A 41,301-nucleotide genomic window follows, 5' to 3' on the forward strand; every position below is an offset into this window, starting at 1 on the left:
GAAGAAATTTCCGATGTAAAAGGTGACGGCTCCCGCGAGGGCGAGAAAAACGACGAGGAATACATAGGCGAGCGGGGTCGTGAAATAGGCGGCGAATTCGCGCCGAAAGACCACAAGCGTATTGCGCATTCTGCCTCCCGAGCTTCTGGCGTCACCGGTGTGCAGGCTATTCCTGTCCCGCTGTGATCACTCGGAACACCTCATCGAGCTGGCCGTGCTCGACATGGATTTCCTCGACCGTCCAACCACGCTCGTGGATGAAGCGGCTCACTTCTGCAACCATCGGCCGGCCGTCCTTTGAGTAGAGTCGCAGGTCGACGATCGAATCGCACACCGCGATCTCGTCGATGCCGCCAACACCGGGCAAGCCGGCAAGCCCCGCACGGGCCTCGTGCGCGACGATTCCGCGCAGCCGCAGTGCGACCGCGTTGTGACGGCGAGAGCGCCCTTCGAGCTCGCCCGGCGTTGAGTCGGCGACGACACGGCCGCCCGCTATCACGATCGCACGCGTGCACACCGCCGCCACTTCCTCGAGGATATGGGTCGAGATGACGATCGTCTTGCGCGGCGCCATCTCCGTAATCAGCGTGCGCACCTCGTGCTTCTGGTTGGGATCGAGGCCGTCGGTCGGCTCGTCGAGGATAAGAACTTCCGGATCGTGAAGAAGTGCTTGGGCAAGCCCTACGCGCCGCTTATAACCCTTCGAGAGGGTGTCGATCGGCCGATCGAAGACGCTGCCGATTTGCGTGCGATCGGCGGCTACCGAGATGCGCCGCTTCGCTTCCGCGCCCGAGAAACCGCGCGCTGCAGCGATGAAGCGAAGGAAGCTTGCGGGCGTCATGTCCGCGTAAAGCGGGGCCCCCTCGGGGAGGTAGCCAATTCGCTTCTTGGCCTCGATCGGCTGCTCGGCCACGTCGAATCCGCAAACCTTTGCACGGCCGCTCGTCGGTGGAAGAAATCCGACGATCGTCCTCATCGTGGTCGATTTGCCGGCACCGTTTGGCCCAAGGAATCCAAGCACCTCGCCCGGTCGAACGGTAAAGCTCACATTGTCGACGGCCTTGATCGGCCCGAAATGCTTGGAAAGGGACTCGACTTCGATCATGGACAAAACCGCGGTTTCGACACAAACCTGTTCTCGGCTGGCTTCTTACGGCCGCCGAATACGAAAAACGCCTTCGTGGCGGCAAAGCACCGCCGGCCCCTCGAAATCGTTCCCAACGCCCATATAGGCAATCGCGGCTGCAAGATAAAGGGGGATGTTCTCAATCCCGAATGCGCCTGATGCTGCCCAGCCCCGGCTCAGGGGCAAGCCCAGCGCCTTGTTCGACGGGAAAAGCGACGTCAGCGCGCGATCTTCCGCGGCTCCGGCTCGTCGCGGACCTCAGGGAAGTTCACGGTGTCGACTCCAAGGCTTTCCGGCGTGACGGGCACTTCCTCCGCCGTCGGGGCGACGGTGCGCCGCCGGCCAAAGCTCAGGTTCTGGAGCCGGTCGAGATAAATATAGATCACGGGCGTGAGGTAGAGAGTCAAAAGCTGGGACACCATCAACCCGCCCACGACCGCGAGGCCAAGGGGGCGCCGCGCCTCGGAGCCGGCCCCGAACCCGAGCGCAATCGGCAAGGTGCCCATGAGGGCGGCCATCGTCGTCATCATGATCGGGCGAAAGCGGATGAGCGAGGCTTGATAGATCGCCTCGAGTGGGGTCATACCTTCCTGGCGCTGTCTCTCGAGGGCGAAGTCGATCATCATGATCGCGTTCTTCTTGACGATACCGACGAGCATGATGATGCCGACAAAGGCGTAAAGGCTGAGGGTCACGTTGAAAAGCATCAGAGTTAAGAGCGCACCGACCGCGGCCGACGGCAAACCCGAAAGAATCGTCAGAGGATGGATGAAGCTTTCGTAGAGCACGCCAAGGACGATATAGACGACGACCACCGCCATCAGAAGGAGGATGCCGAGGCCCTGCAACGAGGATTGGAACGCTTGCGCCGTCCCTTGGAAGGTGGTGCTCATCGCCGCCGGTATGTTGATCTGACGCTCGATTGCCCGGATGCGTTGCACGGCAGCCCCGAGCGAGAAATTCGGCGCAAGATTGAACGACACCGTCACCGACGGAAGCTGACCAAGATGATTGATCGTGAGGGGTCCGACGCCTCGACCGATACTGGCCACGGTATTGAGCGGAATAAGCGGACCGTTCGCCGAGCGAATATAGAGGCGCGAAAGCGCATCGGGATCGCGCTGGTATTGGTCCAGCAACTCGAGAATGACCTCGTATTGATCGAGGGAGGTGTAAATCGTCGATACCTGCTCCGAGCTGAATGCAGCACCCAGCGCATCTTCGACTTGTTGCGCGGTCACGCCGAGCGTTGTCGCCTTGTTGCGATCGACATTGACCACGAGTTGGGGACCGTTGTTTTGCATGTCGCTGTTGACATCGATGAAGCCCGGCTCCTTTCGCAGCGCCTCGATCAACGTATTGGCGGTCGAAAAGAGCTCAGGCAAGTCGATGTCCTGCAACACGTATTGATATTGGGCCTTCGTCAATTGCCCGCCGATGTTGAGACTCGGCGGATTTTGTATGTAGACCTTGAGTCCCGGAATTGATGAAAGCTTGCGGCGTAGCTCCTGCGCAATCTGGTCTGCATTAAGTTCGCGCTCGGCGCGCGGCTTGAGCCTCACGAAGATGGTGCCGGAGTTGACCGTCGGCCGCGGCCCGCCCGCACCGACGGATGACATGGCTCTCGCGACGTTGGGATCGGCGCGCACGATCTCGGCGGCCTTTTGCTGATTTCGCACCATGAAGTCGAAAGACGCGTCATCGGGCCCTTCGGTGAACGCGATCAGCTGGTCGGTATCCACGCTTGGCAGGAAGTCCTTCGGAATCTTGACGAACAGATAGCCGGTGGCGGCCAGCGTGGCGAAAAACACCACAATCATGAGCGGCTTCCAATCGAGACACCACTTGAGCGTCCGGCCGTAGCCGTCGATTGCCGCCTTGAATGCGCGTTCGGTGAGCTGAAAGAGCGCGTTGTGTTTCTCTGCGTCGTGCGCGTGGATGAATCGGCTGCACATCATGGGCGTCAGTGTCAGCGAAACAATGCCCGACACCGCAATCGCCGCACAGATCGTGACCGCGAACTCATGGAGGAGCCGCCCGACGATTCCGCCCATGAACAGCACGGGAATGAATACCGCCGCGAGGGAGATCGTCATCGACATGATCGTGAAGCCGATTTCCCTCGAACCCTTGAGGGCGGCCTCGAACGGGCGCTCGCCCCCCTCGATGTGCCGCACGATGTTCTCGAGCATGACAATTGCGTCATCGACGACGAAGCCGACCGAAAGGGTCAGCGCCAGGAGCGAGAGGTTGTCGAGGCTGTAGCCAAGCAGGAACATCACCGCGAAGGTGCCGATCACCGAGATCGGCAAGGCCAGAGACGGGATGATGGTGGCGGAAAGGTTCCGCAGGAACAGGAAGATCACCATCACGACGAGTGCGGCCGCGAGCAGCAGGGTGAACTGCACATCCTCGACCGAGGCGCGGATCGACTGAGAGCGGTCGTAGAGGACATTCAGATGGATCGCCGCCGGCAGATGCGCCTCGAAGGCCGGCAGAACGGCCATCAGCGCATCCACAACCGCAATCGTATTCGTGCCGGGCTGACGCTGGATGGCAAGGACCACGGCACGAGTGCCGTTGAACCAGCTCGCCACCTTCGTGTTCTCCACGCTGTCGATGACCCGGCCGAGGTCGCCGAAGCGGATTGGCGCGCCATTGCGGTACATGGCGATCTGATCCATGAACGCCGCAGCACTCAGCAGCTGGCCATTCGCCTGGATGGTCAGCGACTTGTTCGGCCCATCGATCGTACCGACAGGCTCATTGACGTTAGCGCTCTCGACGACCTTCAACACCTCGTCGAGCCCGATATTGCGCGAGGACAGCGCATCGGGATCGACCTGAACCCGGACGGCATATTTTTGCGAGCCGTAGACGTTCACTTGCGCCACCCCGCTTACCGTCGACAGACGCTGGGCGAGAATCGTCTCCGCATATTTGTCGACTTCGGAAAGCGGCAGCGTGGGCGAGCTGAGTGCCAGGTAAAGGATTGGAAAATCGGCCGGGTTCACCTTGCGGAAAGTGGGCGGGCTCGGCAAATTGGCCGGCAAGAGTTTCGCAGCACCCGTGATTGCCGCTTGCACGTCCTGGGCGGCCGCATCGATGTTGCGATCGAGTGCGAATTGCAGGGTTACTTTGGTCTGGCCGAGAGCGCTCGTCGAGTTCATCGAGTCGAGGCCGGCGATCGTCGAAAACTGGCCCTCGAGCGGGGTTGCCACCGAGGAAGCCATGGTTTCTGCACTCGCGCCCGGAAGCTGCACCGTCACCGAGATCGTCGGGAAATCGACCGTCGGGAGTTCGTTGACGGGTAGGCTGCGATAGGCCACGAGTCCGAACACGATGGCGCCCACCATGATCAATGTGGTCGCAATCGGCTTTCGGATGCAGGTCTCGGGAAGGTTCATGGCCGCCGCGCTGTCCCCTCAAGCAGCATTTCGGATTTCGACGGCCGCACCGGGGAAGAGCCGAAGCTGTCCGTCGGTCACGACTTGCTCGCCGGCCTCGAGCCCTTTTTGAATGACCGACTTGGCATCGACGGTCGGCCCAACTTCCACCGGACGTTGCTCGACCGTCTTGTCAGCCTTGACCACATACACATAGGTGCCCTTCTGGCCAGTCTGGACCGCTTGCGACGGCACAACAAGCGCGGCCGAGAGCGTTGCCAGGGTCATCTTGACCTGGACGAACTGTCCGGGCACCAGCCGATCGTCAAGATTGGGGAATGTCGCCTTGAGCTGAATGGTGCCGGTTGTGACATCGACCTGGTTATTGATGAAGGTTATTTCGCCTCGGGCCGGCGGGCCGGGATCGCCGGGGATTGTGACGTCGACGTAAAGCTTCCCGCTCGCCATCCGGCCTCTTACGTCCGCGATGCTCTGCTCGGGTATCGTGAAGGAGACATAGATCGGCCGAGTCTGGTTGATCATGACCAGGGCGACAGTGTCGTTTGCCTTCACGAGGTTGCCCACGTTGACGAGAATGTTGCCAGTGCGGCCGTCGATCGGCGAGCGGATCTGGCAATATTCGAGGCTGAGCTTGGCTTGGTCGATCGCGGCCTCGTCGGCCAGGACACTTGCGTGGGCGACATCGGCGGTTGCGCGTGCCTGCTCATATTGTTGCTGGGGTGCGAAATCCTTTTGGGCAAGTTCGGCGAAGCGCTTGAGATCGAGATCGGCGCGCAGGGCCTGAGCCTTGTCGCTCTCGAGGGTCGCTTGCGCCTTCTGAAGTGCCGCCTCGAAGGGACGCGGGTCGATTTGAAAGAGAAGATCGCCTTTATGGACGTATTGACCTTCCACGAACCCTGCTTTGAAGATCTGGCCGTCAACGAGCGATTTCACGGAGACAGTCGTATATTGCTGAACGCTTCCGACCGTCCCGAGCTGCACGGGCACTGCTTCCTGAGATACTTGTGCGACCATGACAGGGGCCGGAGGTGCGGTTCGCGTTGCGGACTGGGCGCTGTGCGCCGCCAACTTGGCCGGCGCGTAGACAAAATAATAATAATACCCGCCCGCGGCCAGGGCCGCAGCCATCATCCCGAATACGATAAACTTCCTCGCCTTCATCTCCTCGTTTTCCGCAGAAATGCAATGGTTCCGGACGGCGGCCTAATATATGCCAGGAACTCTTAAATCGGAATTGTAACTATTCCAGCCTGTTTCTCGGCGGCGCGCGTCCGGTTTTGGTACGCCTGAAGACGCGAAATCCGGCGCGCGTCAAGGATTTGCGACACTCCGCTCCATCCAGCCCCGTTCCCGCGGCGGATATCGCTGTGTCCGAGCATGGCCGCGGGCGCTCGAGCTTCTCGTATATGGTGCGCTACCCTAATTTCCCTAGTTGCCGCGTGCAGGTCTCTTTGTCTAGGCTCGACGCCTCTCGTCGCTGACACCACTGTCGGGGGCCAACCAGCCTGGGGGTGCACCATGACGCGGATGACGGGCGGTCAAGCGATCGTCGAAATGCTGCGACGTAATGGTGTCGACACCATCTTCGTGCTTCCCGGCGTGCAGAACGATGCCCTGTTTGCCGCCCTTTATGACGCCAGCGAGGCCGGTGGAAAAACAGCCCTTCGTGTCATACACACTCGCCACGAGCAGGCGGCCGCCTATATGGCGTTCGGCTATGCCCGCGCAAGCGGCAAGTGCGGCGCCTATGCCGTGGTTCCAGGGCCGGGCTTTCTCAATACGACGGCCGCGCTCGCAACGGCCTACGCAACCAACGCGCCCGTGCTGTGCATCTCGGGGCAGATTGCGTCTCGAATGATCGGGCGGGGCTACGGTCAGCTCCACGAGATTCCGGATCAGCTCGCCATCTTGCGCGGCCTCACCAAATGGGCGGCACACATTTATCATCCGACCGAAACCGGAATTGCGGTCGATGAGGCATTCCGACAGATGCAGACCGGTCGCCCTCGCCCGGTCGGGCTCGAGATGCCGCCCGACGTCATGGCGCTCGAAACCGAGGTGGTCCTGCCCGAGGGTTTCATCGCACCAGCGCCGGCCACACCCGATCCCGATTTGATCGAGAAGGCGGCGGAGCGTCTCGGCAACTCGAAGAACCCCCTTATCATGGTGGGTTCGGGTGCATCAGGGGCCGCCGAGGCGCTTCTTGCGGTGGCAAGCCTGATCGAAGCGCCGGTTTTCACCAGCTATGGCGGCAAGGGGATCGTGAGCGACCGCCATTATCTTTCGCAGAATGCATTCGCGGGCCATGAGCTCTGGGGAAAGGCGGACGTGGTCCTCGGGGTCGGCAGCCGCATGGCCCATCCGCTGATGCAATGGGGCGTCGACGAGGCCCTCGATTTGATCCGCATCGATATCGACCCAACGGAAATCGCACGAATCGTCGCCCCCAGCATTGGCATCGTGGCAGACGCGCGCGCAGCACTCACGGCACTCCACGACGCCCTGCTCCGGCATAATCGCAAGCGGCCATCCCGCGAAGCCGAGCTGACGGCACTCAAGAAAAAATCCCTCCAAGAGATCGGCAAGCTGTCGCCCCAATGCCAATACCTCATGGCGATACGGCGCGAACTGCCCGATGAGGGCGTGTTCGTCGACGAATTGACCCAGGTCGGCTATGTGGCGCGCCTGGCCTACCCCACCTATCGCCCGCGCACGTTTATTCATAGCGGCTATCAGGGGACACTCGGTTTCGGCTTTCCGACGGCGCTCGGCGCCAAGATTGCGCGTCCGGAGGCACCGGTGGTTTCGATTTCGGGCGACGGCGGCTTCCTCTATAACGCCCAAGAGCTCGCCAGCGCGGCACTGCACGGCATCGACATCGTGGCGATTGTTTTCGTGGACGGCGCATTCGGAAACGTGCGGCGCATCCAGAAAGAGGATTACGGCAATCGCTTGATTGCGGTCGAGCTGCGCAATCCGGATTTCGCTCGGATGGCCGAAAGCTACGGTGTCGCGGGGATAAGCGCCTCGGGACCCGAGGGCTTGCAGCGCGAACTCAACGCCGCCCTCAAGCGACGGGGCCCGACGTTGATCGAGGTCAAAGTGGGCGAGATGCCGGATCCTTGGCCCGTGATCCTACGCCCGCGCGTTCGCGGCAAATGAAGCCAGGCAATCTCCGGCGCGCAGGCAACAAGGCGCGATAACTCAATTCGAACCGGCCATCATTTGAATCTCAACCCTGCGACACCAAAAAACGAACATCCCCATGAAGCTGTTCGGGAGTGCTGTTTCGAGCCGTTCCCAGCACGCAAGGTCTAGCATCCGGGGATCGTCGGGAAATCGTTCCCGATAGGTGCACGCCAAGGCGGGAGAAAGTTCGAAACCGAGGAATTCGAGGCCGAGCTCGGCGAGTGCGCGCGCAATGCCGAGTGGGGTGAAGCGATGCTCGCACGCATGAAACAAGAGATCGCGGCATGCACTCAAATTGTAGAAGTCGGAAAAGCTTTCCACACCGTCGAGGGCCGGCTCCTCGCCATCGACGACGCGCGCGCGCAATGCGCGGATGCCGTCAGGGGTCGCGGACAGGCCAAGTTCGTGGGCGCGCCGGCGCGCATTGACGATCGAACGTCGCGCCCGTTCGCTATAAAGCCCGATTCGCATGACGCCCTCTGGGCGCAGCCAGTCGAGGAGCGCGCGCCATCCTGCGAGCGGGGACGCCATATGGTGCAACACGCCGACGCTCTCGATGACATCGAAGCTGCGATCGAGCGCTTCGATTTCAAGGATATCGCCTTGAATGAAGCGCACGCGGTCGATGCCGAGTTTTCGGGCCATACGGACCGCATATGCGAGGCTCGTCCGGCTGAGATCGACAGCCACGATTTCCTTCGCCTCGCGCAATCGCGATATCTCGAGCGGATGCTTGCCCGTCCCGCACCCGGCGATGAGTACATCGACCGGCCGGTCGAATGCCGCCGATTGATCGAAGCCTGGCAGGATTTCCCGAAGATGAGTGCCGAGGCTGATACGCTCGGACCCGGCGATGGTGAGCCAAGGTGGAAAGGGATCTTCCTCGTATTGCGCTTGCACGGCACGCGATGTTAGGTCATCGACCTTTCCGAGTGACGCGATTTCCGCTCGCAATGCCGCTTCCTGGCGCGGCTCGAACAGGGTTCGAGCGAGAACTATCGCCGCCGATTCGCTCCAGATGCTGGACGGCATCTCGGCAAGGCGATCCGCAAAAGGGAGCTTATGGATCGGGCGATAAAGTGCGAGTGCGAGAAGTTCATTCTCCCATGACGCCGGTGCCGCACCGGCGGCGATTCGCTCGGCGAGCGCCGACTGGAGTGCTTCGACAGCGGCGGCGTCCGCAGCGGTCACCGCATAGACGAACGCGTTATGATGGCACTGCAGCCCGAGGGAAGCGACAAAGTGTCGTGCCGTCTCATTTTGGAAAAACTCGCCGGGCAAGCCGCTGAGAACGAGCCGCCGCAGCCATATAAGTATGGCCTCGAGGTCGAGATCGACGGCGAGCGCCTTCCGTAGTAAGGCATTGACGAGCGGATCCTCCGCGAAGGCTTCGATGAATGGGCGGTATGTTGCGGGACCGGCCTGCGTGTCGTCAGGACTTGCCGCGGCGTTGCGCAGTACGGGAAAATTGGCGCGTCGCTTCAGGACGGCGATCGCGGAAGCCGCAAGGTTTTGATGCTCGATATCGTCATGCGCGAAGCAACGGAGGAGGATGATTTCGAAATTCTCCGGCATAGACAGCGGTGTCGCGTGTTGTATGGAGCCCGCGAAATTCTGGCGTAGCGCCGCGTCGTCCGGCGCAAGCTCGATCGCCTTGCAGAATTCCTCTATCGCATTGGCGATTTCTCCCATGGCCACGTGTTGAAGTGCCAACGCGTGGCGAACTGCGGGCTGATTCGAATCGAACTGAAGCGCCCCTCGGTAGGCCCTGATCGCTTCGGCGGTACGCCCGCTCGCCGCGAGCATCTTGCCAAGGTCGTGGTAGAGGACCGGCAGGTCGCGCCCATGCGATAACGCGCGCTTCATGATGGCAATCGCGGCATCTGACTGGCCCGCCTGGAATGCGAGGACGCCGTAGAGATGAAGGGCCGTGATATTGTCGGGCGCCTTTGCAAGAACGTCCTCGCAAATGCGCTTCGCCTCCGCAAGACGTCCTTCTAGCCGCGCCCTGGCAGCCGTTCGCAACGCAAGTGAAATTTCTCGCGAGGCCACGTTGCCTTCAGTCTTGTTCGAAATTTTCGCCGGATTTTCGCTCCGGCGCGCCTCGCGACGATTCATGTCAGTGCGATGCTCGCCACGTCACGCCATAGCTCTTTGGAGGTGCCCCCGGCGGGACGCACGCACAGGCGAACTACGGCGTCTGCTGGACGTAGCGTTGCTGGAGGAAGGTCTGGGTGCAGGAGTCGACGTCGCCAAATACGTTGACAAATTGGGACCATATGGAGACGCATTCGGCGATCTGTCCGGTTTCCGGCTGGCGCAAAACGACCGAGGTCGGACTGCAACCCGCGACTGCCGCGGCGATTCCGAGCGTAAACAGGACCGGGGACGTGAAGGATCGCATACAAGGCTCCTGGCGATGCTGGCCGTACCGTCATCTTAGCACGGTGCCGCGACCATCGTCATCGGCGCCGACGGCAAACTTCAACGCCCGCGCGAGACCACGTGCTCGCGATGAGCGGTATAGATGCCGCTTGCGACGATGATTGCAGCGCCAAGCAGCGTATATCTGTCTGGCACGGCGCCAAAGACGAAAAAGCCCAGCGTACCCGACCAGAGCAGCTGGCTGTAGGAAAAGGGGGCGAGGACTGAAGCGCTTGCCCGGCGATACGCCTGCACGACAAGCCACTGCCCGCCGGTACTCGCCAGCCCAATGAAGATTCCAAGCCCGACCTCGCCATAGGTCGGCGGGGTCCAAATGAAAGGAAGCACCACGGTAAGCACGATGAAGCCGACACCCGCCGCGTAGGCGAGCATCGTGACGACACTGTCCACGTGGCTCATTTTCCGCGTGATCACCATTGCCAAGGCCCAACTCAAGGCCGAGAGGATTGGTAGGACCGCGGCGGGATGGAAGGCGCTCGTACCCGGACGGACGACGATGACCACGCCGATCAGGCCGATGACAACCGCACCCCAACGCCGAACGCCGACCCTTTCGCCAAGGAATGGGATCGCCAGTGCTGTGGTAAAGAGGGGCGAGACGAAGCTCGTCGCCGTAGCATCCGCGATCGGCAGATAAGTCACCGCAAGCACAAAGAGCACGCTCGACGAGGCGAGGCAGAGGCCGCGGACGATCTGAAGCAAGGGTCGGCGCGAGCGAATGCCATTTCCGCCTGTTCGGGCGAGCGCTGGCAGCAGGAGTACGGCGAAGCAGGTGAACCGTATCCATGTGATCTCGAGGGCGGGCAGCGATTCGGTGAGAAATTTCGCGGTCGTATCCGAAAACGAAAACAGCAATATCGCGACGAGCATGAGAACGATACCGGCGAGTGGATCGTCCTGGCGCGCCGGCACAACTTGGGCGACACGCCCCCCATCCGCGGCATCGCGCGGCATTTCAGCCCCTCGGTTAATGGCATCCCCCAGATATCCGTATCGACTCGGTCTGCGGACCCTCAGCCTATCTCACCCCTTAGAGCCCACGAGTACTGCGCGCTGCCGGCCCTGGGCGTCGAAGTTCGAAGGATCGAGCCAGCGCTCAAACGCATGCTTTATCTGCGGCCATTCCTTGTCGAGGATGGCATACCAAGCGGTGTCGCGATTGCGGCCTTTATAGATCGTCGCTTGGCGGAATATTCCTTCGAACTTGAAGCCAAGCCGGAGTGCCGCCTTGCGCGACGGGGCATTCAAGGCGTCGCACTTCCACTCGTATCGGCGATAGCCGAGTTCGTCGAACACGCGCCGCATCATGAGGAACATCGCCTCCGTTGCGGCGGGCGTGCGCTGAATGAGTGGCGAATAATTGATGTGGCCGACTTCGATCACTCCGACCGGCGGATCGATCCGGAGATAAGACGCGACACCCACGGCCTTTCCGGTCTTTCCGTCGATCACGGTATGGAAGAGCGGATCGTCGCCAAGGCACGCGGAAACCATCCAGTCGCGATAACTCGCAAGATCCGCGAATGGCCCATAGGCCAGATAGGTCCAATTTCGGCCGTCAAGGTCTTTCGAATTGGCTGCGAAGAGGTCGGCCGCGTGCTTTTCCGGATCGATCGGCTCGATCCGGCAGTAGCGACCCTCCATGGGCGTGCGCGGTGGGCGCGGCCGTGCCGTCCAGCCGGGTACCTCAAAGCCGATGGGTAGGCCAAGCGCGTTTGTTCGATCCGACACTGATGCGATCTCCATTCTGCGGCCGATGGATGTCCCCAAAGAGACGCACGCGATGAAAAAGGGGCCGGGATTTCCGCTAGGGCATATACAAACGGCTCGACGATCGCAACGGATATCGCGAAACCAGCGACCCTTCGGGTGAAAATGTGGGAGCTGTCAAATCGATGGCGAGCGTTTTAGCGCCGGCCCATCATCGCTCGATGAGATCGCGGAGCGCTTTGCGCAATTGCGGACTGAAACCGACCGCAAAACCTGCCAGCAATGAAACCAATAGCGCGGCGGCCGGATGCTTGCGTGCGAGCTTGCCGATCTCATCGCCGGCGAGGTTGCCAAGTTCCATCGCGAGTGTGGGGCGCCCATCCCGCATGCCGCCATGTCGTCCGGAGGCCGAATGCCGCCGACCCGCAAAGAGATCGCCAGCAATTAGAATCAACAGAGCGATTGCGAATGCGACAAGGCCGGTCGCCAACGCGGCAAGAGGGGGTGTCGCGACCGCCAACAGTGCGAGATAGAGTGCCCCACACAGGAATGCGACACCGGCCACGACGACGATCGTGGCCGCCAACAGCGAAACGGCCAAGATGGTGAAACGCCTCAGCAAACTGTCCATGTCTCGGTACGCCTGTGTCGGGCGCCCAAGCGGTCACGCACGGCGCCCACCCAGCAGTAAGCCGAGGATCAGACCGACGCTGAAAGCAGTCACGGCAGCGCCAACCGGCCTTTCCTCGATTTCGTGGGCGAGGCTTTCCACCCGTTTTTTGACTTCGTCTTGGACCCGCTCTGTCGATTGACGGGCCTTGCTGACCGCCTCGTCCGTGCCGTGCCGAAGAAGGCCCTGCATCGTGGTGGTTATATTCGCAAGATCGGCGCGAAGCTGCGCCAACTCGCCGCGCAGTTTCTCGAAATCCATGTCGGTTTTCTCGGCCATGACAGCCCCCTCTCTTGGCGCAAGCACGCTTGCGCCGACCCGCCGCGCATGAAAAGTCCCACCCGTCCAGCGATACTAGCGCGCCGCCGTGGTTGCCGATATAGGGCGATTGCCTCCCGGCGTGCGCCCAACCGATACGCGCACGGCGCACCTGCCCTCTCGCCCCAATACAAAGGCCAGGACTCGAGGCGCATTATCGCGCCGCGGATACCGGTCCGCGGCGCTTGTTCGCCTGATGCTCGATCGCCAGGTCTGCGGCCACGGCGAGAAGCAAAAACCCCGGCAATATGAGAGGGGCGCTCAGCACGACGAGCGCTACGGCGCCGGCGCCAGCACCCACTGCATAGAATACCCACGCCACGGCGAAAAGGACGCCTGTCGAGCGGTCCTCCTCGGTCGCGTCACCATGCCTCGCCTTGACTAAAATCTGGACGAGCTCTTCGGCGAGTCGGACGATGGTGCCCGTGACGACGACGGTTTGAAGGCTCGCCGGACCAAAACGCGAAATCGAAGAACCCTGCAAACCCATGGCGGCTGCGAGGAAGGGAAGCGTCCATGTCCGCTCGATCTCCGCTGCTGCGGCGATGAAAAGGAGTCCTGCCGCCAATACGAGCGTGAGATATGCGCCGCGGCCGAATAAACGTTTAAGGATGGCACCCAAAATCGCCGCGAGGAAGAACGTCGACAGGGTTAGGACGTAGGCACGCATCAGCACAAGCTCGCCCTTAGCGGCCGCAATCGCGAGCAAGACCGTGTTGCCGGTCATGTTGGCGGCAAACACGCGGTCGAGCATGATGTAGCCGAAGGCGTCGACATAGCCGGCGACAAGGCAAAGCAGGCTCGCGCGCAAAACGGATCGAATGAGGGGCGGTCCGGCGGTCATTTGCCTCACCCCCTTCACCGAATGCCGCGATCAGAGAAATCGGGTCGGCCGGATCAGAGTGCGCCACATGTGAGCGGAGGGGCTATTGTCATTGCCGAGCCCTTCCTTCGGCTGCTTGAAGTTCCGGCCGATGATGTCGATGAAGTCATCAAGACGAACGACCGCATTGGGGTCGAATGAATAAATGTCGTTGATCGTGATGAGACGCGCCGTCATGTACCATTTATGGTTTCGCGCGCGTTTGTATTCTTCCGCGATATAGGGTTCCGGCTGGTAGTCCTCGCCGAAGAAACGGACGTAAAGTTCGGGATAGGAATAGCCGACCGACTCGTCAGGATAGAATCGCAATGCCTGATGAGCCCGGATCGCCCAGCTTACTTCCTCATCGACGTAAGGCTCGATCAGCTGTGCACCCCAATAGCCGTGATCGGCGCGGATGAAGCCGGCGACGGCAATGTCGTGAAGCAGGCAGGCGAGCACGATTTTCTCGTTGTGCCCCGCCTTCAATGCATGCGTGGCGCTCTGCAAGAGGTGGTTCGCAGAGACCAATCGATGCTGGAAGAAGTCCACGAGCGCGGGTCTCTCCGGCATTTTCGGGAGGCGCGGGTCGTCGCCCATGAGCATCCGCTTTCCCGGGTAACGCGCCATCAGCGCCGAGCTACTTTCCATCCCGGTCTCGCCATCGGCGAAATTGAAAAGTGCCGACTTCACGATGATGCAGTCGAGTTCCTGCACCATTCGATGCTCGAGCGCATCGGCCCGCGCCGAGAGCGTCATTGCCGGGTTCATCGATCTGTCCTCAAGTGCAGCCTGTCAATTACGGGCGATCGATCGCTTCGATATGAAAAGGACGCCCAACCGCAACGTGGTCGGAAAACGATGACGCCGACCCCCGCCGCGCGATTGTGCCCGCTTCGAGGCTGTTTGACAATCGCGTGGGGGGACCGTTGCGCGGCGGATCGGCGTATTCCGATGCCGCGAGCCGCCGCTCCGTCGAAAACATCGCCGGAGCGTCGATCTCAATACCCGGCGAAAGGCGTGCAAGCTTCGCCGTGACAACGCGTGGCGTTCAAAGGATTCCCGCTATTTTGTTCCCGTCCGGGCTTCCGAGGCCTGTACAGGCGTCCCACCCGACCGAGGCCTCGAAGTCGCCATTATTGCCTTGCGTTACGTCGTTCAGTGTCGAGGGATTTTTATAGAGTGCTGGATTGATGAAACCGACCGGACTGCCCTTCGCGGCGTTGATGCGTGCAATCAATCCTGCCCAAAGAGGGGCTACCGCGCTGGTTCCGCCAATCACGGTATTTTGTCCATCCACGCGGACGTCGTATCCGGTGACCGGGTCCGCATCGCCGGAGACATCGGGAACGCCTCGCATTTGAAGTGGACTCGTCTCGCCATTGCTGTTCGTGACTTGGAGCCCGTCCTGCCATGGCGGCAATGAGAAGCTGGCGCTGACGCCGCCGCCGCCTGCACCGCCATTCGCACCGTCGTTCCACACGGTTTCGCTGACGATTTTTCCCTGTGCGGCATGCACGCTCGTCCCCCCGCACCCAAGGGCATAGGAACTCGAGGCCGGGAAATCGACATGGTCCGACCCGTCATTGACCCCGTCGCTCGAGCCGTTGTCGCCCGAGGCGACGCAGACGGTGATCCCCACCGCAGCCGCCTCTTGAAAGGCATTGTCGAACGCCGTGAGCGATTGCTGCGCCCAGGCCGATTCCGGCCCGCCCCAGCTAATTGAAATCACCGAAGGCTTATTGACGGTATCGTGCACGGCGCTCGTGATCGCATCGAGAAAGCCGGCGTCGGTGTTCGGCGCGAAGTAAACAGCGATCTTTGCACCGGGGGCGATGGACCCGACGACCTCGATGTCCAGCATCACTTCTCCGTCCGGTCCATTCGGGTCGCCCGTCGGATGATTCTTCCCATGATCGACCGATACGCTAGTGACCGTGGGAGGTGTGACGTTGAGTGCCGTGAAATATGTCGTAAGGTCTGCGGGGCGGAAACCACCGCCGAGTTCGATGATGCCGACGCACTCGCCTTGGCCGGTTCCTTGGGGAAAGTCATAGAGGGCCGCAATCTGAGGGGGTGTGAAGGAGGCCGCGGCGGCCTTGGGGGAACGCCAGTGCACGTTGCCCTGATGTGGTTTGGCGCGGAAGTGGGCCCTCGCCTGCGGGCGGTTATCGAGGCCGAGCACGGCGTCGACCACGCCGTTCAACTCGTCCGGCAAATAGAGTGCACCCGTCCTGCCGCGGTACGTGCCGCCCTCATGTTCGAACTGTTCGAGATCGACACCGAATGCAGCGTTGAATTGAGCAACCGTCCCCGAAAGGATCACGGTCCGTCGTGCTGCACTCTCTTCCACGACCGCAAGCCCATGCTCGGCCGCAAATCGCTTCACCGCCGCGATGTCGGCCGGTGCCGCGCCGAATTGCTTTGCGAATTCCTCGCGCGTCATGTGAGCCCCACGCTTGGCGCCAGAGGTGCTCGCGTTGACTCGCTTCGCAAGCGCGTCGGCCGCACGGTTACGCACCAGCACGGTGACTTCGAGACGCTCGCCGGGATTGGCCTTTCCGAGGGCCTTGGCACCCGGAAGCGGATGACGTTCGCTACCCTTGAGTTTATTTTTTGCCATGGTTGGATATCCTTTCGCGACAGGAAAAGCCGCTCTGCTGTGGTATTCGGATTTGAAGTTCCTAAACGCGGATGCCACCAAGATCGCAGGAACTTCAAATCCACCACACTAGCCGAGTACTGACGGCCCGAACGGCGGCGACGACCATCTCGCGGCTCACCACTCGCGCAGCCGTGTCAACGTGCCCAAATACGCAACGCGCTCATGAATAAGGGCTTGCGCCCTTTTCACGCTGCGAACAATTTTTCTTGAATTGAAGGCAGACGTTCTACGCCGGCGCAAACGCGAGCGGGTGTGACAATTATGGATTAACGGGCGGGCGGTCCGGAAAATCCGGCGGCAAGAGCGGCCTCGACTCGCGGCAAAAAGGCCCGCAGGCCCGTCTCGCGCATAATGCCGCTAATCCGCACAAGCTCGCGCCGGATCGCCTCCTCGCGGCGACCCTCCGCCAGCGCTGCGAGTGCGCGCGCCCGTGCGATGAAAAGGTCCGCCCACGGCAGTGGTTCCGCGCGCGTGTAGTCATCGAGGGCCATGGCATGCCGAAGTGCCGCCGCCGTTTCCCCAGCTTCGAGCATCCCCTCGATCGCGTCGCGGTGAAACCAGAGATGATTGTGGCCGACCGCACCGCGGCCAAGAAGATTTTCGCCTTCGGCCACGAGCCGCAAGCGCTCAGCGCGATCCCCAACGGCACGGGTAAGCACGCCTATTACCTTGGGGCCGCAAAACTGCATCCCGGCCTCCCGGCAAATCCCGAGCGCCTGGCGTGCCGCCGACAAGGCTTCCTCGCGCCGCCCAGCATCGAGCGCCAGCCGCGCGCGCATCTCGAGGTTCTGCGCTTCGAAACGCAACGCGCCAAGCTGTCGGATGAGCTGGCTTTCGCGCTCGAGTCGAGCGGACATGGCGTCATAGTCGCCAAGCTCGTAGCAGGCGAAAACGCCCATCGTTTCCCCGAGCATCTCGGCGCGCGGCTGCCCGACAATCGCCGCAGCAAGGGCGGCCGCAGCGCCGTCCTCGCGTGCTTCCCGACCCTCGTTGAGGTAAAGCCTGCTGAATCCAACCATGGACCGGTTTGCAACTTCGATCCGGCCGAAGCCGTGCTCCCGGCTCAGCGAAACGCAACGGCTGAAATGGCCGAAGGCCGTGCGCATCCTCCCTTGCGCATAGGCAGCATCCGCGAGCCCGCCCAATGCGCGAGCCTCCGCTTCCGGGGAAGCCAATTGTCTCGCATAGGCGAGACCCTTCTCGTGCTCGGCGCGGCACTCGTCGATCTTGCCGAGCGGGAAAAAAATATTACCGCGCAAATGGTGGAGGCGCGCCAGCTCGGCCTGGAGGCGATGGGGCTTTGCCACCTCTTCCGCGCGGTCGAGCAGGTCGAGCGCTTCCGCGAGGCCCTCGGATACCCGCAATCCTTCCGCAAGCCCGAGTTGCGCGCGGCATAAACCCACCGCATCCGGCGCGCCGACGACCGCCTCCCGGAACGTCGCGATCGAGAGGGCGATATCGCCGAGATCGCGCTGCATGACGCCCTTGAGACACGCCAGCGCGTGACGCTCGGTTGGTTCATCCACAATCTCCAATCCGCGCTCCGCCAAACGAAGGGCCGTATCGACGTGATAGGCGGCACGCTGGGCCGTCGCAGCCTCGAGATAGGCCGCGGGTGCACCTTTGTCTTCGGCAAGATCGAGATGGCGCGCGCGCAGAACGGGGTCCTTCGGCGCGAACCAATCGGCTGCGGCACGGTGAAGCTCACGTCGTCGCGCCTTGAGCAGCGATGAGTAGGCCCCCTCCCGGATAAGCGCGTGGCCGAAGAGAAAGCCGTCCCCCTCGGGAATCACCAGCGCATGGGCGATGAGAACGTCGCAAACATAATCGGGCAACGCCACGAGATGCCTCAGCACCTCGAGATCGAAGCGCTGGCCGACAACGGCGGCGGCCTGGAAGGCCAGCCGATCGGCCGGCGGGAGCCGGTCCATGCGGGCGAGAACGAGGCTTTGAATCGATGCGGGGACGCTGTCTTCCCTGCCTTCCTCGGCGTTGCGAAGGAGTTGCTCGAGGAAAAGAGGATTGCCCCCCGCGCGTTCGACACAGGCGAGCGCCAAATGCTGTGTGGCCTCGGTGAAGCTCCGGGCAAGATCGATTGCTTCCTCGTGGCGCAAGGGACCGAGATCGATCGTTGCAAAGGGCGTCGTGCGGCAGCTTGCCCGCCAAGCGGCGTCGAGGCGATCGCCTTCGATCCGCGATGTCGCCAGGAGAAGGCCGGGGCCGTCAGCGATCGCCGCGGCGATTGCCGCTATATGCCTGAGGGTTAGAGGATCAGCCCAGTGCAGATCCTCGACCACGATCATGGTCGGTGCGCACGAGCACGCAGTCTCAACAAGCCCCGCGACAAGGGCGCCCTTGCCGCGATTGCGGGCCGTGTTGTCCATAGCGTCGTAGATTGCGCGCTGTTCGCCGCGCTGGGGCAGGTCGAGGAGATCGTAGAGGAAGGCGAGGCGCTCGGCGCCGATCGACCCCTCGGCCGCAACCCGATCGGCGGCGCTTTGCCGCTCCTCCGTGTCCGCACCGCTCGGGAGGCCGAGCAAGCTCCGCACGATGGTGCGGATCGGGTCCTGACCCTTGCCGACGCCAAAGTCGAGCACAAGCGCGCGATGGTCTGTAAAGCCGCGCTCTTTGGCGATCCGACGCATCTCATCGACCAGGCGCGTCTTGCCGATGCCCGCTTCGCCGCGAACATAGACGACCTGACCGCATCGGCGGCCGAGACACACGGACAAAATGCCCTTGAATTGTTCAAGCTCGGCGTCGCGCCCGATGAATGGGGAACGGATCGCAGAAGGCCCGTCAGCCCCGAGAGCGCGCAAGCGCCAGACACGGACGGGCGCTTCGATTCCTTTGAAGCGTAATTCGCCGATCGCTTCCGAGACAACGTGGCCACCGAGTGCGCGATGGACGGCTTCGGAGATCATTGTTTCGCCGGGTGCGGCCGCGGACACCAAGCGTGCCGCGAGATTGACCGACTCGCCCAAAACCGTATAGTCCTGCAAATCGGCGCGTCCGACCGCACCCGCCACGACCTCCCCACTTGCGATGCCGACATGCGCCTTCAACTCGCGACCGAGGCCAGCACCGAGGCGGCGGACCGCCTCATGGATGTCGAGGGCTGCACGGGCGGCGCGCAGCGGATCGTCGTCATGGGCGCGTGGCGCCCCGAAAAGTGCCATGACCGCATCGCCGATGTGCTTGTCGACCGTTCCGCCATATTCAAGAACGACACGGTCGGCGTCAGCCGTGTAGCGGCCCACAAGCTCGTGCAATTCTTCGGGGTCGAGCGATTGCGAAAGCTCCGTGAAGCCCGAGAGGTCGGCAAAGAGGATCGTGACTTGCCGGCGCTCGTTGCTAAGGGTGGGGGCAAGCGGGCGTGCGGCCGGTGAGGGCGATGCCGTTTCGGCCGCAGCGGCCAAGATCCGCTTGCGATGGCCCAGCGAGCCGATGCCGAGCTCTTTGAGTTCCGCATCCGTGAGTTGGGCGAGCAAGGCAAAATCGATATCGTTCTCGGCGAAGACCCGAGCGTATCGTCCAAGGCCCAGCGTTTCCAGCCACGCCCCTACGTCCATGCCGCCAAGCATATCCCGATTTTCTGGAATCGGCATACCCGCGCCAAGATATTTTGAGCCTGGGCAACGGGCGCCGCGACTTAGCGACGACGCGCTTGCCAAACGGTACTCGTGTGCTCTTATCTCGCCGGGCGTTCTGTAAGGGTTGGGCAAAGGCAATGGGAAATGAGGTAAAGCCGATGGCGGCGTTGGAGCGGCGGCGGTGGGTGCCGGAGGAGTCCGAGGCATTCGTTCAGTCGGTTGCGCGCGAAACGGCGGCGGCGGATGCCAACGCGATCGAGCGGGAGCTTCTCCGCCTTGTCGACGAGAACGGCACAATCCACGACCGCGACTGCGTCAATCTCAATCCCGCGACCAACGTCATGAATCCGCGGGCCGAAGCGCTTCAGGCCCGTGGACTCGGTCGGCCGTCGCTCGGCTATCCCGGCGCCAAATACGAGATGGGCCTCGAGGCCATCGAACGGATCGAGGTCATCGCGGCAGAACTGGCGGCAGAGACCTTTGGCGCACGCTTCGCTGAAATTCGCGTCGGCTCGGGTGTGCTCGCAAACCTCTATGTGTTCATGGCGGTTGCAAAGCCGGGGGACGCGATCATCGCGCCACCCGCCACAATCGGCGGCCATATCAGTCACCACCTGTCGGGGGTCGCGGGCCGATATGGGATCGTGACCCACGAAGCGCCGATCGATCCGGAATCCTATAGCGTTGACGTGGACCGTCTTCGCGCGCTCGCAAAAAAATGCCGCCCCAAGCTGATCACGGTCGGGGGCAGCCTCAATCTCTTTCCTCATCCCTTGCGTGAAATCCGCGAAATCGCAGACGATGTGGGCGCATACGTACTTTACGATGCCGCACATCTCTCGGGGCTGATCGCGGGCGGGGCTTGGCAGCAACCGCTTGATGAGGGTGCTCATGCAATGACCATGAGCGCTTATAAGAGCCTGGGCGGACCCGCCTCGGGCCTGATCGTCTCCAACGAACCCGAGATCGCGGAACGGCTCGATCGAATCGCCTATCCCGGCATGACCGCGAATTTCGACGCCGGAAAATCGGCCGCCTTGGCGATGACGCTGCTCGATTGGAAAGTGCACGGCGGCGATTACGCCAAGGCGATGGTCGAAACGGCGCGGGCTCTGGCGGAGAGCCTTGGTGGCGAAGGCGTCGACGTCTTTGCCTCCAAGCGTGGTGCTACCCGATCCCATCAATTCGCCCTCGAGGCGGCAGCCTATGGTGGCGGGCAGCACGGCGCGCGACACCTCAGGCGCTGCAATATCTTGACCTGCGGCATCGGATTGCCCGGACCCAAGGTCGAAGGTGACGTGAATGGGCTTCGGATTGGCACGCCGGAGATCGTCCGCTGGGGGATGGGGAACGCGGACATGCCGCTACTGGCAAAACTTATCGCGCGTGCCCTCTCCACTAGAGAGTCGCTCGATTCCGTGGCGCGCGACGTGACTCAATTCCGGCGCCATTTCAATCGTCTGCATTTCATGCGCTAAGGCCCTCGTGTGGCGAATTTGAAGTTTCTGTCATTTTGGTGGCAGCGGCTCAAACAGCGACTTGCTTGTCACATGTCGGCCACCGCCTTAGAGTAAGCGCATCGCCAGGGGGAGCCGACCTCGGCTGAGAGGTTCCACTCCGGAACGACCCCTCGAACCTGATCCGGATCATGCCGGCGTAGGGATAGGTGCCGATCGATGCAAAGCCGTGATAGCGGCCGATTCCTTCTCTCTCCACTCGACACGATTGCCGCAGTGCGCGGAGCCCGACGATGACGCCTGCTGTCGTCGGTCTTGTTCTGTGCGCCGCGATCATGCACGCGAGTTGGAACGCAATATTGCGCAGCAGCGGCGATCGACTGCTCACCGTGACGATCATGAGCCTCGCGACCGCAGCGGTGGCGGCACCTTTCGCACTGTTACTCCCGCTGCCTGGGTCGGCGAGCTGGCCATATCTCGGCCTCTCCTCCGTTCTTCAAGTCGGCTACAGTGTTTTTCTTGTCATGGCCTATCGCCAAGCAGACTTGGGCCAAGCCTATCCGATTGTTCGCGGTTCCGTACCTTTGCTCGTAACGCTCGGTGCCGCATTCATCGCGCATGAACGGCTAGGCCTGCAACCCTTGGCGGGCATCGTGCTCGTGTCCCTCGGTATCTTGAGCCTCTCCTTCGGCAAGCGGGGTGCAAACGTCGCATCGGTCGCGGCAGCGCTTGCAACGGGCATCATCATCGCAATCTATACGGTGACCGACGGCATCGGCGCGCGCCTTGCTGGAAGCCCTTACGCGTATTCGGCCTGGCTGTTCCTCCTCTACGGCATTCTCATGCCCCTTACGTTCATCGCCATGGGTCGCCGAATCGCAATCGAAATTCGCTCGCCCGAATCCCTCAAAGCCCTTGCCGCCGGCGTCGTCCAACTCCTGACTTACGGCACGGTGATTTGGGCGTTCACCTTGAGCCCGATCGGGCCGGTCTCGGCGTTGCGAGAGACGAGCATCGTTTTCGCGGCGGTGATCGGCCGCCTCTTTCTCGGTGAGACCTTCACTGCACGGCGCCTCGCGGCGTGCGCAGCGATTTCACTCGGCGCAATTTGCCTGGGATACCGGCTTTGAAGAATTTGCCATGTCGGTAATCGAGAACGATATTTGAGAGAGTTTATATTCGTAATTTCTAATTTACTAAGCTAGCTTATTGTCCGCGACGAAATCTCTCCGCTTCGTAGCACGGTTGCGCTATCTTGCCGCACGCAGGTAGGCATCCGCGATGTTGCTTGCCGGTCATAATCGAGATTGCCGATGCACGCGATTGCTTCGGCCAGATTCTAGGAGGAATACGCCATGAGTCTTACTCGTCGCAGCACACTTGCCGGCGCAGGTGCGGCCGCAATCGCAGGACTGACGCTCGCCACCGGCGTCGCCAAAGCCGAGGAGCATGTTGAAATCCGCAGAGCAATCGACGCACTCGAGCATGCAAGGGACTATTTGATTCACGCCGAGCACGATTTCGGTGGGCATCGCGAGCACGCCCTCAGGGATTGTGACGCAGCACTCGTACAGCTGCGCGAGGCGCTAAAGTTCGACCGGCACTGAGCCGAGACCGCGATCGCTTCGCTACGAAGAAACATCCAAAGATTGAGATCGTGCGTTCTAGCGAGACCGCATGGCGCTCGCCGGGAGTCGTCGTGGCCACAAATGACAGTTCGCGCGACCCCGGCGGGCGTGTTACCCGCTGCATTGTGAAAAATTGTGCATGAAGCCTTGCGCGCCAGGCTTTGCGTCTGAAGCCCTCGTCAGTCGAACCAGCGATATTGCAGTGAGAAGGTTAAAGTGTTGAACGTTCCGCCATTGCGGGCGGTAAGCCACGTCGACCAAGCGAATTTGGCGGAGAAGCCGTCGTCGATCGGAACCGAGAGTGTCACGCCATAGCGCGTGATCGTCTGCACGTCGTGTCCGGACTCGCCGTTCAGGTAAGTCTGGCCGCCGGTGTAGTGAGTCCCGTCGAGTGCGAGCCAGAAATTGACGCCGAAGTTGTACCCCACGTGGCCCTGGAGTACCCAAAGCGGGTCTTCGCTTTGTATATGGCCGTGGAAGAGATCTTCATTGTCGGTGAAGAACCAGACCCCCGCTGCCCCTTCCACAAACCAATCGTCGATCGGCTGCGACACGCCGATCTCGGGCTTGAATGACCATCGGTTGGCACTGATGTTGATGAGATGATTGGGGTTGTAGTTGCCGGTGGGTGCGACCGCGACGAGGCTCACGCCGAGCGTGGTCGTCGGCTCCCGGGCTGCGAACTCGGCTGGGGTCTGAGCGGGATTGCCGATCAGGTTCTCGGTCACGCGCATCCTGAGATCGCCGAGCCCTCTGCGCGTGATTGCTCGGCTATCTTGCTCGACATCGCCCGTAAGGTGCCCTTCGACATAGGGCAGCTCGATGCCGGCACTTGCGGTCTGGCCGAAGAGATCGAAGCCACGATCGTACGCGATCGTGCCGGTGTTGATCGTCGCTTGGACGTCGCTGATGGGGAGTGACGGGACGAGTGAGACCCCGCCCGTCGTGCGCGCGTAACTCATGATCAGGAAGTTCGTGTCAACGGGAAAGGCCGAGAACGCCCGCGGTTCCATGTCCTGAGCGAGGGCGCCACCGCCTTGGAGGAGAAGCACCAACGCCAGAAGAGCGGCCGCCCAAAGCGATGTCCATCGGCGTCCCGGACGGACGCACTTCGCCGATGCGTATCGCAGCCCTCTGCGCGGTTCGTGCGTCAAGCCGGCCGATCCGTCGCGATTTCGTCAATCCGAAGGGAAGATTTGCATATTTTGGCGGCGGAGTCCCCGCGCTCACCCAAAACGACGAGAAAAATCCAGCTCAAGCGATTTGACGGAACGCGCTTCGACGGATTAGCCTTTCGCGGTTTCGGTTTTCGAGGGCATCCGTGGTGCGTTCACTCAATCCCGCGATCGCGACGGCCCGGAGTGCTGCGCGGCTTCGTCCGCTCGACGGCGGCCTTGGCGCGGAGTTCGTCGGCTTTCAGGTTACCGCCATCGATGACGCGTCTTTCCCGGCGGTGTACGGCGCGTTCCTGAAGCACCAGCTATTGCTGTTCCGGGATCAAGACCTTCCCCCTGCGGAGCAAGTTGCCTTCGCACGGCGCTTTGGCGAGGTGCAGGTGCACGTGATGAACCAGTATCATGCGACGGCGTACCCCGAGCTTTACACCTTGTCGAACCTCGACCCCGAAGGGCGGCCGAGCGGCAAGCACCCCGATCGGGGTACCCTTGCCTGGCACACCGACGGCTCTTGGCGGCGTGTGACCGGTCAAGCGACCATGCTCTATGCCGAGCAGATTCCCTCGGACGGGGGCGGGACCAGCTTCGCGGACATGTATTCCGCCTATGACGCCCTCACAAGCGCCGAGCAAGCCGGGCTCTGCCGACTGCGCGCCATTCACAACCTCAATTTTTCGCGTAGCCGTCGGCATGGCGAAGAGCCGATGACCGAGGCGCAGCGCATGGCCGCACCCCCGGTCGATCATCCGGTCGTGCGCACCCATCCAGAAACTGGGCGAAAGTGCGTCTTTCTCGGCGATCATGCCGAGACAATAGAGGGTATGGCCGAAGCGCAAGGTCGTGCATTTGTCGAAGCGTTGAACGAGCGCATCGTCGCACTTGCCCGAATTTACCGCCATCGCTGGCGGCAACGGGACCTCATGGTTTGGGATAACCGCTGCCTGATGCACAAGGCCGAGGGCTACGACACCGCGCGCGAGCCGCGGGTCATTCGTCGCTGCACCGTCTTGGGCGAAATTCCCCGTTAAGGGCTTCGCCGCTCGCTCGGGGTCACGGTGCGTTTCTCGAACCGCATGTCGCGCAGCAAAGTCAGCTCGACGGAGCGGCCGATCCGGCCGGCTCCGAGAAGGCGGATGAGGTCGTCGGCACCCGCAACGGGCGCGCCATCGAGGGCAATGATGACATCGCCATCGCGAAGGCCACCCCGCGCCGCCGGGCCGCCGGGCTCGAGCGCCTCGATGCGGACCGCGCGAGCGCCAGCACCGGATGCCACCGCGATCCGCCGCGGCAGCGGCACGGTTTGCGCGGCGATGCCGAGATGGGCACGGCGGACGCGGCCATGCCCGACGAACTCGCCGACGACAAACAGCGCCACGTTGCTCGACACCGCAAAGCAGAGACCCTGTGCGCCGCCGATCATTGCCGTGTTGATCCCGACCACAAGGCCGGAGCCAGCGACGAGCGGCCCGCCCGAATTGCCGGGATTGAGGGCCGCGTCCGTCTGGATGACATCGTCGATGAGCCGCCCGCTGCCCGAGCGCAGGGACCGCCCGAGCGCCGATACGACACCCGCGGTAACCGTTGATTCGAAGCCAAAGGGGTTACCGATCGCGACCACAAGGTGACCGCGCCGAAGTGTCTTGGAATCGCCAAGTACTGCTACCGGCGTCCCGTTGGGCAGGTCAGCTCGCAAAAGCGCGAGATCGGTGTCCGGATCGTCGCCAATGATCTGGGCTTCGATTTCGTGGCCCGCGGGAAGGCCGAGGACGAGGTGCGCCGCCCCCGCCACGACGTGGCTGTTGGTCAGCACCATGCCGTCGCCCGCGATAACAACGCCCGATCCGATCCCGCGCCGGCGGCCGCGCCCCCCGCTCGCGACACGCACGACGGCCGGCCCCACCCGCTCAGCCACCTCGCCGACTATTCGCGAATATGCGTCGAGCGCGGCCTCCGCCGAACGGGCGGCGTCAGGATCGCCATCGATCGGGGATGTCGGTACGGAATCGAACATGGCGATCCTCAGAGATGGGCGGCCCTCAGAGATGAATGACGCCGAGCCGTGCCGCTTGGGCGACCGCATCGGTGCGCCCGGTCGCGTCGAGCTTGTCGAGGAGCGAGCCAACGTGGAATTTCGCGGTGTGAACCGAGATTCCAAGACGCCGGGCGATCGTCTTGTTCGACGCTCCCTCCGCCAGCAAGACGAGGACCTCGAGCTCGCGCGGGGTCAATCCCGTGTCGACCTCCGCAGGGGACGCGCGTTCGGGCGAGACCACGAGGACATCGCCGCGCTCCCCCGGTGCGGCCAATCGGACATCCGGCAGCTCAGCGAGTAGCAGGGCCAGTCGATCCGCAAGATCGGCGTCGCCGACATCGAGCGCGATCACGATCGGCCCATGATCCTTCTTGCCGTTCAACCCTCGGGCCTTTCGCCGACCGCCAGTTCGATATCCCGAGGTTCGCCCCCGCGCTTGATCGATAGCCTCGCGACCGCGCCGACACTGTCAGGGCCAAGAGCGCCGAGAAGTGCCCGGATTCCCTGAAGGGGCTGCCCGTCCCAAGCGACGATTACGTCGCCCTGACGAACGCCGGCCGCGACACCGGGACCTTTGGCATCGACACTCGTGACCATGGCGCCCACACCGCCCCCATCTACCCTGACGAGTTGAAGTGCGAGGCCCAAATAGCCGCGGGCAATTCGCCCATGACTTTCGAGCTTGGCGGCAACACGGTCGATTGTGGTGGTGGGAATCACCAGAACGCGCCGCCGGGGACCGAATACCGCCATTCCGATGACGCCGCCAGCGGGTTCGATCGCAAGACCGCCTTCGGCCGATCGGCGCAAGTTGGCATCGAGCTCGATTCGCGCATCGATCGAGCCGCCGCGCAGGCTTTGCCATTTATCACCCGCACGCGACACGACGCCGAGGGCCGCGGTGGCCGCACCGGCATCCGATCCGACGACGATCGCGAGCGAGCCGGCCGCCACGGCATTGGCCGAGTCGAGTTTCGGCTTCGGTAGATTTCGATCAGTGCGGAGAAGAGCGACGTCGGTCGTCGGATCGCGTCCTACGAGCGTTGCAGCCACCCTTTCCCCGCCTTGCAGGATAACGGCGATCTCGCCCTCCTCGGCCAAGGTCTCGTCGGCGGTGACGATAAGGCCCGGGCGCCAGAAAAAGCCACTTGCGCGCGAGCGGTGGGAATGCACAGCGACAACGCATGGCGCGGTACGTTCGACAAGGTCGGCGATGGCGTGCGAGAAAGATTGAAGATGGGAAGTCGGGGTTTGATCGGTCATGGGGGCTCTCCTATCCTGGCCCTCAATGTGGGACCACCGCACCGCCAGGGCCACTGCCCGGACGGGCAGGGCGCCGAATCGAGGACGAAATTCCGGTCGCAGCGCTCACGCAGCCCGTGGAAATCAGTCAAGGCCGCATTGTCGGGTGCTACGAGGTTCGGTGCATGCACGCCAGCGAACCTCATTCGGGCCAAGCCCGTGACATCCATCGAACGGCATTTTCCGAGCGCGCGTTAGCTGTCGGGGTCGATCCCTTCGTGAAGCTGGCCACCTCGCATGAGTCGGCGCGCCATGTCGGCCGTCTGCAGAGCCGCGCGCTCAGTCGGCGCGTGAGCGGCGAGGTAGCGCGCGACGGCCACCAGGATGTGGCGTCCCTCCGCACCATCGCCCCATTCGCGAAATTGGCGAACGCCGGCCTCCAGCATCTGATAAGCATGAAACCCTGCATCCTCGCGCAAGAGCGCATAGGCGAGAGTGCCGATCAACGCTTCGCTTGGGTGGCCGAGCAGCAGGTACCGGGCGACCAGCCGAGCGGCTTGATCTACTTGACGCTGGCGATCGAATGATTCGAGCAAAGCCGCGCGAAGCTCCTTGGCGTCGGAAGGCAAGTGATCGAGCCGGTCGCCCTCCTCGCCCGGCAAGCGGGCCGGCGGTACGTTCAGATAGCGCGTGAGGTAGACCGCGATGGCGCCGTGAAAGACCCCGCGCACCGCTTCCATATGCTTGGCATCGCCGACGTTTTCGGTGCCGATCCGCTTAAGTGCCTGGTGCACCGCGTTGCAGTACGTGAATGCGTGGTGCGCCGCCTCCCAATCGGCATGCTCATTTGCCGTCCCAAATCGGGCGACGCGCAGCGCTGCTGCATAGGCCAGCGACCGCGACAGATCGATCGGTGCTGCACCAGTGACGATTGCCTCTTTCAGGGCTCGGATGATTGACCCCGGGTCGTCGACAAGGAGTGCCTGCGCGAGCGGCTCGTGTTGGGACCAGCCCCCGATCGCGCGCCCCGCGGCAAAGAGAGCGGAGAATTCGGGGACGGCGCCCTCAATCAAGGCCACGAGGTCCACGGGCTGGCGCCAAGCGGTCGATTCCTCGGCACCCCGAGCACCGACCATTTGTCCAACGACCGTCGGCAAAATCTCAGCGGCGTGTTGCCAGCCGATCAGGTCGAGGCATTCAAAGGCCTTGTTGACGAAATCGAGCGAATGGCCGCCGTCAGCGAACGTCCGGTCGGTCTCGGCGGCGAAAAGCAAGTCCGCAAGATTCGACGGTGTGGCCCCCGCTGCAATGCAGGTCATCACCGTGCGTTCGGCGCCATCGCGATGTCGAACGGCGACCCAACGTCGGAGCCAATGCTTGAGCGTCGAAAGCTCCGGCGTTCCCGACATCGCCGCCCGCTCGCGTCGTGGCGCTTCGCCATCGCAATCGGCCGCCACATGGCGAATGCCATGAAACAGCGCTAGGTAGGCCTCCTCCTCGCTGAGTGCCGGCAGCAGATTGCCGAGTGCCGTAAGGATCGTCATGCCCGAACTCCAGCCGTCCCGGTTCTTGGCGCCGAACAACGCGGCCTGACGCAGAATGTCGGCCGAGGGCATCGCGGTTGAACGAAGCGCTTGCACGGCTTTGGCAATGACAAGGCCAATATCGTGAGCCATTCCGTCTTCAAGTTTCTGACGCCAATGGGCCACGGGATCGGCATACCCGAACGTCGGTCTGACCCACACTTCGCCGTCGCGCACCTCGACCGGGCACGTCGGAATGTCATCCGCCCATAGGTCGAACGTGCATCCGCTTGCAATCTCGAAGCGGGCATGGTGCCAGTGACAGGTCAGGATTCCATCCTCGACGCTGCCTCGATCAAGTGGAAAGCCCATGTGCGGGCAGCGGTTGTCGAGGGCGAAGACCTTTCCGGCGTCGTGGACGATCAATAAAGGCCGATGGCGACCGCGGACGACGATCCTGCCTTTCGTTTTCAACTCATCGATCCTGCCAACAAAGACAAAGCTCTGATCCGGAAGGTCCATGGCCACTTTCCCCTGAACGGCGCCAGCAAAGCCCCACCCGCCCTGAGCTATGCGCAATTCATGCAGCTGAACGGCCTGCCGCGCGAGCGACGTATCCTTAAACTTAGGTTCCAAACCCGCCAGATCCAACAAGTAACGATCGCCGACATCGACCGAACGGTCGGCACTCGCGTTTGACCGTCAAGATTGGAGAATATTCTCAATCTCAAAGAGTCACTCTCGGCAATTGTGGCGCTGTGTTGACGCCGCGCGACAGCGAGGCGGCGGTCCGGTCGAGCGGAGAGCGCAAGACGTCAAGCGCAAGCTTCAGATGGTCTTTCAAAATCCCGACAGCACGCTCAATTCAAGCCATTCAGTCGGCTTTGCGATCGACCGAAGCGTGTCGAGCCCGCATTTTAGGATTGAGGAAGCATTGTCAGTCATGCTTCGGACAACTGCTCCTGCCCTCGCGGCGACCACGGAATCCACCCGTGCCGCGCCTTCCAATCCTCCGGAAGATCGGCGAAGCGCGACAAGGTCAGCTGCGACAGATCCGCGAAATCGCACCGACCTTGAGTGATCAATTGCATGATCGCGCGGCCCGAGGCCGGCGAAAGTCCGAATCCGACGCTCGACATGGTGGCGATCACCACGTTCGAAGGGTCGTTCAGCCTATCCAAGATGGGTCGCCCATCCGGCGTATTTTCAATCACGCCCGACCAGCTTCTGATCACGCGGACATGGCCGATCTTCGGAAACAATTCACGCAGCCGTCGGGCAAGGTTTCGCACGATTGGCGTGTTCGCCGCCTTGGGCGTGCGCGCATCCGGCAAGTGCAGCCATTCGTGAGGACCGCCGCCATAGGCTAGATTACCTCGCAGCGTCTGCCGCCCATAGAGACCGTTGCCATCGGCGCCGCCGTGACGAATGAGCGGCAATGGCTCGGTGACGATCATCTCCGCGCGTGCGGGTGCAAGCGGCACGTTGACATCCACCATCGCCGCCAGTTGTGCCGTGTGCGGCCCTCCGGCGATGACCACCGCGTCGCAGCCGATCGTTCCTTGATCGGTCCGCACCGCCGTGACCCTATCACCACGCCGTTCGATCCCGATGACGGTCGTATGCTGTAGGATAGCACCGCCCAGATCCTGGATCGCCCAGGCGTAGGCCTGCGCGGTGCGCTGCGGATTGGCATGGCCTCCAAAATGAAGGAGCATTCCGCCCGCGAACTCGTCTGGAACCCAAGGCACCAGCTCCCGCACGCTCTTCGCGTCCAGAACGTCGGCATTGAAGCCTTGCATCAGCGCGAGATTTACACCTCTCGAGAGGTGCGCGAACTGCACTGCATTCAGTGCTATGCGAATGCGGCCTCGCCGGTATTCGGTGGGATAGCCCAGCAACTCGTCCATCATGGGCCATAGCCGCTGCTCCTCGACGAAGAGCGGGGAATAGGGATGTGTGGCGCCCCCACCGTTGCGCCCGGAAGCTTCCCAGCCAACGATGCCCTTCTCGACCACTGTGACGCCAATGCCTTCGCGCCGAAGCCACCAAGCCGTGGACAAGCCGGTGACGCCGCCCCCGATCACAATGACATGCGCAGTTTCCCTGGCCGTACTCATTTCTCGGCCCCGAAAATGATGCGTTCCGCCCAGTCTTCGGCGTTCTCGTTCACCTTTTCCCAATGGGGGAGCCATTGTGTGGGGATGCCAAACCATGCCGTCCAGTCGGCCCTGATCTGAGCGGACTCGTCATGGGCCGCCAGCACCGAAAGAGGCAAGGGGCGCAGCGGCGCGCGATAGCTCGGCATCGGCACCGTACCGCTCGATTGGTTGCCCTGCATCGCAAGCAATACCTGCACCTGTTCGCGACAGCGCCGGCCTTGGCACGCCCCCATGCCAGCGCGCGTCAGTCGCTTGACCTGATCCTGGTTCAGGGGCCCATCGACGGCCAATGTTCTGAGATCGCGCCCGGCGGATTTTTTGTCGTCCCATTTCAGATAGCGCGGCGGGCGGACGCCAAGGAGGTCGCGAAGCGTCACCTCCTCGCAGCGGCAAATCGTGAGCATCGCCGCATCCGGTCCGGCATGCGCCCGCATCCACTGCCGCCGCTTCGCGTCGCGATCATAGCCGCGCGCGTCGAGCACCGGAGCATCGTCGGGCACTGAAAGGCCGCTGTCGCGCGCCGCCCGGCGCGCGGCAATCCGCCCGGCATCCTGTGCGAGGGCGGGATCGAGGAGCCGAGAATCGGTTACTCCAGCGCAATCGCCCGCCGCGTAAATGCCCGCAACCGACGTGCGGCCCCAACCATCCGTTGTCGGGACATACCCGCCCAAGGTCGGCTCGAACGTCATTGCGCAACCAAGGAGATCGAACATCTCCACATTGGGCACCACGTCCAGCGCAGAGACGATCGTGTCGCACGCGATTTCAAGCGCGTCGCCGCCGGCGACGGGCGAAATCACGATGGCCTCGACCTCAGGCCCGACACGGACCTCGCGCACCACCCAACCCGCGTACACGTCCACGCCCAAATCGCGGACCGTTGCATCGGATGTGGGGGCGACGTCGACGACGGCGGCGACCGGCAACTCGTTCGTCTGCGCTTGGCGCACGCAGCGTACCCCGGCAGCACCAGCACCCAGCACCACGACGCGCCGACCGGCGAAACTGTCATAGAGCGCCGTCGCGGCGGCGAACCCCTGGGCACCCATGACGCCGGGACTGTCCCAGCCAGGGAACGCGAGCGCCAAGTCGCGTGCACCCGCGGCGACGATCATACGCTCGAACCCTATCAGCCAGGATTGCTCCTCGTTGGCGAGCGCCAGTATCCGGCTCGGTAGCGCCTGACTGGTCGGCCCCTCGATGAATGCCGCCCAGGCATAATGGCCAAGGCGCACGTCCACGCCCGCCTCGAATGCCTGTTCGAGATCCGGTCGTGCAGCGACGATGCGCTCGAGCATGCGTGGCTGGTTTTGCACGGCTGCGGTCATGCGCTCGCCGAACATCCACGGCACGTCAATTCCGATCAGCGCCGAGGCGACCGGGTGCTCGTCCACGAGCATCACGCGCAGACCTAACCCGGCGGCCTCTATCGCGGCGGCAAGCCCTGCCGGACCTGCACCCACCACGACAAGTGGCACATGGTCCGTCAGAGGAAATTCCTTGCCGGCAATGGACGTCCGATCAATGAGTTTGGACATCGCGTCCCTCTCCCGGCTTAACCTTGGGCGATGTTGCGCGAACCGTAGGCGCCGCCCCGAGGCATCGGCGGCAAAAGGTTAGCGGCTCATGCTCGATAAGGCCAGATTCGTATCAGAACGCGGCTCGACGGTGTTCCGGTTCCTGGGCATTGTCATTGAGTCCGGGCGCCTCGAACGCGTGCCGCTCGGACCCCTTGTTTTGGCGTGCCGACGTGCGATGCTAGTGTGGCGAATCCGAAATTCGCCGCATCAGCTCGTCGAGTGAAAGCGAGGCAATCGATGCCCATGAAGATCGCGGTCGTCGGCGGCGGTGTGATCGGAACGAGTATCGCCTGGCACTTGGCCATGCGTAAGCTTGGCGAGGTTCTGCTTGTCGAGCGAGACAGGCTTGGCTCAGGTACGACGTGGCACTCCGCCGGCAATATCACTTGGAAACCGTTATCCAATCACGATTTGGCGGTCCTTTATGCGCTCGAGACCATCGCACATCTTGAAAAAGATCATGACCGATCAACAGGGTGGTTGAAGACGGGTCGCATGTTCATTGCGCGTAGCGATGCTGTTAGGCAGGATTTCGAACGGTTCGATCGAGTAGCAAAAGACAAAGGCATCGGCGCTCGATGGCTCGAACCGGGCGAGGCGCAAGCGCTCAATCCGCTCCTCGACGGGTCGAAGGTCGGAGCGATTTGGTTCAATCCGCTGAGCGGTAGGGTCAATCCGGCAGATCTTACCGCGGCTTATGCAAGTGCTGCGCGCGCGGCCGGAGCGCGCATCCTGGAGAACCGGGAAGCTTTGCGCCTGTCATTGGCCGGCGGACGCGTATCCGGCATCGACACAAGAGAAGGTTTCATCGAGGCCGATACGGTCGTGGTTGCGTCGGGGTTATGGTCGCGCGGCCTTCTGGCGCCGCTCGGGGTGGGACTTCCGCAGGTGCCATGTGAGCATTTCTATGTGATCGCGAACACCTCGCCACGTCTCAATCGAGAAACACCTTCCTTCGTCGCCCCCGACGATCTCATCTACGGGCGCGAGGAAGTCGGTGGTTTCCTGGTCGGGTTCTTCGACGAGAATGCCAAGACGCTCGATCCATCGAGCTTGCCGAATCCTTTCTCGTTTACGTTACTTCCACCCGACTGGGACAAGATCGCCCCGTATTTTGAAAAAGCGGTGGAGATATTTCCAGCACTCGAAAAGGCGCCCATCCGCCACTTCATCAACGGACCCGAAAGCTTCACGCCAGACGGCAAACCATTGATTGGCCGGGTTCCCGATATTGACGGCCTCGTCGTCGCCACGGCCATGAACTCGGCCGGCGTGACCTGGTCTGCGATGACCGGCCACATCGTTGCCGATATGGTTGCAGGCGTCTCGCCGAAATTCGATCACGCTCGTTACGACCCGATGCGTTTTGGCGACAAAGGGCACGACATCGAATGGCTAAAGGGTCAAATCGCGGGAATTGTCAGCCTGGGCTATCGCAACCAGAATCGTTGAGGCTTACCGCGTTCGGCGGGGCGATTTTATCAATCCCGCAATGGGTCGTCGACCCTCGGCCAGACTTGTCGCAAAAGTTTCGTGTAGGGAATTTCAGCGAAGCGCCGCTGCAAGGCGCCCGGCGCATCCACATACAGAACCTCGCTCGCGATCGGAGCGAAGCCTGCATGGAAATGATTGGTCGATTTGACGACAACCACCCGACGCCGGCTGGGGTCAAGGCCGAGACCGGTCATGCATTCGGGATGAAAAACCTGAGTACGTTGTGTATTGAGGACGAGATCTATTCCGCTCGCGTGAATCCAGGCCGCGTCGCCAATCGGAAGCGAAACCGACCCGAAACGTTGGGTGAGGCCGGATTTGAGGCGGCGCACGGTCGCGCGGAGGTCAACGGGCGAACCGGAAGTACGACCCGACTTGCCGCCGATGCGGAGATCGAGCGTCGCACCCTCGCCGGCTTCGCGGCAAAAGCGAACCGCCACCGGGTCCCAGTGGAGCGCGCTCGCCACTTCGCGCAAACCTCGTTCGAGCATGCGCTGCAGTATGAATGTCGCATCGCCCGGCGCACCCCCTCCTGCATTATCCGAAGTGTCCGCGAGAACAACCGGACCCTTCGGCGCCGCAAGAGCGCGATCGAGGGCGTCATCGATCGAAAAGAACCGGGGAATGAGCCCGTCTCGCATCGCATAAACTTCGCGGCCCAGGGATTCGACGAGCCGTCGAGCGACGGCCAAGTCGCCATCGGCAACCACAAGCATCCGGGCGCCGACGTCGGCGACGTCGCCCCACGGAAATCCATGCCCGAATGATACGGACAAAACGCCATCGCGTCCTTCGACCGCCTTCATTCGATCGACAAATCCACGTAGTGGCTGTTCCTGAGTGCGGAACGTGCCGATCATGCGGCAGTCGAACGTCGCCATCACCGGATGCGTGCATCCAACTGCGGCGTCGACGACGATCCGAAATAGTTCTGCCGCCCGCTCGATAATGTCGATATGAGGATATTCCTTGTAGGTGACGATCGCAGTTGCCGAACGGACCATCCGGTCGGTGATATGGCAATGCAAATCAAGTTCGGCCCCTATCGGCACATTGTTGCCGACTTCCGCGCGCACGTGCTCGAGGAGATCGCCTTCCACATCGTCGTAGCCATCGGCCACCATGGCGCCGTGCAAAGCAAGCAAGACGAAATCCACCGGTTTCGCCTCTCGAAGGTCCCTGAGAATTTCGCCGCGAAACGACTCGTACACGGCACGACCGGTGACCCCACCGGGCTCGGCCACGGCACACAGGCTCTCGACAACCGTCCAGCCGTTGCTCTCGCCCGTCCTTCGCCAGACGTCGAGCTGTGCCGAGCAGGCGTTAAGCGGTCGTTGCGTCGCATCGCCGTGCGCGATCAGGCATTCTTCGAAGCTTTCCCATCCTGTAGGGATGGGTGAAAAGGTGTTCGTTTCGGTGTCGAGGCCGGCGATGAAGAATCTCATAAGCAGACCTCCGTCGTGGTTGGGGCAAACTCTCAAGATACAAAGCGGCAGCTCTCAGGTTATAAAGTGCCGAAGCGGGTCCAGTTCATGGAAGCGTTGCCCAAGTCGACCGTCGGTAAGATATTGGGCAAGGGCCTGCGCACTCTCGCGAGATAATGAGCGGTGGGAGGGATACGCTCGAACACCGTTGACGGTCGGCTGCCCGCATCGGCCGTGTTTACATGTGGCTGTCAGGACCCTGTCTTGAGCAAAACGGTCATACCCAACTCGAGCCCATTTGCTCGGCCGGATCGGTTGATGTCTGCACCTTCGGTCGAACCGCCTCGTTCATAGGCCCCCGCCCACAATGACATCGCGCGAAACCCGAGGGCGCTTTTGCCTATTTTTCGTGCCTCACGGCGTCGTGCGAGGATTATAGGGTCGCCCGGTGTGAAATGGTACGAAAGAGGGTCGGGAAGTGCCGGTACCAGCCGCCGGGTGCTTATCACCACAATGCGCGCGAAGGCAATCGCCAACGGCGCGCATCGCCGCCCGCCGGTTAGACGGTTTCCCCCATGCGGCGTCAAAACGCTTGGTTGTGTAGCGCCGGTCACTCCAGGAGGAAGGTAAAGCCTTGCTTTTCGAACAGGGCGCGGGCTTTGGCCGATTCGACATAGGCCAGGAAAGCAGCGGCATTGGGATTGCTCGATCCCGCCACGAGAGCAATCGGATAGACAATCGGCGGATGGGTATTTTCGGGGAAAATACCGGCGATTTTCACTTCGCGCTCGGCTGCGGCGTCCGTTTGGTAAACAATTCCGTAGGGCGCTTCGCCGCGCGCGACGAGGGCGAGGGCGGCGCGTACATTCTCGGCCTGCGCTATCTTGCGCTCGACCGACGACCACACGCCCAGGGAATCGAGTGCGGCACGGCCATACTTTCCAGCGGGAACGGCGTTCGTGTCGGCCATCGCAAGCTTGCCGTCGCCTAAAAGATTTGCGAGGGGGAAACCGGGCGTGATTTCCACAGCACCGGCGGCGCTGTCTTTTGGCACGATGAGAACCAGACGATTACCAAGCAGAGCCTTGCGCGACTCGGTCTGGATGAGTTTCCTCTTCTCCAGATAATCCATCCAATCGAGATCGGCTGAAATGAAGATGTCGGCTGGTGCCCCGGCCTCGATCTGCCGGGCAAGCGTCGAACTTGCCGCATAAGAAATGACCGCGGGCTTGCCGGTCTCCCGGCCGAATTGGACATTGATGTCGTCGAGTGCGTCCTTCAGGCTCGCCGCCGCGAAAACCAAGACCGATCGATCTTGCGCCATAACGGGCGTGAAGCCTGCACCGCTTGCCGATACGGCCAAAATGACAGCCGCAATCCATCGGTGGAATAGCCCGAACGGTCCGCGTTCGGGCGCCGTTGCCCTCTTCATGTTCATTGTCCTCTTGGTGCGCCGATTCGATATATCCAACAGAATATAATGCCTACCTGCCACTGGAAATGGCAAACTCTTGGACGATATCGAGGTGTGTTGGCGGCAAGTCCAACGCGTATCGGGGAGCGCGCAAAGGTGAGGACGACGGGAGCGACAAAAGTTGCAGCAGCTTGGGTATCGAGCGCCGTTATTGCGACCGCACTTTGGCTGTTGCCGGTCGGCCTTCCATGGGAGCAAGCGAGTGCTGCAGACCGGGTTGTGACGGACTCTGCAGGACGTGAGGTGAAAATCCCGCCGAAGGTCGATCGCGTTTTCGTAGCGGGACCTCCGGCCGCCGTCGTTGTCTACACGCTCGCCCCCGAGAAGCTGGTCGGTTGGACAGCTCCCCTCAGCGATGAGAAAAAGGCTCTGATGCCCAAGGAGTACGCGGCTCTGCCGGTCGTGGGACGGCTTACGGGGAGCAACGGCAACGCCATCATTGACGAGGTCGCTGCTCGGCATCCCGATATCATTCTCGATGTCGGCGACGTCGACGCTCGCTACTTCGCGCTGGCTGATCGAGTCCAGGAGAGAACAGGTGTGCCTTACATTCTGATGGACGGCCGACTAACAAAAACGGCGAAACTCTATCGACAGCTCGGCGATATTTTGGGCGCGACGGCGAAGGCGGCGGAATTGGCGTCTTATGCCGACGAGACATTAGCGGACCTCAAGCTTGTGCTCTCGGCAATCCCGCCGGACCATCGGCCGCGCATCTTCTATGCACGCAATCCGGATGCAACTCAATCGGCGGCCGTTGGGTCCATTATCGGGGAAATCTTCGACACGGTCGGTGCACTCAATGTAGCCGGGGAGACCAAGGACGCTATTACGCCCGATCAGGTTCACGCTTGGCAGCCGGATGTCATCGTGACGAGCAATGTCGAATTTGGCCGTTCTGCCCTGACCGACCCGCGCTGGCAGGGCTTGACGGCCGTGCGCGACGGACGCGTTTATCGAGCACCCCTCGATCCGTTTGGCTGGGTCGACGAACCGCCGAGCGTGAACCGACTGATCGGCATCAAGTGGCTAATCGCAGTCCTCTACCCTGGATCCAGCAAAATTGACATGCGGCAAATGGCCCGTGATTTCTATGCGCGCTTTTATCATGTGCAGTTGACCGAAAAGCAGCTTGATGGAGTCCTTGATGCCGCACACTGAACGCGTCCGGACCTGCCCTTTATGATCGGAGGAAACAATATGAGAATCAGCGCTCGCAATATTCTCAAAGGCAAAATTGTCGACGTAACGAAGGGCCAGACGACGGCGCACGTCCGCATCGACGTGGGTGGCGCCATCGTGACCGCTTCGATCACCAATGAGGCCGTGGATGACCTCAAGCTGAAAGCCGGTCAGGATGCATTCGCCGTCATCAAAGCCTCTGACGTGATGATCGCAATTCCTTGATCGCGTCGATATGTCCGCGACATCGCCTGACTACCGTGCCGATGACGGTGGCGCCTACGAAAGATTCCTCGGCCGCTGGACGCAGCGCCTCGCCCTGCCTTTCATCGAGTTTGCTCGCCTGCCTCCCCTCGGCGATGTGCTCGAGGTGGGATGCGGGACAGGAAGCCTCACCCTCGCCCTCGTTGAACAACGGCCGCAGGCTCACATTTTTGCCGTCGACGTTGCTGAACCCTACCTCACCTTTGCCCGCACTCGCGCGGGTGGGGAGCGGGTTCGATTTGAGGTCGGTGACGCGTGCCGGTTGAACTTTCCTTCCGGTCGATTTTCCGCCGTGCTTGCCCAGCTTGTGCTGAACTTCGTCCCTGACGCGGAGGCCGCCGTCGGTGAGATGCGTCGCGTCAGCCGTCCCGAAGGCGTCGTCGCGGCGGCCGTGTGGGACTTCCGCGGCGGGCTCGTGTATCAGCGGCTCTTCTGGGACACCGCATCCGGTGTCGATCCGGCGGCGGCGGCGGCGCGCGATCGACTGTTCTCTCATCCGCTGGCGTTGCCCGACGGATTGATCGACCTGTGGCGGCGAGCGGGACTGACAAGCATTGAGCGCGCCTCGATCACGATCCGGATGACCTATGCGAGCTTCAACGACTACTGGGAACCATTGCTCGGTGGGCAAGGGCCGGTCGGCACTTACGTGCAGGGCTTGACGCCGGGCATGCGTGAAAAGATCGAGGAACGCGTGCGAGCAGCCTATCTGTCGGGTGCTGGGGACGGACCCCGTTCGATGACGGCGACGGCCTGGGCCGTGCGTGGCGTGGCACCTTGATTTCTCGACCCGGGACATCGCCCGCAGGCTCACATTTTCGCTACCGTCGCCCTACCTGGTGCCTTGTGCGTCACGAGGGCTATCTCTTGGCTCAAGCAACCACCTCTTCTGCGATGGCTGCCAGCGCGGTGGCCATTGTCTTAAGATGTGGTCCGGTTTCAGCGGGAGCATTATGGCGTTTTGCGAGCCAAGTCGGATCGTTGTAGGCGAGCCAGGTCTTTCCTACCTCGTCTTGCCAAGCGAGCGCCCGGAGCGGCAGGTCAATGCCGATGGTCTGTGCGGCTTGCATCAGCGGCGTGCCGGCCTTGGGGTTTCCAAAAATAATGACTTCGGTCGGCCGCAACTTCATGCCCACTTTTGCCGCTGCCGCGGCGTGGTCGATGCGCGCAAGAATGGTAATGCCCCGCTTGGTCACCGCTGCCGCCAGCCGGTCCATCGTTTCCTTCGGGTCAAAATTGCTGATGCGAGCGGTAAAACCTTCGAGCGTCATGAAAAGGCTCCGCCGACGGGGTCAACGCATGCTGGCAACCGCTTCAGGGGCCGGCGAAAGAGTGCCCCCAAGGAATCGGCATGTGGCGACTGCGTTCCGAGCGCCGCACGCAAGCAAGTGGTCGGGTGCAAGATCCGGGAGTTCGACCATGCCTCCCTCCCACGCCTGCCGCGAAGTATATAAGGTACGGGTGCTATGGCCTACTCCATATACGGATCGACGAGGCTCTCCGTCCCCATGAGCGCACAATGACCCTAAGGGTCATAAAAGTGTAAGCGCTCTCGGACGAAGGGCCATCGATATACCGAACCCCGTTTTTGGATTAGGATTTTCACAGAGGGCGAAGAGGATTTCTGTGTCGCCTGAGCGCACCGAAAGGAGGCTGGCCGCCATCCTTGCCGTTGACGCGGTAGGGTTTAGCCGGCTTATGGGTACTGATGAGGAAGGCACCCTTGCGCGTCTCAAGGCGCATCGCCGCGAACTCATCGACCCTAAAGTCGCAGAACATGGGGGACGGGTAGTCAAAGGCACCGGCGACGGGGTCCTGGCCGAGTTTTCATCCGTTGTGGATGCAGTTCGCTGTGCCATCGAGATACAGGAGGCCATGACCACCCGTAACGCCGACGTACCGACCGACAATCGGCTCGATTTCCGCATCGGCGTGAACGTCGGCGACATCATTGTCGATGGCGATGACATTCATGGCGATGGCGTCAATATAGCCGCGCGACTCGAAGGGTTGGCGCATACGGGAGGTATCTGTATGTCGCAGGCGGTTCTTAATCACGTCCAGGGCAAGCTGCCAATCGAAGTCGACGATGCCGGCGAACAGGCTCTCAAAAACATCGATCGGCCCATCCACGTCTATCACGTCGTTATGGAACGTGCGGCAATGCCAGTGCCGCCAAAGGCGCAAGACTTAGCACTGCCGGACAAACCATCGATTGCGGTGTTGCCGTTCGAGAACCTAAGTAGGGATCCCGAGCAGGAATATTTCGCCGATGGGATGGTCGAGGACATCATCACGGCATTATCGCGCATGCGCTGGTTGTTCGTGATCGCGCGAAACTCCAGTTTCACTTACAAGGGCCGCGCCGTGGACGTGAAACAGGTGGCACGCGAACTTGGCGTCCGGTACGTGCTTGAAGGCAGCGTTCGGAGGTCGGAAAACCGCGTCCGGATTGCGGGCCAGCTCATCGACGGTTCAACCGGTGCGCATTTGTGGGCGGACCGCTTCGAGGGCGAGCTCGAAGATGTCTTCGACCTGCAGGACCGGATGACCGAGAGTGTCGTTGGCTCGATCACGCCGAAGCTGGAGCAAGCCGAGGTCGAGCGCGCTGCGCGCAAACCGACCGAGAGTCTCGACGCCTACGATTACCATTTGCGGGGAATGTCTAGCCTTCATCGG

34 protein-coding genes, 1 pseudogene and 1 riboswitch are annotated in these 41,301 nt (G+C 62.0%); of the genes and pseudogenes, 11 read left to right on the forward strand and 24 right to left on the reverse strand.

Annotated elements, in window-relative coordinates:
* From VEJ16_02865 to VEJ16_02880, 4 genes are all read right to left on the reverse strand, one after another.
* The coding region (locus VEJ16_02865) for an ABC transporter permease (protein HYB08595.1) at nucleotides 1-129 on the reverse strand (129 nt) is incomplete at its 3' end.
* 37 nt (nucleotides 130-166) lie between these two features.
* Nucleotides 167-1,105 carry an ABC transporter ATP-binding protein gene (locus VEJ16_02870; GenBank protein ID HYB08596.1) on the reverse strand — a complete coding sequence of 313 codons (939 nt, stop codon included), beginning with the start codon at nucleotides 1,103-1,105 and terminating at the stop codon, nucleotides 167-169.
* 239 nt (nucleotides 1,106-1,344) lie between these two features.
* Entirely contained in the window at nucleotides 1,345-4,533 is a 3,189-nt protein-coding gene (locus tag VEJ16_02875) for an efflux RND transporter permease subunit (protein ID HYB08597.1), read from the reverse strand.
* Nucleotides 4,534-4,551: 18 nt separating this feature from the next.
* Nucleotides 4,552-5,694 carry an efflux RND transporter periplasmic adaptor subunit gene (locus tag VEJ16_02880; protein HYB08598.1) on the reverse strand — a complete coding sequence of 381 codons (1,143 nt, stop codon included), beginning with the start codon at nucleotides 5,692-5,694 and terminating at the stop codon, nucleotides 4,552-4,554.
* A gap of 357 nt (nucleotides 5,695-6,051) precedes the next feature.
* Here VEJ16_02880 and VEJ16_02885 point away from each other — a divergent pair, with 357 nt between their 5' ends.
* A complete protein-coding gene (locus VEJ16_02885; GenBank protein HYB08599.1) occupies nucleotides 6,052-7,695 on the forward strand; it encodes a thiamine pyrophosphate-dependent enzyme in 1,644 nt (547 codons plus the stop codon).
* 42 nt (nucleotides 7,696-7,737) lie between these two features.
* On the opposite strand, the gene VEJ16_02890 is transcribed toward VEJ16_02885, so the two are convergent.
* The 10 genes from VEJ16_02890 to VEJ16_02935 all read right to left on the reverse strand — a co-directional run bounded on the left by VEJ16_02890 (nucleotide 7,738) and on the right by VEJ16_02935 (nucleotide 20,000).
* Nucleotides 7,738-9,774 (reverse strand): methyltransferase domain-containing protein, encoded by a 2,037-nt coding sequence (locus tag VEJ16_02890; protein HYB08600.1) that lies wholly within the window; start codon nucleotides 9,772-9,774, stop codon nucleotides 7,738-7,740.
* Between the two features lie 139 nt (nucleotides 9,775-9,913).
* Nucleotides 9,914-10,126 (reverse strand): hypothetical protein, encoded by a 213-nt coding sequence (locus tag VEJ16_02895; GenBank protein HYB08601.1) that lies wholly within the window; start codon nucleotides 10,124-10,126, stop codon nucleotides 9,914-9,916.
* An 80-nt stretch (nucleotides 10,127-10,206) separates the two neighbouring features.
* Complete coding sequence (locus VEJ16_02900) at nucleotides 10,207-11,121, reverse strand: DMT family transporter (GenBank protein ID HYB08602.1); 915 nt, start codon at nucleotides 11,119-11,121, stop codon at nucleotides 10,207-10,209.
* Nucleotides 11,122-11,190: 69 nt separating this feature from the next.
* Entirely contained in the window at nucleotides 11,191-11,898 is a 708-nt protein-coding gene (locus VEJ16_02905; protein ID HYB08603.1) for a GNAT family protein, read from the reverse strand.
* 190 nt (nucleotides 11,899-12,088) lie between these two features.
* Nucleotides 12,089-12,508 carry a hypothetical protein gene (locus VEJ16_02910; protein ID HYB08604.1) on the reverse strand — a complete coding sequence of 140 codons (420 nt, stop codon included), beginning with the start codon at nucleotides 12,506-12,508 and terminating at the stop codon, nucleotides 12,089-12,091.
* A gap of 33 nt (nucleotides 12,509-12,541) precedes the next feature.
* Complete coding sequence (locus tag VEJ16_02915; protein ID HYB08605.1) at nucleotides 12,542-12,826, reverse strand: hypothetical protein; 285 nt, start codon at nucleotides 12,824-12,826, stop codon at nucleotides 12,542-12,544.
* A 193-nt stretch (nucleotides 12,827-13,019) separates the two neighbouring features.
* Nucleotides 13,020-13,709: a YoaK family protein gene (locus VEJ16_02920; GenBank protein HYB08606.1), complete on the reverse strand. Its 690-nt coding sequence runs from the start codon at nucleotides 13,707-13,709 to the stop codon at nucleotides 13,020-13,022.
* A 30-nt stretch (nucleotides 13,710-13,739) separates the two neighbouring features.
* On the reverse strand, nucleotides 13,740-14,498 hold the full coding sequence (locus VEJ16_02925; protein ID HYB08607.1) for an HD domain-containing protein: 759 nt from the start codon (nucleotides 14,496-14,498) through the stop codon (nucleotides 13,740-13,742).
* Nucleotides 14,499-14,778: 280 nt separating this feature from the next.
* Nucleotides 14,779-16,350, reverse strand: a complete 1,572-nt coding sequence (locus VEJ16_02930) for a S53 family peptidase (GenBank protein ID HYB08608.1) — start codon at nucleotides 16,348-16,350, stop codon at nucleotides 14,779-14,781.
* 308 nt (nucleotides 16,351-16,658) lie between these two features.
* Nucleotides 16,659-20,000, reverse strand: coding sequence for an adenylate/guanylate cyclase domain-containing protein (locus tag VEJ16_02935; GenBank protein HYB08609.1), 3,342 nt, complete (start codon nucleotides 19,998-20,000; stop codon nucleotides 16,659-16,661).
* Nucleotides 20,001-20,143: 143 nt separating this feature from the next.
* Between VEJ16_02935 and VEJ16_02940 the strand changes: the two genes are divergently transcribed.
* The 3 genes from VEJ16_02940 to VEJ16_02950 all read left to right on the forward strand — a co-directional run bounded on the left by VEJ16_02940 (nucleotide 20,144) and on the right by VEJ16_02950 (nucleotide 23,049).
* Nucleotides 20,144-21,463, forward strand: coding sequence for an aminotransferase class I/II-fold pyridoxal phosphate-dependent enzyme (locus VEJ16_02940; GenBank protein HYB08610.1), 1,320 nt, complete (start codon nucleotides 20,144-20,146; stop codon nucleotides 21,461-21,463).
* A 97-nt stretch (nucleotides 21,464-21,560) separates the two neighbouring features.
* Nucleotides 21,561-21,666, forward strand: a riboswitch (TPP riboswitch).
* Nucleotides 21,667-21,735: 69 nt separating this feature from the next.
* Nucleotides 21,736-22,572: an EamA family transporter gene (locus tag VEJ16_02945; protein HYB08611.1), complete on the forward strand. Its 837-nt coding sequence runs from the start codon at nucleotides 21,736-21,738 to the stop codon at nucleotides 22,570-22,572.
* A 225-nt stretch (nucleotides 22,573-22,797) separates the two neighbouring features.
* Entirely contained in the window at nucleotides 22,798-23,049 is a 252-nt protein-coding gene (locus tag VEJ16_02950; GenBank protein ID HYB08612.1) for a hypothetical protein, read from the forward strand.
* A gap of 200 nt (nucleotides 23,050-23,249) precedes the next feature.
* Here VEJ16_02950 and VEJ16_02955 read toward each other — a convergent pair whose 3' ends face one another.
* The gene (locus tag VEJ16_02955; protein HYB08613.1) at nucleotides 23,250-24,224 is read right to left on the reverse strand and encodes a transporter; all 975 of its coding nucleotides are present in this window, start codon (nucleotides 24,222-24,224) and stop codon (nucleotides 23,250-23,252) included.
* Between the two features lie 167 nt (nucleotides 24,225-24,391).
* Here VEJ16_02955 and VEJ16_02960 point away from each other — a divergent pair, with 167 nt between their 5' ends.
* Nucleotides 24,392-25,273, forward strand: coding sequence for a TauD/TfdA family dioxygenase (locus VEJ16_02960; protein HYB08614.1), 882 nt, complete (start codon nucleotides 24,392-24,394; stop codon nucleotides 25,271-25,273).
* Here VEJ16_02960 and VEJ16_02965 read toward each other — a convergent pair.
* The 6 genes from VEJ16_02965 to VEJ16_02990 form a co-directional block, all read right to left on the reverse strand.
* A complete protein-coding gene (locus VEJ16_02965; protein ID HYB08615.1) occupies nucleotides 25,270-26,256 on the reverse strand; it encodes a trypsin-like peptidase domain-containing protein in 987 nt (328 codons plus the stop codon). The genes VEJ16_02960 and VEJ16_02965 overlap by 4 nt on opposite strands.
* Nucleotides 26,257-26,281: 25 nt before the next feature.
* Nucleotides 26,282-26,659 (reverse strand): LuxR C-terminal-related transcriptional regulator, encoded by a 378-nt coding sequence (locus VEJ16_02970; GenBank protein HYB08616.1) that lies wholly within the window; start codon nucleotides 26,657-26,659, stop codon nucleotides 26,282-26,284.
* Nucleotides 26,656-27,540, reverse strand: coding sequence for a S1C family serine protease (locus VEJ16_02975; protein ID HYB08617.1), 885 nt, complete (start codon nucleotides 27,538-27,540; stop codon nucleotides 26,656-26,658). Before VEJ16_02975 ends, VEJ16_02970 begins: the two co-directional genes overlap by 4 nt.
* Before the next feature lie 233 nt (nucleotides 27,541-27,773).
* A complete protein-coding gene (locus VEJ16_02980; protein HYB08618.1) occupies nucleotides 27,774-29,564 on the reverse strand; it encodes a Rieske (2Fe-2S) protein in 1,791 nt (596 codons plus the stop codon).
* 419 nt (nucleotides 29,565-29,983) lie between these two features.
* Nucleotides 29,984-31,162 carry an FAD-binding oxidoreductase gene (locus VEJ16_02985; protein ID HYB08619.1) on the reverse strand — a complete coding sequence of 393 codons (1,179 nt, stop codon included), beginning with the start codon at nucleotides 31,160-31,162 and terminating at the stop codon, nucleotides 29,984-29,986.
* Complete coding sequence (locus VEJ16_02990) at nucleotides 31,159-32,742, reverse strand: NAD(P)/FAD-dependent oxidoreductase (protein ID HYB08620.1); 1,584 nt, start codon at nucleotides 32,740-32,742, stop codon at nucleotides 31,159-31,161. Before VEJ16_02990 ends, VEJ16_02985 begins: the two co-directional genes overlap by 4 nt.
* Nucleotides 32,743-33,021: 279 nt before the next feature.
* Here VEJ16_02990 and VEJ16_02995 point away from each other — a divergent pair, with 279 nt between their 5' ends.
* Nucleotides 33,022-34,236 carry an FAD-binding oxidoreductase gene (locus VEJ16_02995; protein ID HYB08621.1) on the forward strand — a complete coding sequence of 405 codons (1,215 nt, stop codon included), beginning with the start codon at nucleotides 33,022-33,024 and terminating at the stop codon, nucleotides 34,234-34,236.
* Nucleotides 34,237-34,265: 29 nt separating this feature from the next.
* Here the strand turns inward: VEJ16_02995 and VEJ16_03000 are convergent, their stop codons facing one another.
* Nucleotides 34,266-35,723: a M81 family metallopeptidase gene (locus VEJ16_03000; protein ID HYB08622.1), complete on the reverse strand. Its 1,458-nt coding sequence runs from the start codon at nucleotides 35,721-35,723 to the stop codon at nucleotides 34,266-34,268.
* 42 nt (nucleotides 35,724-35,765) lie between these two features.
* Between VEJ16_03000 and VEJ16_03005 the strand changes: the two are divergent.
* Nucleotides 35,766-35,879, forward strand: a pseudogene (locus VEJ16_03005) (hypothetical protein).
* A gap of 433 nt (nucleotides 35,880-36,312) precedes the next feature.
* Here VEJ16_03005 and modA read toward each other — a convergent pair.
* Nucleotides 36,313-37,134 (reverse strand): molybdate ABC transporter substrate-binding protein, encoded by an 822-nt coding sequence (modA, locus tag VEJ16_03010; GenBank protein ID HYB08623.1) that lies wholly within the window; start codon nucleotides 37,132-37,134, stop codon nucleotides 36,313-36,315.
* Between the two features lie 138 nt (nucleotides 37,135-37,272).
* Between modA and VEJ16_03015 the strand changes: the two genes are divergently transcribed.
* Genes VEJ16_03015 through VEJ16_03025 form a run of 3 tightly spaced genes read left to right on the forward strand, consistent with a single transcriptional unit; the run spans nucleotide 37,273 to nucleotide 39,403 of the window.
* Nucleotides 37,273-38,337, forward strand: a complete 1,065-nt coding sequence (locus tag VEJ16_03015) for an ABC transporter substrate-binding protein (GenBank protein ID HYB08624.1) — start codon at nucleotides 37,273-37,275, stop codon at nucleotides 38,335-38,337.
* A 39-nt stretch (nucleotides 38,338-38,376) separates the two neighbouring features.
* Complete coding sequence (locus tag VEJ16_03020; GenBank protein HYB08625.1) at nucleotides 38,377-38,583, forward strand: molybdopterin-binding protein; 207 nt, start codon at nucleotides 38,377-38,379, stop codon at nucleotides 38,581-38,583.
* Nucleotides 38,584-38,593: 10 nt separating this feature from the next.
* A complete protein-coding gene (locus VEJ16_03025; protein ID HYB08626.1) occupies nucleotides 38,594-39,403 on the forward strand; it encodes a class I SAM-dependent methyltransferase in 810 nt (269 codons plus the stop codon).
* 91 nt (nucleotides 39,404-39,494) lie between these two features.
* Here VEJ16_03025 and VEJ16_03030 read toward each other — a convergent pair whose 3' ends face one another.
* Nucleotides 39,495-39,893, reverse strand: coding sequence for a DUF302 domain-containing protein (locus tag VEJ16_03030; protein HYB08627.1), 399 nt, complete (start codon nucleotides 39,891-39,893; stop codon nucleotides 39,495-39,497).
* 355 nt (nucleotides 39,894-40,248) lie between these two features.
* Between VEJ16_03030 and VEJ16_03035 the strand changes: the two genes are divergently transcribed.
* A partial coding sequence (locus VEJ16_03035; GenBank protein HYB08628.1) for an adenylate/guanylate cyclase domain-containing protein occupies nucleotides 40,249-41,301 on the forward strand: 1,053 nt, incomplete at its 3' end.

The organism is Alphaproteobacteria bacterium (assembly GCA_035625915.1).
Classification (GTDB): domain Bacteria; phylum Pseudomonadota; class Alphaproteobacteria; order JACZXZ01; family JACZXZ01; genus DATDHA01.

What these genes read in the sequence shown, in the direction of transcription:
- VEJ16_02985 (HYB08619.1), bottom strand. Translation starts at nt 31,162, where the DNA reads ATGAGTACGGCCAGGGAAACTGCGCATGTCATTGTGATCGGGGGCGGC.
- VEJ16_03030 (HYB08627.1), bottom strand. Translation starts at nt 39,893, where the DNA reads ATGACGCTCGAAGGTTTTACCGCTCGCATCAGCAATTTTGACCCGAAG.
- VEJ16_03000 (HYB08622.1), bottom strand. Translation starts at nt 35,723, where the DNA reads ATGAGATTCTTCATCGCCGGCCTCGACACCGAAACGAACACCTTTTCA.
- modA (HYB08623.1), bottom strand. Translation starts at nt 37,134, where the DNA reads ATGAAGAGGGCAACGGCGCCCGAACGCGGACCGTTCGGGCTATTCCAC.
- VEJ16_02930 (HYB08608.1), bottom strand. Translation starts at nt 16,350, where the DNA reads ATGGCAAAAAATAAACTCAAGGGTAGCGAACGTCATCCGCTTCCGGGT.
- VEJ16_02980 (HYB08618.1), bottom strand. Translation starts at nt 29,564, where the DNA reads ATGGACCTTCCGGATCAGAGCTTTGTCTTTGTTGGCAGGATCGATGAG.
- VEJ16_02915 (HYB08605.1), bottom strand. Translation starts at nt 12,826, where the DNA reads ATGGCCGAGAAAACCGACATGGATTTCGAGAAACTGCGCGGCGAGTTG.
- VEJ16_02875 (HYB08597.1), bottom strand. Translation starts at nt 4,533, where the DNA reads ATGAACCTTCCCGAGACCTGCATCCGAAAGCCGATTGCGACCACATTG.
- VEJ16_02945 (HYB08611.1), top strand. Translation starts at nt 21,736, where the DNA reads ATGACGCCTGCTGTCGTCGGTCTTGTTCTGTGCGCCGCGATCATGCAC.
- VEJ16_02885 (HYB08599.1), top strand. Translation starts at nt 6,052, where the DNA reads ATGACGCGGATGACGGGCGGTCAAGCGATCGTCGAAATGCTGCGACGT.
- VEJ16_02925 (HYB08607.1), bottom strand. Translation starts at nt 14,498, where the DNA reads ATGAACCCGGCAATGACGCTCTCGGCGCGGGCCGATGCGCTCGAGCAT.
- VEJ16_02895 (HYB08601.1), bottom strand. Translation starts at nt 10,126, where the DNA reads ATGCGATCCTTCACGTCCCCGGTCCTGTTTACGCTCGGAATCGCCGCG.
- VEJ16_02995 (HYB08621.1), top strand. Translation starts at nt 33,022, where the DNA reads ATGCCCATGAAGATCGCGGTCGTCGGCGGCGGTGTGATCGGAACGAGT.
- VEJ16_02950 (HYB08612.1), top strand. Translation starts at nt 22,798, where the DNA reads ATGAGTCTTACTCGTCGCAGCACACTTGCCGGCGCAGGTGCGGCCGCA.
- VEJ16_02975 (HYB08617.1), bottom strand. Translation starts at nt 27,540, where the DNA reads ATGACCGATCAAACCCCGACTTCCCATCTTCAATCTTTCTCGCACGCC.
- VEJ16_03020 (HYB08625.1), top strand. Translation starts at nt 38,377, where the DNA reads ATGAGAATCAGCGCTCGCAATATTCTCAAAGGCAAAATTGTCGACGTA.
- VEJ16_02920 (HYB08606.1), bottom strand. Translation starts at nt 13,709, where the DNA reads ATGACCGCCGGACCGCCCCTCATTCGATCCGTTTTGCGCGCGAGCCTG.
- VEJ16_02900 (HYB08602.1), bottom strand. Translation starts at nt 11,121, where the DNA reads ATGCCGCGCGATGCCGCGGATGGGGGGCGTGTCGCCCAAGTTGTGCCG.
- VEJ16_02880 (HYB08598.1), bottom strand. Translation starts at nt 5,694, where the DNA reads ATGAAGGCGAGGAAGTTTATCGTATTCGGGATGATGGCTGCGGCCCTG.
- VEJ16_02910 (HYB08604.1), bottom strand. Translation starts at nt 12,508, where the DNA reads ATGGACAGTTTGCTGAGGCGTTTCACCATCTTGGCCGTTTCGCTGTTG.
- VEJ16_02940 (HYB08610.1), top strand. Translation starts at nt 20,144, where the DNA reads ATGGCGGCGTTGGAGCGGCGGCGGTGGGTGCCGGAGGAGTCCGAGGCA.
- VEJ16_02935 (HYB08609.1), bottom strand. Translation starts at nt 20,000, where the DNA reads ATGCCGATTCCAGAAAATCGGGATATGCTTGGCGGCATGGACGTAGGG.
- VEJ16_03025 (HYB08626.1), top strand. Translation starts at nt 38,594, where the DNA reads ATGTCCGCGACATCGCCTGACTACCGTGCCGATGACGGTGGCGCCTAC.
- VEJ16_02965 (HYB08615.1), bottom strand. Translation starts at nt 26,256, where the DNA reads ATGTTCGATTCCGTACCGACATCCCCGATCGATGGCGATCCTGACGCC.
- VEJ16_02870 (HYB08596.1), bottom strand. Translation starts at nt 1,105, where the DNA reads ATGATCGAAGTCGAGTCCCTTTCCAAGCATTTCGGGCCGATCAAGGCC.
- VEJ16_02990 (HYB08620.1), bottom strand. Translation starts at nt 32,742, where the DNA reads ATGTCCAAACTCATTGATCGGACGTCCATTGCCGGCAAGGAATTTCCT.